Origin of the sequence: Ensifer sp. CCNWLY38 (assembly GCF_037120565.1) — a bacterium.
GTDB classification, from domain to species: domain Bacteria; phylum Pseudomonadota; class Alphaproteobacteria; order Rhizobiales; family Rhizobiaceae; genus Ensifer; species Ensifer adhaerens_H.
The window spans coordinates 206,767-264,437 of the sequence record NZ_JBBBBO010000011.1; the positions used below are offsets into that span (position 1 = coordinate 206,767).

Genomic DNA, 57,671 nt, shown 5'->3' on the forward strand with positions numbered 1-57,671 from the left:
TAGGCGTGCCCTAGCTCATGCAGGGTCTTGATGAGCGGATAGGCGATCAGCATCAGGAAGAGGTTCGACGTTGACAGAACGCGGTCGGTCACATTGGCGGTCAGCGCGTTCCAACTCATGCCGGCAAGAACGGCGGCATAGGCGACAAGACAGATGAAGACGAGCGCGCCGAACCATGAGAACAGCACCCGGCCGACAATGGCGGTGGCGTTCAGAAACTCGTTCGGATCGAGAAGGCCGAAGCGAATGGCGAGGGGATTGCCGAAACTCATCAAGAGCTTGCGATTGCGCGCCTTCTTGCCGCGCTCGGCGATTTCATTGATGTCGGGCGGGACATTGCCGAACAGGACGTCCGCCGCGTGCAACTGCCCGAGAAGCTCGATGACCTCATCTTGGGTCACGACCTTGTCGGTGAGCTTGTCGCAGGCGATGTCCCAGATCGCCTGCATCGTCCGGTGGCCATCCATCAGGCTGATGATGAGATAGGTCTCGGGCGTGAAGCGGTGGAAACGCCCGGATGTCCGGTCCTGCAGCACGTACCAGAGCTGATCACGAAAGACCGTGCGATGGATGCGCACATGGCCGCGCAGCTTCAGCTTCAGTTGCGCGACGCGGTACCAGGATGAGCTGAAGTAGGACCGTTCCATGTCCGCGCCCTCACGGCATCCAGCGCCACGCGGCGAGATAGGCCCATTGCACCATCTTGTCGGTGTAAACGCGGATCAGGAGCCGTTCGTCGACGGAGGTCTTGGCAATGCCCTCCATGCCAGGCCGAAGCCGATCGCTCAGATGATCCAGAGCTGCTTCGACCTTGAAGAAATTGTGTCCCTCCTTCTGGGTGGAAATCGCGGTGATCTGCTCGATCCGATAGGTGAGCGGCTCCTGCGGAAGCGCGGAAACTCGCAGGACTCCCTGGCGGCCGATCTCGACATCGTCAATGTCGCTTTCATCGACTTCGAGGATGACGCGATAGGACTTGAGCGGTGCGACCGTAAAGAGCTCCTGCCCGCGCTCGACCGCAGCGCCGATCGACTGGCTGAGGTCGCCGTTGACGACATAGCCGTCAAAGGGAGCGAGCAGCCGGGTGCGCTTGAGCTGTTCGTCGATCAAAGCAAGCTGGGCATCGGCCTGATCGATCTGCGACTTGACGATGAGCGCCTCGGCCCGTTCGTGCTGCATCAGCGCCCGGTCATATTCGGTCGTCTTCTGCTGTCGGGTGGTCGTCAGCCGAAGCCGTTCCAGTGTCAGATCCTGGTCGTCGAGTTGCGCCAGGATCTGCCCCTGTTTGACCACTTCGCCGGCCCTTGCCGACTGGCTGGATACATAGCCGTTGAATGGCGCCACGACCGTTCGCTGAATTGTACCGCGAACGACGGCCGAAGACGTGACGGAGTATTCCGTCGTGGCCACGCTGAAATAGGCGGCCAGGATGACGGCAATCAGCGTCGCGAGCTTGCGGCCGAAATAGCCTGGGCCCAGCAGGCGCCGCAACTGGTTGCCGGCGGCCTCCCAAAGCTTCACCAAGACGTTCCTGTCGTTGCGGCGTTTTTCCTCGAGTACCGGTCCGACGACCGCTGCCACTGCATCGCACAGGTCGACGGTCGTCTCGTCGAAGGCACTGCCGCGTGGGCGCTGCAGCGTCAGGGCGCCCACGATCTGATGCCCAGATTGCAGAGGGATCGTCAGCACGCCTCCGCACTTGTGCGTCTCGACCAGCTCTTCGTGCGCCCGAAGGACACGATACTCCCAGTGCTCCTGCGGCGGGTAGAGAACGATGGCGCGCTGATCGACAGCCTCGTCCATCGCCGCGCCGATGTCGCGAATGATGTTTACCTTGTTGCCGAAGCCTGCCGCATGCGAGACCGTCGCGACACGACATCGCCGTCCGCGGACGAAACCGACGCTGACGGGGTCACAGGCAAGCCGCATGGCGAGTTCCGTCACGAGCGCGGTGGCCGCTTCGGCGAAACCTTTTGCCTCGATCACCGCGGCAAGCATGTCGAAGGCCAGCCTGTTGCGTTCGCTGATTTCTTCGTTTTCGACTTGGAGCTTGCGCCTGAGCAGGACCTCGACCCAGCCGGAGGCCCATTGCACCTTGCGCATCACCGCGTTGATGGCAGCAGGCTCGACGGAAAGCGAAAGCGCGCAGGCGCCATACAAGCGCTCGTTGACGATCAACGGCGAAGCGATCAGTTGCACCATACGGGTACCGGTCGTTCCGGTGGAGATGCCCTGGCGTTGGCTCAGCGCCCTCTCGGCGGCGGCCGTCAATCCCTCGTCGGCGGCCCTTTCCGGCCAGAAGGCGATCGGCGTGTAGGGCCCGGTGTCCGGTTCCCCGAGCATGACCATGCCGCTAGCGACGCCAGAGATCTGCCGGCAGAGTATGGCCAGCCACGTCTCCATGAATTCGTCTGGCTCGGTCGCATTGCGGAACTTTTGCCAGAGCGCTTGATCCAAAATAGCGTACTTCACCGCCCCCGGGCCTTCGACCGGGGGCGGTGGTGCATATTCCCTGGCAATGTGATCAGTCATGCCGGCACGCGGTGGCCAGACAGTTTACTCGCACGCTAGCGCCCTCCAAAGAGACTGACCAGTCGAGAAAGCAGTCCCTTTCGGGCCTCCCACTCGATTATGCCGTTCAACACTTCTTGCTCACTCGCATCCGCATCATTCTCACCGGCGCCTGAAGTCTTGGCGGCATGATCTCCGACCTGTGTCCAGGCCGTTGGGTCGACAAACGTGCCGGTTGCCTCGTCGAAGACCCATGACTTCTCGTCGCTACTGCCGAAGCGCGCTATGCCATCGCCCCCACCCGTTGCCGGTTGCCACGCGGCCGCCAGAGCGCCTCTGCCGCTTCCGGCCCAGCCGGATGCCGCGGCTGTCTCGTTCGCCTCGCCAACCCCTGGGACATGGAGATCCGAGGCGCTGATGCCGGCAAGTTTCATCAGCCGTCGCTCAGTCGGGGTTACGAACAGACCCAGCTCCTCATCGAACACCTGGGCGTCGTTTCGCGTTTCGGACTGGGTTGCCGACAGCGGCAACCGGCGCTCGCCGACCTCAAGCGTTTCGGCCATGACGCCGCCGACAGCATCGTCGGCAGAGTGGACCAATCCGGCCTCGTGACCCATTTCATGGAGCAGGACCGAGAGCAGATCGAAGCGTCCCTCGGCTGGGCCGCCACCGATCGCCTGCCACTTACCGTCGACAAGGCTGTACTCCTCGTTATCCTGCGGCGTGAGATCGACGAACCAGCCCCGTCCGGCGGCGTTGCGGTCGATCCTGATTGCGCCGAACACGGCTTCGGCCAGTCGGTCGCCCTCAAGATCGACGATCTGCAGGTCGATCGTGCCGAGGCGCGCCAAGGTTGACGCATCGATCAGTCCCGATTTCGCCCAGAGGGCGACGGCATCGTCGAGCACCGACAGTGCCTGTCCTCTCGTGATCTCGCCACCGGCGACGGTCGTGCCGCCGGTCGCCGCCAGCAGATTGGTCGACGTGTTGAAGGCGGGATCGTTGGTACGGATCAGGAAGCGATCGAACGAGCTTGATCCGACACGTGACATCGTGCCGAAGCCGCCATCGACCAGTGCAGCATTGAAGCCATAGGTGCCGACGAGGCCGCCGTTCACCTGAATGCTGACCGCCGCCCCCTTGAAGATCAACTTCAAAGTATAGTCGACGCCGACATCAAGGACGCGACTGAAGGACTGATCGATCTTGTAGCCGCCCTTGGCACTGACGTGGCCGACAAGGACCTTGTCGTTCACCGCATCGAGGGCGACGAACTTGTAGTCGTTCGGACCATAGCTGTCGAAGACGATACCGCCCGTGCCTGCCGTCAGTAGCTTGGCCTCGAGTTCGAGGTAGGAGTCCGCCCGGAGCTTGGTGCCAAGGTTGAACGTGCTGATGGAAGCGCCGGCGGCGCCGACGAAGCGACCACCTGCGACGGTCCAGCCCGTGGCCGCCGTACCGCTCATCGGGAACCGGCTGGTTGCGTCGAAGTTGTCGGTATAGTCAAGCGACAGGTTTGGCGGCAGGATCTGAACCGAGAAGTTGTCCACCTTCGACTTGGAGCCATCGTTGCCGGCGCCCACCAGGCCGCGGTTGAGGCCCACGGGCACGCCATCCTCGATCCTCGGCGCGAAGGTGTAGCCGAACCAGTTCACACCCGCGACCGTCACCGTGACGTTCGTGCCGTTGACGGCAAGGAGCACGTCATAGGTTATGCCAGCCTTCAACTGGACGGGCTTGTTCGACTGGGCGACCTGGTGCCAGCCGCTGGCGTCGCGGTAGCCCATTTCGATCTTGTCATTCGAGATGTTGATACCAGCCCATTTGAAGTCGGTCGGCGAGTGGTAGTCGAAGATGACATAGGAGTTGGCCTTCCAGCCCGCCAAAGGCTTCTGAGCGGTGATCTTGGCCGAGATCTCGAAATAGATCGGCAGGTACTGGTCGGCATAGAAGACGGCAGCCGCCTGCCCCCACGATGTCTCGGATTCGACCGACATCATGCCGCTCGAGACTGAGAACTTGCCCTGGTCGGCGGCGAACACGTCGAGCGTGCCGTCGTTGAAGTCGGCCGTGCGCAGAACGTCGCGTCGTCCACCGGGGATATTGCCCGGTTGCGGATCAGTCGGTCCGCCTGTCTGGTCTTGCCAGATGCCGTGATCCTTCTGGGTCACCAGGCCAAGTTCGCCTTCGACCCCGCCCTGGAACTGCGACACATGGCTGTATTGGTCACTGCCATTGACGCTTCCGGTATCGGCCGTGCGGGTGATGTCGACACCATCGCTGAAGGCTTGCGCATAGAGGAAGTCGAAGAGCTGCGGCGGCACCTGACGGCTGACCGTCGCGATGCCGAACGGAGCGAACGGCACGAGATAGCTGTTGAACTCGCCGACCCAATCGATCAGGCGGTCGCCGCCGGTGTTGCCGATCAGGATGTCGAGCCCGGCGCCGCCGAAGACACGATCCTCGTAGACCGGATGCGTTTCCGGCTGGTCGTTCATCCAGCCATTGGTGCTAAGCACATCGTCGGCATTCATGAGGTCATTGCCCCAGCCGCCATAGATGTGATCGCGCCCTGTGCCGCCGACGATCCAGTCGTTGCCGAGGTCGCCGAAGATGGCGTCACTGCCGTCCGTATTGTGGTCGGCGAAGGCGATCGGCGTGCCGTTGGGCGAGAACGCGATCGCGCCGTTGACCAACGGTCCCTCATTGTCGACCAGGTTGAGGAAATACTGGAACTGGGTCGGCGCAGCACCCGACTTCCAGACGGTTCCGTCAGCATTGAACAGAATCGTCCGGCGCGGATCGTATTCGTCATAGAGGAAGAATTCGCCGAGCTTACTCTGAACCGGTTTCGGTGCGTTCCACGGATCGGTATCGGCACCAAAGCGCAGGATGTCTCCCGGGTTCCAGGGCCGTGTGAAATCGGTGCGCACCAGCCCGACCACGACGCCGTTTTCGAAGCGCTGGGTGTAGCTGAGCGGCAGGGCTTCGCCGCCACCGACGGCATCGTCACCGGCGCCGCCATGGATGAAGTCGTCGCCGAGACCGCCGAAGATGATGTCGTCGACGACATTGGCGTCGAACAGCGGATCATCCGCGCCCTGAGCGTTCGGCTTCAGGTTATAGGGCGTGAGGTCGACCGATTTCTTCAGCTGGCCGCCGATATTGATCGTCTCGGTCTGCACCTGCCCGGGCGTGTAGATGAATTCGTTGAGCACGTCGCCCTGGCTGGTGCGGGTATCCGGATCTGTGGCAAGGAGGGCCAGGACGCCGTAAAGCGGCTCGGCATAGGTGGCGCTGTTGCGGCTCGTGAAGATCCGTCCGTCATCGCCGAGGATGCCGTCCTGGCCAGTACCGCCAGAGATCCAGTCATTGCCCCAACCGCCGATCAGATCGTCATTCTCGGCATCGCCGAACATGCGGTCGTGGCCGCCGCCGCCGTAGGCGATGTCGTCGCCGGTTTCGCCGTGGAATTCGTCATGGCCGCCGATGTCATTCTTCGCCCACAGACCGAATTCGCTGCGATGGGCCGCGTCGTTCGGGTTCGTCTTCGAGAACAGGTCAGGACGGAAATCCGGGCCGCCCGGTGTGTAGTCGAGAAGGTGCACGCCGCGGACGACGATGCGTTCGGCGCCGGTGCGGGCCGGATCGTTCACATCGTAATTGTACCGGACGTAGAGCTGTTGGTTTGCCAGCCCGTTCGGGTTGATATCGACCCCATTGATCCCGACAATACGGACGATATTACCGTTATCGCCGACCATGGTGTCGGCATCGCGGGCATAACGCGCAGCCGCAAGGGTGCCGTCGCCCGGAAGGTCGAGGTCGTTCCGGTCGATTTCGCCGCCGGTACCGCCGAAGATGTAGTCGTCGCCGTCAGGCCGTGCATTTGCGTCGGTCAGGCTGAAGAACGAGGACGAGCCACCGACCAGGTCGTCCTGGCCGAGGCCGCCGAACAATTGGTCATCGCCACCACCGCCTTCGATGTAGTCCTGGCCATCGCTCGCAGCAGCAAAGGATGCGATCACCGTCAGCGGGCCGATCGGATCGGCAACACCGCCCGACGTCCGGGAGGCGCCGACATGCGACGTGCCGGCGAAGGCAAGTTCGATACCGCCGTCGCCCTGGATGACGTCATTGTCCAGTTGGCCGAAGATTTCGTCATGACCTTCGCTGCCGGCAATGTAGTCGTTGCCAAAACTGCCAACGCCGGCAGCTCCCTGGTCGAAGGCGAAGGTGTGAAGGGTCGCATAGTCGACCGCATACTCGCTCCACCACGGCGCGCCGTCCGGGTCGCGGTAACGGCGTGCGATACCGTCGACCAAGAGGAGGCCGCTGTTGTCGCCAGTGACGGTGCCGAAGCCAGCCGGAATAGGCCGATCCGTACGGCTGTAGAGCAGCGCGCCGGCCAAGGTCTGGAAGCGCTTGCTGAATGTGTCGTCCAGCAAGTTGCCGTCCGCGCCGCCCTGGCGGGTGAGGTAGACGTTGTCGCCGAAGATGCGATCGTCCTGCTGGTCGCCGTCCAGCATGTCATGGCCGGCACCGCCGACGATCACGTCGCGGTCAAGCCCGCCGAACACGATATCGTCGGCGCCGTTCTGCAGCTCGGCCGACTTGATCGCCGTCACGAGCACGAGCTCGGTCGTCTGGATTCGCTGTTTGAGACCGGACGGCAGGTTCGGATCGTCCACGAACATCTCGATGATGCCATGGTCGGCGAAGATGATGTCGTCGAAGTCGCCGAGTACGCCGGCCGCAGCGACGGCACTCGGGCCGTAGCCGAGATGGGATGCTCCATCACCGAAGATCAGGTCACGGCCGGCCTGCATGAGATCGCGAACCGCCGACTTCACCGGCTTGATCGTCGTGCCGTTGGTGTTGGTGTTCGGGTTGGCGGAAGGCAGCGGGCTGTTGTCGACCGTGTCGATGAAGAGCTGGCGGGTGAAGATGTTCACGTTCACGCCGCTGTCGCCATAGATATGATCGACGCCGCGGTTGCCGATGATCAGGTCGTCGCCGGAACCACCGGCCAGATGATCGCCGGCCTGGCTGCCATAGATCGTGTCGTTGCCCGCACCGCCGTAAATCGTCAGCCCGACGGTGGGCAGACTCCCCCCCGGAACATTCGCAAACAGTGCGCTGGCGTCGATGACGTCGTTGCCGGCGAGCTTGTAGGGATTGGCGAGCGGGAAGACCCATTCATCGTCTTCGTTCTCGCCATCCTGCAGTTGCGGGAAGGGATCGAACGGCTTTTCGCCGAATTCCATGCCGAGCACGTTGTGCGGCTGGCCGGAATACCAGATGCCATCCTGGCTGGTGTCGCCATAGATGACGAGCGGCGAGTTCGGACCTGCGCCGCCATTGACCTTGATGTAGTCGCCGCCGACGCGCTTGCCGCTATCGAGCGTGGTGTCATAGCCGAAGACGGTCAGTTCGACGCCCGTTGCCGGTGTCAACGCCACGTTCTGCAACGTCATCACCGCGGCGGTCAGCGCCTGGATCGTGAACGGTCCGGCATGGCCGCTGACATAGACCTTCTGGCCGACATAGAAGCCGTCTGCTTGCCAGCTCCCGGCGCTGCGCGTCAGGCTGTTGGTGGCAACGTTCATCGCGCCGGAAGCGGTGATCGTGCGTGCTTCGGCGACATGCAGAGAGCGTTCGGCATAGCTGTTGAACGCATCGGCCGCCAGCGAGACGCCGGCGCCCTGCCCGATGTGGGTGTTCGGCGCGCTCAATACCAGGGCGCTGAGATCGCCCCAGGTCAGGGCCGAGTTCGGCGGCGGCGGAAGGGTCGCGTCGACGATGGCAAGGATCGTCCGGGTGTAGGTCTCGCCCTCAAGCTGGATAACCTGGCCGACCTGGTACCGGTCTTCGGACCAGTCGCGCCCATCGAGGCGGGTCACGACGATCGAGCCACCGCCGGCACTGGCAATGTTCATCTTGCCGGCGCTTTCGAGGTACATGTTGCCGCCGCCGTGGACGAGCGTCAGGCCGCCATGCGCACCCTGCACATAGAAGCTCTTGACCGCATCGTTCTGCGTGGCGAGCAGCGCGCCTTCTAGCTTGAGCGAGAAGCCGTCATCGGAGATCTCGATGATGCGGAAGTCGCGCTTGCCGTTTTCATCGACCATGGTGATGAGGTGACCGGCAAGATAACCCTCGTCCGCCCACTTGATGCCGTCCTGACGGGTGACGATGCCACCGGTATAGGTCGGATCGATACTGACATCGGTGACCACCGTTTGCAGGATCGCGTTGGTGACCGGGTTGATGCGGTTGATGGTCCGGGGCGCGTCGCTGACGAGCGCGAGCTGACCGCCGGTGACGCGCATCGTCGAGCCGACAATCGAGACGATCTGGTATTCACCCTTCGCGAAGTCCTCGTCGATAGTGATGAAGTCGCCGACCGCAAAGCCGGTCCATGAGCCTCCATCGGTGCGCTCGATGATGCCGCCGGCAACCGTCTGGGCGACGTCGACGGACGTGTTGACGGTGATCACGTCCTTGTCGATCGCGGTGATGGTCAGTGCGCCGCTGGCAACGCCAGCGAGCGATGGGCCGCTGAGAACCAGGATCGAATTGTCGTTCGGGTCGGCGCCTTCTTCCGGATGCAGCGGATCGATGAGGGCGTCGTTGATCGCGACGACGGTCCAGGTGCCCACCTGCCCCGCAATCTTCACGGTCTGGCCGACGAGGAAGCCCATGGCCTTCCAATCGAAGCCCGCGCGCACGATCGTGCCGCCGTTGCTGCCATTCGGCGTCACCGTGAAATTATTGGTGACCTGAACGGAGGGCGCCGGATCGAGCGTGCCCTGGATGACGAGGCCATCATTGCCCTCGCCGAGCATCAGATTGACGACCTCGATGGTGCTTTGCGTCGCATTGGTGCCGAACTGGCCGTCAGAACCGACGCTGATCTTGCCGAAGCTGACGCCGCCCGGGAAGAAACCGGATTCGCCGAAGGTCGGGTCGCCGGTGACACCGAGGCCGAGGCTCAGATCATCGGCCATGTTGAAGCCGGTCAGCGTCGTCTGCGTCATGACGCCGTCGACATCTTCCTTGCTGGTGTCGTTAAAGATGTTGAGGACATCGATCTGTTGCGATTCCGGCGGCTGGGCGCCGATGGCGATCAGGAAGTCGTCCGCTTCACCCGGCAGTTTCAGGCCGTTTTCCAGAGAACGGTCAGCGCCCGTCGGGCCGCCTTCAACAGCCAGAGGTCCGCGCAGCTTCGAGAGATAATGTCCCGAAGCCGGGAAGACCTTCACGCCTTCGCGCGTGACGGGGATGTCGTAGTTGTCGTCCGCCTGCAGGACGACTGTCTGCTGGATATAGTAGTTCCCCGGATTGAACGTCGCGACCGCCGCGGTGCGCAGCACCTTGACGCCCGCAAGCGTGCTGCCGACCGGCAGCAGTCCAGCGTTCTCCGAGGTGATCTGGATCGTGGCATCCTTGGTGTCGTTCTCGCCGCGAATGATCGCGATCTTGAAGTTGCCGATAACGTTGTCGGCGGCGTCGAAGACACGGATCCACTGGCCTTCCAGGAAACCATAGGCGAGCCAGCCGTCCGCATCGTCGGCAAGGCCGGCGATCGTCATCCGATAGGTGGGTGTGCCGTCCTCGATGACCGTATGGAACTGGATATTGCCCGTGAAGGCGCCATCGCTGGCGAGGTCCGAGAGGATGACATCGGCAAGCTGGCCGCCGGTACCGAACGTCCGATCGACCTTGATGAACTTGCCGTCGACCGTGTCGATCGCGGTGATGTAATAGTCACCGCCGTTGCCGCCGGCGTTGCCGACGCGGATCTGCTGGCCGACGAAGAATCCTTCATCGACGAAGCTGCCGAGATCGGCGCCCGTGCCGCGGGTAATCTTGCCGTTGAGGCCGTCATTGCTGAAGACGAGGTTGCCGTCGAAAATCTGCGTCGGCCTGAGCCCGCCGATCACCGTATAGCCCGAGCCGGGTGTGACGGCGACGCCGTTGACGCTGACGACATCCGCCAGCCCGTCGGTGACGATCGCGACCTGTACGGTGGTGCTGGGCGCCTTGGTCAGCCGGATCGTATAGTCGTCCGTGTCGCTGCCATCGGCATTGAGCAGCGTCGTGCCGCCGCTTTCGAGCACGACGGCGCCTGCCGTGTCGTTGTCAATGACTTCGATGTCGACATAGCCGGGGCCGGAGCGCAGATTCGGAAAGACATAGTCGTGGTCGGCGTCAGTCGTCAGAACGTCGTCGCGCTGGAAGTAGATGACCGCCGTATGCGGATCTTCGCGCGGGATATCGTCACGCGCCTGAACGCCGATGCGAACCGGGTCATCCCAGTTGGTATGGTCGAAGGTCAGCCGCCAGTAGCCGTCGGCATGTTTGTACATGCGGTCGCCGACCGAGTTGAAGATGTTCGTCGGATCGTCGACATCGAAGATCTGGATATCCTCGTCGCTCGCCTCGTTGAGGAAGAGCTTGACGACGATGATGTCGCCTACCTCCGGCGCCGTCTGAAGCTGAACGAGGATCTCGTCCGTCAACTGGGTCGTCGGGCTGCCTTCGATGACCAGCGACCGGCCGTCTTCGATGTTCGTGCCAGGCGCGACCTCGGTGACATAGATCCCGGGTGTGTCGTTGTCCCTGACCAGCACTTCGACGTTGCGGACGTCGGCCGCGTCAAAGGGGTCTCCATCGGGATATTCGGCATCGATGTCGATGACATTGGTGTCGACGCCGCTCAGATCGGAAATCACGCTGTGCTGGATGACGACCACGCGGTCGCCTTCTGCCCGCGGGTCGTCCGGCGCATAGACGTAGACCATCTGCGGATTCATCCAGTTGCTGCTGTCGAACCGCAGCACGACCGCGCGATCCTTGATAATCTGCGGTACGCCGTTGACCATGACAACATGCTGGAAGTCGCTGTCGGTGACGGTTCCGCCGGGGTTGACGGTGGACAGCCAGATCGTGTCGCCGAGGCCGTTCGGCAAAGGCGCTGGGTTCAAAAGTGTGCCGTCTTCCTCTTCCTGCGGCGAGCGTGCCGCAGACACGGTGACATAGACCACCTGGCCGGCGAGCGGAGCGATTGCCAGCTTCACGGTGTAGCTGTCGACATTGACCGGGCCGCCTTCGCGCACGGCAGTAAAGCCGCCGGTTTCGTCGATGCGGATGATGCCCTCTTCTCCGGAAGCGACGTTGTAGTCGAAACCGTCGACCAGCACACCGTCGTAGAGCGCGTCACCGGACGTGACGAGATGATCGACAGCACCGGAGGCCCCTTCGAGCTCGCGGGTCACTATGTCTTCGGTCACGTCGCCGGTGACGTTGATCGTATCGGATCCCAGGCCGCCAATGACGCGATAGGCAACACCGAAGGCCGTCGACTGGACAAAGAACTCGTCGTCACCTTCGAGACCATCGACTTCGACCACTTCGATCGTGGTGTAGCGCACATTAAGGCCGGCGCCGAAAATGCCACGTTCGGTGATCGCAAAGTCGTCGGCGAACTCCGTGCCGAGGATGACGAGCTTGTCGAAGCCCGTGCCGCCGTCGACGGAAACCGGAGCATTAACGTTGTACTGGACCTCGTCCTCACCACCACCGGCGCGGATGTCGGGCGCCCGCGCAACAGAGAAGCCGAGCCCGATGATCGGCATCGCAACGCCCTGGTCGTCGCGCACGATCACGTCGTCGGTGTAGTCGTCGGGCGTGGAATCGGCATCGGCAAAGTTAATGACGCCGTCGCCATTGGTGTCGAGCGTGACAGCCGGCAGGTCGTCCTGGTCGATCGTGCCGTCGCCATTCCAATCCTGGTTGGCAACAGCGGCGATCGCAAAGGCGCGCACGATGAACAGGTCGTTGTTGTCGTCGCCTTCGAGCCTCAGTTCAGCCTGGTTCGAATAGACACGGAACTCGTCGTTGCCCGTTCCGCCCTGCGCGACCAGCGGCGCACTGATGCCGGGGCTCAGCCAGCCGCGTGTCGTAGCAACCATGTCCGGGAAGACGTCCTGGGCGAGCAGGCCGCCGCCAAAGAACGGCGTGACGCCGTTTTCCGGATCATCGGTGCGCTTGTTGCCGAAGATCTGCCCGATCTGGAAGGAGTCGTCCCCCGCTCCGCCCTGAAGCGACACGATCGCCGTCGTATCGTCGGAATAGAAGTTGTCGTTACCGCCGAGGCCTTCGACGGTGACGCGACCATTGAGGGCCGTGTCGTAGTTGATGCGTGCGCTCTCGTTCGACGGTTCGTTGTCTTCGATCGTGTCCGCATAGGTGGTCGGCTGGCCATAGACCATCGCGACATAGGCCGGGCGATCAGCCGTTTCATGCGGCAGATAGTTCGCGCCGCGCAGCAGGAAGATGTCGTCGATCGGCTTGTTGCCGTCGCCGTCCTTGCCGTTGAATGCCGAGTTGTAGCCATAGATGTTCAGAGCATCGACGCCGTCGTTGGAGCGCCCGCTGTCGAGCACGTTGATGACGTAGTTGCGGTTGAAGTCCGTACCGGCATTACCGAGGCCCGGATTGTTCGAGCCGAGCGTGTAGACCTCGTAGAGGTCGCTGCCGGAGACACCGTCGAGCGTCAGCGTATGTTCGGCTGCCGTCGTCATGTTTGGCGATGTCTGCGTCGCAGTATCCTGCAGGTAGTAGACCATGAAGCGATCTTCGCCGTCGGCGTTGGTCGGGTCGAGGTTCTGGCTGCCATAGGCCCGCGTCTTCGAGCCGAGGAAGATATAGCCGGGGCTGCCCTGAGTATTGGTGCCGCCGGCGCCCGAGGGATCGCCGAACTGGATGGTATCGACATCGGTGTTGCCGAAGATCCAGGTCAGATTCGTGGCGTGAGGCGCAGTCGTCTTTGGTGCAGCGGTACCAACAGGCGTGCCATTGCTCTTGTTGCCGGGCGTTACTGCGGCATTGGCGATGATGCGCCCGCGCAGCAGCATGACCGAACCGAAGCCGATATCGGCATTGGCAAGCAGGGTGATGGCCTCGTCGAAGGCGGTGACGTCGCCATAGATGTCGATCCGCTTGGCGGCCAGGATCTCGCTGTTCGAGTCGAGTGTGACGTTGTCGCCGACGCGCAACTGCACATTGCCCTTCTCGGCGAAGATCTGGCCATGCGGGATGAGACGCTCGGCATCAGCCTGGAAGGTCGGGAAGGTGAGGCCGTCCTCCGAGAAGCGTGCACTGCCGCTGTGCAGTAGATCGAGGTTTTCACCCTGGACCGCCGTCTCGCGCACGGTGATGCGAATGTCGCCGTCATAGGTATGGGCGAGCACGAGCCTGAGGTTGCCGGCGCTCTCGCCGGGATTAACGGGTGCTTCCGCCAGATAGATATTGTTGTCGGCTTCGAGGGCGACGTCGTCATTCGACGAACCACGCGATGAATCGATCTCGAGGTCATTGTTGAAGGCACCGATCGAGCCGCCGCCATTGGCGTCGAGATCGATGCTCTGGCCGAGCAAGTCAGCGAAATCGTCGCCAGCGCCGTTGTTGCGCGCATCGAGGATCGAGCCGGCGACGGTACGCAGCGAGATGTCACGCGTCGTATGGACCGTGTGGACGAGCAGATCGCCGGCAACTTCGTCGAGGAAGATGCCAAGCGTGCTGTCTGCGGTCGTATCGAAGGCCCTGAGGACACCGAGGCCGCCAAGGCCGTTGCGGATGTCGACGTTGATCTCGAGGAAATCGGTCGGCAGGCCGATACCGCCAAGCGGTGAATTGATGTCGAGCAGCGTCGGGTTGAGAACCTGCGCAGCGACCTGTGCATGGTTCGGATTGAAGAGACCGACGCCCGCGGCCATGGTGATGTTGCGGCCGGCGACATCGGCTTCGACATCGCCCTCCGTCAGGCCGCGCGCATCGATGATGCGCCGCGGCGAATAGAGCAGCACGTCCGACGCGGTCGACTTGATCCGCTCGACGCGCATGTCGCCGGTCTTTTCGCTCAAGGCGATATAGCCGTTGGTCACCACATCGATATCGCCGTTTCCGGTGATTTCGGTGATTCCGAGGACATTGATCGTCGTTGCGCCGGGATCGGGATTTGCTGCAGCGACGATGATGTCGCCACCGCTGGTGACCGCTCCGGCCTGGAGGCCGGGCAGAGTCCGATTGCCGGTAGCCGGATCGATGCCACGGAAGTCGTAGGTGGAAGCGATCGGCGTGTTGCCGGTTCCGAAAACGCCGCGGCTCAGCTCTTCAGGAAGGCCGCTGTCCGGCCGGAAGAAGTTGTAATGGGTGATCCCGGCTGCCTGGCTCGGCGCCTTGACGAGCACGCCGCCCGAGGCGCCTGCGCCGCTCTGCTCGAGGCTCGCCTGTAGCAGCACATTGGCGCTATCGCCGGCGCTTATCCGGTCGATTTCGACAATGTAGTAGCCGCCGCCGAGATCTTCGCGCAGCAGGGCCTTGAGGTCGAGGTTGATGTTCTGGACGGCATCGACGGTAAATGTCTCCGCCGCAATCAGGCTGTGCTGGTTGGTGAGCGGCCCGCTCGGCGAAAGATTGATCGCGACACCGGCGAGGGAATTCGCCAGCGTGCTCGCCAGCTTAACGCTCAGGCCATCGGACGAAGCGATGACATAGTAGTAGCCGCCATCGACGAGCCCACCGATCGCCGTGCTGACCGCGTCATAGCGCACGAGTTGGCCGGTATAGAAGCGGTTCTCGTGCCCGAGGAAGATCCGCTCCGTCAAGCCGCTGACACGGCCGGTATCGAAGCTGACAAGCTGCGGCAGGCCGGCGCTGTCGACGATGTCGATGTTGACGCGGTTTCCTGTCGTGCCGACGTTTTCGTCCGCCCGGATATTGAGGATGTGCGTGCGGATCAGGGATTCCCGGCCGTCGCTGCCGAGCACACCACGATCGTTGGTCGCGAAAACGGATCCGTCGGTATTGACGATCGAGGTGGTCCCGATCGGGTTTTCGATGGTGCCGTTGATGTAGATATCCGACCGGTCACCCGTGTCGGTGATCTCAATCAGCGTCGGCTGGACCTCGCGCTCGATGTTGAACGTCAGAGTCACCGTCTTCGACGGGTTCAACCAGGCTAGCGGCTGCTCGTCGGTGACGACATCGATGTTGTTGATGACGATGTCCTTGTCGGACTCGTTGCGGATCGTGACGCGCTGCAGCGTGTCGCGGAACGTCCAGGTGCCGCCGGAACCGACCATCGTGTCGGAATCGAAGACGACGTCGCCCGGACCGGGATTGTAGATGTCGTTGACGACGATGTCGTCGCTCTGGATCGTATCGCCCTCTCCTTCGCTGCTGCCACCACCGCTGGCGCTATCATTGACGGTCACTTCAACTGCGACGTCGATCTGGCCGTCAGCACCGATGACGAGCTGTTTGACAACCAGTTCTGGCGAACGCCCGGAGAGAATGAGGACATCCGAATTGAAATCGATCTGCTGCGGCCGGTCGTCCGGGCTGCTGCCATCGGAGCCGCCGGCGGCAAGCGAACGCTTGCTGTGGTCGGCGTCATCCGTCTGCGAGATCGAGCCGTTGACGGTGGAGGCATAGAGCGCCAGGTGTTCGCTCGATGCCGCGGGCTCCTGCGGGTAATCCGGATGGCCGAGAACACCATCCGCATTGTCGCGCGGGCCGGCCGTGACCAGAGCGCCGGCGGCGCCGAATATCTTCGACGCCACGTCGGTGTCGTTGTGCGCATCGGAATCGACGAAGCCGAAGAGGCCCGTCGCGCGGGCATAGGACTTGGCATGGGTCTTGACGTTGTCGTAGCGCGTGACGAGATCGACACCTTCCCAGCCCGTCAGTTCGGCGTCGGCATTGATGTGCACTTCCGCCTTCGGCCGGGCCGTTATGGTGCTTTCGGCCTGGCCTTCGCCATAGAAGCCGGCGCCGCGGCCGTCGCTGCCGGCGAAGACGTCGAAGCGCCCGACTTTCGCGCTGGCAACGGCGCGTTTGGCATTCAGGACCGCCCGGTCGCCGAGGGTTGCAATCGTGTCGGCCTGATCCGGATCGGGGTTCGGATCCGCAACACCGATATAGACATGGGTGACGGCGTCGCCATCTCCGCCGAAGCCGACGCCTGAACCGGTCGACTTGGCGGAAACGCCGGCTTCGGAATAGGCGGTTAGCCGTGCCAGTTCGCCGGCGACGACGATCGCGTCGGCGCCGATCGTCGCGGCACTGTTGTACTCGATCCAGACTACGGTCGTCGGCGAAGCCAAGCCAACGGCACCGCCGGCGCTCGCATGCGACGAGGCTCCGGTATTGGCATTGGTGCTGGATGCAACGGTGAAGTTCTTGCCGGCGACGATGCGCGTGCCGTCCCCAACCGAGGCAACACTGTTGATGTCCTGGTAGCTGTTGGCATCCGCGTCGCCGACGGCGACGAAGCCGCCGGTGCCGTTGACCGCGTGCGCCGTCGTATTGGTGGTGGCCGATGTGGTGATCGAGACATCGCCGCTCGTCGTTACAAGCGTCGCCGATATCGTGGCGGTCACGTTCGGATTGCTGGTGATATTGGCGTCATTACCGTTGACGCCAACAAAGCCGCCGCCGGAACCCTTTGAATAGGCCGAGGATACGCCGTCGCCTGACTGCGGCGCGATTTCGCTGAGCGAGACCTCGCCTGGGCCGAACAGGAACTGGCCGCCAGCTACCGACGTCACTGCATCGTTGATGTCGATCCGAAGCTGTTGCTCGCTCGTGGTGTCGCTCGATATGTCGACGGCCAGCGCGCCAATGCGATGGTTGGCGTAGGGGCCGGAAAGCCCGGTCGGCGTCAACGTCATCTGCGTGCCGCCGGAAGGCGCGTCCCACAGTTCGAAAGTGTCGTCACCGGGGCCGCTGACGCCACGGACATAATAGGTCTTGCCGTCTTCCAGCCCGCCGATTGGCAGATTCTTGGCGTTGATCAGCGAATGGATATCGTCGGCGGCATCCCCCGCGGCGCCGGGCTGATCGAACGATTTTGTGATTGTGGTTTCAGTGACGATGTTCACTTCTGCCAGGATGAGAGTGTCGCCGCTGACGTTGACAATCGTGTATTGCCCACTGTTGGCGCCGTCCCCGCTGATGAACAGCGAGCCGGGAACTACGCCGTGATCAGCCCAGCTTTCGCCGTCCGTCCTGATGATCCGGTCGCCGGTAGCGTTGCGTACGAATTGAACCTGTTCCGTGATGAACTGGTCGTTCGACTTCTCCTTGATCGGAGTAAGCGAGATGATGTCCTGGTCGAATGTCGCCGTAACTGGACTGCGCTGGACAGTAACCGTATCGGTGGGATCGTTATCGTTGACGAAACCACCGAATGTAACCGTCAGCGTATCGCCGGAAACGCTCACAATCGTGAAGGGTCCGTTATGCGCAGCAATGTCTGACCCGGAGACGTTGATGGTTCCTGAAGTGAACCCCTCGGCAGCCCAATCGTGGCCGGCCCATTTGATCTTGCCATTCGCCCCGGCGATGAATTCGAACTGGTCGATGACCCGCGTGGCGTCGACATCCTGGCTGACCGTGAGTGTGGCACCGCTGACGCCGGTGATCGTGTAGTTCCCGTTGTTGCTGCCCGCGCCACTGACGATGAGCGCGTCCCCGATCCCGAAGCCGCTGTCAGCCCAGCTTCCGCCACCCGTGCGAACGATCTGGTTCAGGCCGTCGTTCTCAACGAAATGGACCTGCTCAGTCAGGACGTCATTGCGCTTCAGCTGAATCGTCGACGCATTGATGACATGGACCCGGTAGGTCTGACCGTCCGTCAACCCGCCGATCGCCGTCCCCGTTGCGCCCGTGTCGGTCTCGACATTGTAGACGACCCGCTCGCCCTCACTGAAACCATGGTTCAGGGCGTTACCGTTGTCGTCGAAGAAGCGGATGTTGTTCTGACTGCCGTCGGCGATCGGCGAACCATCGGGATTGAGCGCCGTCGGATGGACATCGACCTGCCGGCTGACGAAAGTCTTGGGATCGGGCGCGTCATAGGTGACGGCCATGCCGTTGGTGAACCCATGTCCGGCGAGCGTGATCTGGTTGCCTGAAATGTCGTCGGGCTGGAAATTCTTGAAGTAGTTCTGCGGATTGACCGCCTTGTCATGGGTATCGACCAGCTTGATGTGGGACTCGTCGATAACCAGAACGTAGTAGAGATTGCCCTCGGTCAGGCCGAAGCTGTTCACCGTCTCGTCCGGCCCGGCATAGTAACGCACGGCATCGCCGCTGATAAAATTATGCGCGCCCTGGAAAGTAATAATCTCGGTTTCGGAATCGATGCTTGCGGCGTTGAAAGTCGAGCCGAAGTATAGCTTGTTCGGGTCGACATTGCCGCCGTCGATGACGTTGATGACGTTGTACTGGCGGTTGACCGCCGGATCCTGCGGATCGGGCCAGTTGAGGCCGGGGATCACCGCGCCACCGCTGCCGGCATCGTATTCGACGGTATCGCCGGTCACGAGACCATGGTTGTTGACGGTGATGGTGTTGGCGACACCATCGGCGTCGACGACTGCATAGTCGGGCTGCGTGCCTGGAATGGGCGCTGCAATCGCCTCGACCGAAACCGTGCCGGTCGCATTGATGACGCTGCCAGTGCCAATGGTGCTGGAGACGGTCGGGCTGACATTGGTCGTGGCATCGGAATCGCCGGCGCCGAAAATGCCGCCGATCGTCACGCCGACGACCTTCGAATCCCCTTCCGTGTTAGCGAGTGCCTTGAGCCGGATATGGCGTGCGGACTGAACGGACGTGTTGTTGCCGATGGTCGCCGCAACGGAGGACGGGCTTGCGGTTGCCGTGGCGCTGTTGAGCGTCAGCGCCCCAAGGACGCCGCCGCCTGTCGCTTCCGCAACGGCGAGCGCGCCGTTGATCGCAAGCGCGTCGACCCCGATGTCGCGAACCGAAACGATATTGGCATTCATCGCCGCGTTCGACTGGCCGTTAGCGGTCGCTTCGGCATCGGTTGCACCGACAGCGGCCGCACCGAAGGAATTCGCCTCGGTGTTGGCGACGGCGTAGTTGCGCAGGCGCGACTTGATATCGATGTCGTTGGTAATGGTCAGGCTGCCGCCCGCGCCGATCGTAGCGTTGACGATGGCGTTGGCCTTGGCGGTGGGCACGGCGCCCTGGCCGCTGAACAGGCCGCCACCCGAGGCTTCGGCAAAGGCCTTGGCGCCACGATCCGTCGCCGTTTCGCCGGCGAAATTGTGGGAGGCGAGCATTACGATGCCGCCGGCTGTAATAGTCGAATTGCCGCCAATCAGCGCACTTGTCGTCGGTACGACATTGACGGTCACGAAGCTCGTGCCGACCGCGCCGAGACCGATGGTGAGCGCGAAAACATCGCCCTTGGCATTGTGGCTCGAAAGCGCTTCCAGCGTCACGGTGCCGGTGGCATCGATGTTTGCGCCGCCAAGGATCGATGCTTCGATGTTGGTCTCGACGTCGATCAGCGCAAAATTGAACGAGAGGCCGAGCGCACCGCCGGCGAGCGCAAAGGTCTCCGCCTTGGCGTCGACGGTCGAGTCCGCATGCACAGTGATCGCACCGACCGTGTCGGTCTGGCCGATCTGGCTGCCGGCCCCGATGGTCGCCAGAGACTCGATCGTGTTGTCGTCGGTGTCGCCGATATTAAGGTCGACATAGGAGGCGCCGGCCGCCACTGCGCCGACCTGTATGCCTGTCGTCGTGACGTCGAAGTCCTGCGTGTTCGAAGCGTTGACCGACAACAGGGCGGCATTATCCACCACGGTTCCATCGAGCAGGCGGGCCTGCACGCGGCTGGTATCGTTGATGACGATGACCGATGCGCCGAGGCCGACGAACCCGCCCTGGAAGGCGACGGTCGTCACATCGACCTCTTCGTCAAGCTCAGCCTCGACCTTGATCTGGTTGCCGGCGCTGAGGTTACCGCCGGCCTTTGCCTTGACCTGTCCGGAGACGTTGAGCACGGTCACGGCTGCGCCGGCGCCGACGAGGCCCGCGGCAGCGTTGCCGATCAGAAGATCGACCTTCATGTTCTGGCGCGAGACGACCAGAATATCATGGCCGGCCTCGACATCCGCACCGGCTTCGATCGTGGCGGTCGTACCGTGCTCCTCATTCGTCGGGATCAACGCGGCATCGAGGTCCGCGCCCGAGAAGAACGACGGGTCGTTCAGCCGGTCCGATGCACCCTGCATGTTGTCCCTGACACGGGAGTCCGCGGTGCGGGAGTTTCCGTCGCCGCTGAAACCGGTCATCTGGCCGGTCAGTTCGCCGACGCCGCCATCGGTCTTTTCCCCCGCATCGGCGGCCGCGTTGTCGCCACCACCTGTGGTGGCATCGCCCGACGTGCCTTCCTTCTCGTTGGCGTAATCGTCCTTGAAATCCTGTCCGATAGACCAGACCGAGACCGACGCACCGAGGCCAACAACGCCGCCGACGCCGCTGAAGGCGAAGCCCTTGAGGACCTGAATCGAGTCTGCACTGACAGCGACATCGTTGCGGGCCAGGATGTCAGCATTCGCGCCGATCGAGGCTGTGGTGTCGTTCTTGATGCTGCCGAAATCGATGCCACCACCGATGCCGACGAAGCCGACGGCAGCCGAGCCGGCAAAGGACGTGATGCGGACATCATTGGCGGCGTTGACATAAACGCCCTGCCCGAGGCCGACATTGCCCGGATGCAACTGATAGTCTGCAAAGCCCTGGTTGATCGCGGCACCCGCGCCGATGGCGGCCAAAGTGTCGGAATCGATGATTGTCACACTGACCGCACCGGCAATGCCGACATAGAGCCCGCCGGCGCCGGCAACGGCGATATGCGTAACGATTTCCGACGATTGCGCCTGGACGATCACGCCGTGCGCCTCACCGGAAAGCGTGGAGAAACCGGTCGGATCGCCGCCGCTGGTCGTGATCTGGCCGTCGAGCACGTTCGAGATACCCGCGCCGTTGGCGCGCGCATCGATCGTCGCGTTTTCGCCGATCGTTGCCTCGGTATCCTTGGTGACGTTGACGACGCCAACGGAGCCAGCGGCACCACCGCCGGCGAGACCGATGGCGACCGCACCGGAAACGATGGTGAACTGCGAGTCGTCCTTGGCCATGACGGCGACATCGCCGCCGGCCTCAACCGTCGAATCCCCGATGCGCGCGAACGTATCGGCATCGAGCGAGACAACCGAGACGCCGCCGGCGAGGCTGACGGCGCCGCTTACCGCAAGCCCGGCGGAGACGACGAGAACCTTTTCCTTCGCAGTAGCGATGACCGCTACATCATTGTTCGCGTCTACGAGAGTGTCGTCGCCAATAGTCGCCTTCGTTTTCGTCGTGATGACCGACACGTCGACTGCCGGAGCGGCTGCACCCGACCCGCCGAAGGCCGCACCGGCGCCAACGCCGAGGTGGCTGAAATCGCTGGCTGCAGCGACTAGGACCGACTGCGCCCCATTGCCGCCGCCGCTCATGTCCTGATTGATGCGGGCGCCTTCCCCGATCAGCGCTGTCGTCGTCGTGTTGAGGACGTTGACCGCCGCACCGACGGCGACACCGACGGATCCGCCGCCGCCGACGCTGATGGCCGCCGTCTCGATATCATCCTTCGTGCTTGCCGAAACCGCCACGCCACGGAAGCCGCCATCAACGGCGGCCGTCGCCGTCCGCTGCTGGGTCAAGCCCGGATCGGTCGGCGTCCCGTCATCGCTCTCATCCTGGTCGAGGTCATTGAACTGGCCGAGGCCCCCGCCCCCTTGCTTGACCGGCACGCCCGCTTCGAGACTGTCCTTGCTGACCTGGCCGTCGGTCTGCGGGTCATAGCCATCGCCCATGCTTTGCGATCCGGCAAAGCTGATGTCGAACCGGCCGGTGCGTGCAGCCACGCTGTGCTGGCCCTCCCCGGTTACGCGCGCGTCTTCACCGATGAACGATTCCGTCGTCTTGGTAACGACGGCCACACCGGCCGCGACACCGACGCCGGCGCTGCCGCCGACGGCAACGCCGCCGACGATCAGATCGAGCTCCGTTTCATCGACCGCCTGCACCAGCACGCTGCCAAGGGCGCGAACGTCGGTCAGGCCCGCATTGCCAATGCCGTCGATCGGATCGTCACCGAGGAAGGCGCGAGTCTTCACGTCGAAGATGAACACATCCGCCGAGACCGTGATCGCGGCTGAGGAGGCCCCGCCGGCTGCGACCGAGAAGGAGCCGACGTCCTCGTTGCTGGTCGCTTCGACCTTGATGTTGCCATCGGCATCCATATCCATGCCGGAATCGATCGATGCCTGCGTGGTCTTGATCAATGTCGCGATATTCACGCCGGCGCCAACTGCGGCGCTGCCGCCGGACGCAGCAAGCGATCCCGCAACCGTCAGGAGATCCGTCTCGCCATAGGCGTAGACGGCAACACCCGGATCGTTTGCACCGGACTGGGCCGTGACCGCCGTATTCGAGCCGATGCGCGCGATCGTCGTTTCCGTCAGCACCGTGACAGCGACAGAACCAGCCACGGCTGCGCTGCTGGTCGATACTCCACCGGCGGCGGCGATCGTGGTCACGTCCTCAGTCGAAATCGCCGAAACATCGAGACCAACGGGTCCGCCGGTTTCAACGTCGGCGTGGCCGCGGATCTCGGCCTTCACATCGTCGATGTGAACGAAGACCGTGCCGCCGATGCCGATGCCGGCACCCTGGCCGAAGGCGATGCCGCCGGCGAGCGCGAAGATCTTGGCGTCACCGGTTGCCTTGAGGGAGACATTTCCGCCGGCATGAAGCTCGGATTTGTCGAGTGCTGTTCCCATCTCAACATAGGCTTCGGTCGAGGTGTCGAGCACGACGACACCGACGGACGCGGCGATGCCCGAGCCGCTGAGGCTCAAGCCGAAGGTGGCGGCAATCGAGGTGATGGTGTCGAATGAATCGGCATTGACGAGGATATTGCCGGCAATGGCACCGAGGTCCGCCGTTCCACCGACCCAGGCGCTGGTATTACGAATGATGACATTCACGTCGAGGCCGATGCCGACACCGGCATTGCTGCCGCCGGACAGTCCGATGCCGCCAGCACCACTGACCATGGTCAAGATATCGGTCGCTTCAACGGTCACCCCGCCATTGCCGTCGAAATCGGAGCCGTCATTGATGAAGGCATGCGTCTCCATGAAGACGACGTTGACGCTTGAGGAACCGCCCACTGCCGTTCCGTTGCTTGCCGCAACGCCGGCCGCAAAGCTGGTCACCGCCAGATTGCCGATGACAGGAATGCTCTCCGTAATCGGCAGCAGTTCGGCATGGGCCGTGACACCAATCGCGCCGCTCGCCTCGGCATCGACGCCGGTCCCGACGTCGGCCTTGGTGTTGAGATCGTTGACGATATTGATGGAAACCGCGACGCCGACACCGGTGCCGCCATTGAGGCTCAGCGCCGCGCCGCCGGCGATGCTCTGCATCTCGTTGACGCTGACCGCATTGATAGCGATCCCGCCGGCGTTGGCGTCGAGATCGGCATTGTTGCCGATGATGGCGCTCGAATTGACGTCGAGATAGTTGATCGCGACGGAGCCGCCGACGGCGGTGTTCTTCGAGACGGCGCCTGCCAGTGCCCGCGCCTGGAAGGTATTCCTTTCGCCATCGGCCGTGATTGCCCGCACCTTGATCGAGCCGGCGGTAAGATCGGCGCCGGAATTGACCTGCGCGGTATTGTCGAGCAAGGCGATATTGAGGCCGACAGCGGCGGCAACGCCGGTATTGGCACTCGTGTTGGTCGCTGTCGCCGTGCCAAGGGCACGCGCGTCGGTGGTCATGGTCGCTGCGATTTCCATCGCGCCCGAAGACCCGATCACGACATTGCTTGCGATCGTCGCGGTGTTGTCGGCGTCGAGGAAGTTGACGGCGATCGTTGCGGCGACGCTGGTCCCGCCCTGTGTCGACTTACCTGTCTCATTCGTGCTCTTGCTATCGGCGGTGCCGAGACTGCTGCTGCCAGATTGGGTCGGCGCCTTCGAGCCGCCACTCTGGTTCTGCGCCATGTTCGTCTGGTTGCTGCTCTCCTGGTCGGAGTTCGCCTTCGAGGTATCATTTCCCTTGGCGCTCGCCTTGGACTCTGCCTTCGTGTCGAAAGTCGACGTGGCGGTGACACTGACATTGTTGGCGCCGGAGAAGTTCCGGCCGACAAAGGCATCGTTGGTCACTTCGGCGATGTTCAAAGCGAGCGACACGCCGACGCCGACATTGCTGCCGGCCGCTTCGCCGTCGCCGAGCGTGTGGATCGTGCTGGCATGGCTCGCCTGCGCGGCGAGATTGCCGGTCAGCGTGATCGCACCACCCGCACCCGAGCCGATATGTGCATCCGTGTCATTATCCACGTAGGCGACTGCGATTGCGCCACCGACAGCAGTGTTGCCGGCTGCGCCCGCCTTTGCCGTGGTGGTGACCGTGTCGTTCGAGGTGGCAAGAGCCTGGAAGTTGCCGGTGTTGCCGCTGATCGTTTCGCCGTTTTCGATCCCGGCGAAGGTTGTGTTGAGCGAAATACCAAGCGCTATCGATGCGCCGACGCCAGTGCTTCCTGAGCCGCTGCCGGCACCATGGGCAGTTGCCTCCGTGGTCGTCTCGGTGGTGTTGGTTGCCTGCAGGCTGACATTGCCGCCAGTGAGCGTCACGGACGTCGTGCCGCCACCGCCGTGGTCGAGCCCAATCGTGCTGAGCGTATTGGTGGTTGCAACGCTCAACGCAAACGAGCCCGCTACGCCGGTGTCGCCGCCGCTCGCACCTGAAGTGGATTTCGCACCGAAATTGTGCTCGGCGTTGCCGCCGACCGTCTTCATCGTCGCCGAAGCGGTGAGGCCGTCGGCCGTGATGTGTGCGCCGGCGCCGACCGAAGCTTCGTTGCGCATGGTCGCGACGTTGATGGCAACGGCGACACCGACGCCGGTGCCACTGCTCGTGGTCGTCGCCTTGCCGTCGCCCGTGGCACTGGCATTCATGTTGTTGGAGGACTGGAGCTGAAGCGCTCCGGTGCCCGCACCTTGCCCGGCAATGATCGTGACGCCATCACCGATCGAGGCGACGGCAAGCGACGAGGAGACGTTGAGGGCGAGCGCTGCGGCGACGCTTACCTGGCCCCCGCCGGTACCGCCCTGGCTCGTTGCGGACTTGTCACCCGTGTTCGTCTTGCCCGATTTCTCATTGGCGAGTTGCTTTTGTTTGTTCTTCTGGTCGTCAGTGGTGGTGTTGCCGCTGTCGCTTTCCTTATCCTTGTCCGCACCCGCGGCACTGGCTGTAGCCTCGGCCTTGCTCGCGCCATCGCCATGGGCTGAGAAGCTGACATTGCCATCCGCAGTGATGTTGCGGGCGGTGCTCGCAGTCGCGCTGTCATCGACGAACGCAAGCGCAATAGCGGCGCCGACCGCCGTATTCCCGGCGATTGCGTCGCCGAGTGCCGAAGTCGCGCTGTCGCCATGGTGGGTCGCGGTCGCGGCGAAGGCGCCGTCAAGGTCGATAAGGCCTCCGGTGCCGAGCTTTGCCTCCGTCACATTGTCGGCAACAGTGATCGCGATTGCGCCGCCAACACCGGTACCATCTTCGGCTGTCGCGCCGGATTCCGCCGTCGTGGTGGTCTTGTGGCTACCGGTGGCATTGAGCGTCAGGTCGTCGAGACCGGTGAGGACCACGGAATTTTCGACCTTGGCCAATGCCGTGTTGTCGGCTGCGTTGATGGCGAAGGAGGCTCCGACGCCGGTGCTGGCACTCTCGGCATCCGCCTCGGCGACCGCGCTGCTTTCCGAAGTATTGGAGACCGTCAGCGAAGCGTCGTCGCTGCTGAGCGTGACGCTGGCGGAAGGCCGGATCGCCGATTCTGCGGTCGCATCCGACACGTTGAGCGCAAACGATCCGGCAACGCCGGTGTCGCCGCCGCTGGCGCCGGAGGTCGAATGCGCTTCGAAGACGTTCTTCTGGTCGCCGCCGACATTCTTCATGGTGGCAGACAGGATGACGCCGCCATCGGCGTTGACGACCGCACCGTTGCCGATGATCGCCCTGTTGCTCATGTCTGCGACGTTGATCGCCACGGCGGCGCCGACCGCCGTGCCCGAGGTTTCGCTTTCGAGCGTCGCGCTGCCATCGGCGATGGCCGAGGCATCCATGTTGTTTTTCGCCTGCAGGCTCACGCCGCCGGTTCCGGCGCCGTCGCCAGCCGTCACGGTGCGGCCAATGGCGATGCTGGCCAGCGCTTCGCTGTCGGAGATGTTGATCGCAAGGGCGGCCGCGACGCCGACATCGCCACCGCTGCCACCGCCGGTGTTGGCGGTCTGGCTCGTGTTGTCGGCATCGCCGGATTTGCTGTTGGCGAAGTCTACCTGCTTCTGCTTCTGCTGATCGGCCTTGGTGTTGCCATCGGCGGATTCGTCGTTCTTGTCGGCGCCTTTGGCGCTGGCTTTCGCGTCCGCCTTGCTGGAGCCATCGCCGAGCGCCGACAGGCTGACCGAACCGTCGGCGCGCAGGTTCCGGTTCGTGGTCGAAATCGCGCGGTTGTCGACGAAGGCCAGCGCAATCGCGGCGCCGACCGCGGTCGAACCGATCGCCGTGCCGTCAGCCGTGGTTGTGCTCAGCCCATGATGGGTTGCCGTTGCCAAGAAATCACCGGTTATGTCGAGCTCGACATCGTCCGTCCCGAGCGAGGCGCGGGTGGTGTTGTCGATCACGTCGATCGCCACTGCGCCACCGATGCCGGTGCTGCCGCCGGTGCCGCCGGCTTCCGCCGTCGTCTCGGATTCATGGCTGCCGGTTGCCGAAAGCGTCACGTCGTCTGCGGCCGTGACCGTCGCACCGTTTTCGAGCTCCGCGATGGTATTGTTGTCGATGACGACAAGAGCTACCGAGCCGCCGATACCAGTCTCGCCGGCTTCACCGAGATCATCGCCATTGGGGGTGGCGGCCGTCTCGGCGTGAGTGGTCGACGAGGCCGTGAGGCTGAGGTCGGCGCCATTGAGATCGACCGTCGCACCGGCCTCGATCACGGCTTCGACGTCGGTCATGATGATGCTGATCGCGAGAGACCCGGCGACGTTGGTTTCGGCGCCGCCCGCACCGGCTTCCGCCGTCACGACAAAACTGTCGCCGGCATTCAGCGTGGCATTGAGGTTGACGGCGCTCGCCGTCAGATCCGACGTTCCAGCGACATAGGCACGGGTGGTCACATCGGCGATGCCAAGCGCGACAGCCACGCCGACGCCGGTCCCGGCGCTGCCCGTAGCCGAGCCGTCGGCGGCTGCCGTGACGCTCTCGGTGGAGGTCGCCGTCAAGGCGAGTGTGCTTGCGGAAACGAGGGTGGAACTATCGAGATAGGCTTCCGTCGTTGTCCGGTAATCGGAAACCGTGACGGCACCTGCGAAGGTGATGTCGCCGCCGCTGGTCGCCGCCTTGTCAGAGGAATTGCTGTCCTGGTTCGGGTCGGCGAGCCGCTTTTCGGATTCGCTGGTGCCATCGCCCTGGTTCGAACCACCGGCGCTGGAGATCGCCGTGGTGCTGACATTGCTAGTCAAAGTCGCGCTGAAGGCGACAGAATCGGGCAAGTCACCGCCATTGGCGTTGAGCGACGAGTTGCCCGCCATAAAGGCGCGCGTCGTCGCGTTCACTTCCGAAACGGCAACGCTCGCGCCCTTGGAGCCCGAGCCGCCGTCCGCGATTGTCGTCAGTGCCAGCTGGGTGTCGGCGGTCAGAGAAACGGCGCCGGATACGTTGAGGGCGCTGCCGCCCAGCACTTCTGTGATGGAATCGCTGAGAACAACCGTCACGGAAACCGCGGCATCCTTGGTCGTGTCGTTCTCGCTTGCATCGCCTTCGTCGGCCGCGGTCAGCGAAACGCTGACCGAACTGCCGGCCGTCAGGCTCGCGGCCGTCAACGTGCTGTTGTCAAATCTGATCCTCGCCTCCGGCAAAACGGTGACGATGACGCCTTCGAGCGGCCCGACCTCCGCGGTCGAAGCCGAAACGGTCGCATCCGCCGTCGCCGAGATCTGCACGGCGCCAGAGGCGGTGATGGTCGCGCCGCTGAGGTCGATGATCGCCTCGGGTGTCGCGAAATGGGCGCCGCCGGTGATTTTGCCGTCGTCTTCGGCGAGCGCCACAAGGGTGACCGTCGTCGCCGAAACACCACCTGAAACCGTGATCTTTTCGGCATGAACCGCCAAGGCGCCGAATGTGTTCGTCCCCTCGATGAAGACTTCGTCCTTGCCGTCATCGCCAGCTGTATCGGCAGCGTTCTCGCCAAAAACAGTAAAGCTTGCAGCCCCTAGATTGACACCGGTAACCGTTAGGACATCCTTCGACAGCAGCGGGATCCCGAGGTCGGCGCCAAGTTTGACTGTCAGGCTGTTGCTGGGCTTGGCGAAGGTGACCTTCTCGAAGGTCGGGATAAGCGACAGCGACTCGAGCGTCAGAGTGCCGTCACCGTTATCCTTCAGCCTTGCTTCGTCGTCAAAATCGCTGGTCGCGATAATACGATCGGCGACGACCGTATTGTCTGTGATCGGTTCCAGACCATCGTAGCGCAGAACCTGACCATCGCGGGTGATCGTGCCCGACGCGGGACCGGTCGCAACGTAAGTGACGGAATGGAAGACGCCGCCATCGAGAACGAGACTGTCGAAGCCGTCGGCCCCACCGTCCATGACGCCGGTCAGTCCGCCGCCAGCTGAAACGAAGAAGGTGTCCTCGTTGTCGGCCGAACCTCTAAGATTCTCAACCTCGACGAAGGACACCCCTGAAACGTTGCCGGAATTCAGTCCGGTTATGTTCCAGTCGGTATCTTCTGGCGGTCCGATCACTGCGTCGCTGCCGGCCCCACCGCTCAGCAGGACCTTGCCCGAAACGGCGTTGTCGAAACCATTATGGACGAAGGTGTCGTCGCCGGCGCCGGTGTCGATCGTCAGCTTCAGATTTGGCGAAGCGAAGGTGTAGGACACCAGCGCGTCGCCGTTGATGCTGTCAAGTGTCGAGAACCCGTCTCCCGACATGCCGGCATCGCTGAGACGCAGAGTCTGTCCCTCGCCCGTTATGTCGGCAAATATCCGCTCCTGCGCGGTTGTCGCATCGGTCACGGTCGAGACGCCACCGATCCCGATCCGATGGCTGATCTCGCCGTCTACGGCGGTAAACACGCCGGACCCTGCGCCATCGACCGCGAACTCGACGAGATCGAACACGCCGCCGGTCAGCGAGAGCCTGTCGTCGCCGTCGCCGCCTTGAAAATCGATATCGAGCGCCTGAAGGAAATCCGTGCCAAAATCGATTGTCAGCGTATCGTTCGCAGCAGTACCGGTCACCCGGATATAGTCGATTTCCGCGGCATTCCGCTGCGCAACGAGGAGGCTCGACCTGTTGTCGTAAACCTGGACCGCCTGGATCAGGTTGTCATAGCGCAGGCTGTAGTCAGCGCCGCCATCACCGACCATGTCCACCGCAAAGGGCATGATATCGGCAGACAACAGATAACGGGGCTCAAGCGTCTCGAGCGCGAGCCCGGGTAGATGGCCGGTTTCCGAGCGCGGTGTGAAGCTTCGTGCCTTCCTGCCACCGAACCACCGGAAAAGGCGTTCGATCATCGCCGTTTCCTGGGGAGGTGGCCCATCCTGTGCGGCTGACTTTCGGCGGAGGTGTCGGGAATTCTTGGAATCAAGCATCGACGACAGCGGCATGCCACCCTCCCGCGTTCAAAGCTGTAATGAAACCCCTATATTCGAATGTTAACAAACTCTAATGCGGAAAGACAAGCCGTAATCTTTCCTAGTCAATAAATCTTCATAATCCGCTAGATTTTTACTTAAACCGGAAAGCATATGACAACTGCGTTACAGAAATTTCATAATAGATCTGTCGCCATTAACGGATTGGTTTGAATGGTTTTTATAGCTCCTACGAGCTAATTCGGCCGCCTCTTTTTGATGACCCAAAGTGATCAGAGGCCCGATCTGCTCAGCGCCGGTTCGTACGCCACATGACCGCCATTCGGGTGTCGATTAAACGCTTCGCGTTTAACGAGCAACAAGATTGCAATCCCCAATTGCATCCAGATAGTCTACGATCTTTGCGATGCCTTGCCTGCCTCCGGGAACTCCGACCTGAAAACCAGGCGGAACCAGACAGGGCGGACGGCGGCCGCTGCTGAGATCACGCGATTTTGCACGCAGGCCGCCTCCCAAGAAGCCATGTTTGGCCGATAATCGAGCGATCGGAAACCGGAGGACGAGCTATGCGCCCTGGCTTCGCAGGTACGTTGCTGACCTTTTCGTTGCTCCTGTCGGAGCCGACTGCTCTTCATGCAGTCGACGTCACGCGTTCGGGCCAGCCTGTGTTTGACCGCGTCGTCGAACTGGTGGATGAGGAATTCTACGACACAACGGCGCTGGCCCGCTTCAACGCCGCTGCCCGGGCACAAATCGACGGGAGGTTGCACTCGATCGCGGCCGCGAGTTCGCCCAGCGACGTCGACGACGCGATTACATCGGTCCTTTCCAGCCTTCGGGTCTCGCATACCGGACGCTACAAGCCCGATACGATCGACTATTTCGAACTCTCCGACATTTTCCGTTTCGCAATCCGGAATGACGTGCGCCGCCTCTTTCCGCCGGATGGCGAGGTCCGCTATCCCGGCATCGGCATGGTGACGACCGTTGACGGTGATCGTCGCTTCGTTGCCGATGTCTACGATGGATCGCCGGCCGAGAGGGCCGGCCTGCTCGTTGGTGACGAGATCCTGTCGGTGGACGGGCTTCCCTACCGGGAAATCGGCTCTTTCGCCGATAAGGTAGGTCGAAGCGTCGAGATCCGGCTTCGACGCCATCGCGATGCCGCACCGATTTCGGCGAAAGTCCAGGTGGAGCGCTTGCGGCCGCTGCCGATGTTCGAGCGGGCGATCGACGAAAGTCTCGCACTCAGCGAACCCGATGGCCACAAGATCGGTTACGTGCGGATGTGGACACTTTCCACACGCAATGGCCTCGATATCGTCGCAGAAGCCTTGGCGAACGGAGCACTCAAGGATGCGGAAGGTCTCGTCGTCGACCTGCGCGGCCGCTGGGGTGGTGGCCCTGCCGATGCGGCGGAGCTTTTCGTGGGCGACACGCCCTCGTTCCGGCTTATACCGCGCCGGGGCGAAGCAACGCTTGCGAATTTCCGTTGGCGAAAGCCGGTGATCGCGCTGATCGATAACGGCACGCGCAGCGGCCTGGAGCTCTTCGCCTACACCCTTAGGCAAAACGCCATTCCACTGGTCGGTGAACGGACCGCGGGCGCCCTGCTGGCGGGCCGCGCCTATGTCTTGCCGGATGACAGTCTGCTCGAACTCGCGGTTTCCGATGCGGTGATCGACAACGATCTTCGGCTCGAAGCTGTCGGCATCGAGCCGGATATTTCGGTGGCATTCCCGCTTGCCTATGCTGCAGGAAGGGATCCACAGCGGGAGGCGGCGGTCAACGAGATGGCCCGGATGCTCGCCGCCGGCAAAAACGGAAGGACCTCGGCGCCACTCGATCCGGCGTTGACACGCTAATCCGGCCAATGATCATACCCAAGGCGCGTGACGCCTCGACCTCGACCGGAAGCACGCCCTAGCGGCTAGCACGTACCGGCGACGACTGTCGCGGTGGAGCGCAATTCGACTTTTCCCGCCCGGATCGACTGCCGGGCAAGATCCAGAACCTCAGCCTTGATACGCTCCCGCGTTGCAATATCCGCCTGGCCCAACCCCGCGACCACGGGTGCGGCGATTTCGGTCATGAAGGTCCAATAGTCTTCGGGCGTGTCGTGAACCATCGTGGTCGTGACCTCTTCCTCGCGGACGTCTCGCAGGCCCGCGTCGGTAAAGACGGCAGTCATCAGGCCCTCGGGCGCACAGCGGAACAGGCCGGGGGCTCCCGCCGGCGGTTTCGGCATTTCCACGTGGCGCGCAATGGTCGACATGATCGTCGTTGCCCAGATGTTCTTGTCAGGCGAGGCCCAGACGGCGGCACAAACACGTGCACCCGGTTTCGCGACCCGCTTCAATTGTTCGGCTGCTGCCGCAACATCAGGGAAAAACATGAAGCCAAACCGGCAAAGAACAGCGTCGAACGTCGCGTCGGAGAAAGGCAATGCGCCGGCGTCGCAGATCCTGGTTTCAAAATTCGTCAGACCGCGGTTCCTGGCGTTTTCGCTCGCCACCTGAAGCATGCGCTCGGATAGATCCGTGACGGTGACGCGCCCGTTCGGAACCGAGGCGGCGACGGTCAGTCCCGGCTCGCCTGTCCCGGCAGCGACGTCAAGCACCTGATCGCCGTCCTTGATCGCTGCTTGGCGGATCATCGCCTGGCCGAAGGGGGCAAGCCAGCCGAGAACGAGAGCGTCCCATTTCTTCCAGCCGGCTGAAAAGCGGTCCCAGGTTTCTCTTTGCTGATCGCGGATTTGATCGAGATGCGCGGACATACTGGTTCCTCCCTTGGCGCCGTTTTTCGACCTCGTCTGGCGAAACTATGAACCCGCTTTCGGATGGTACAAATCAATTTTGCGCCGGGATACGAGGGCCTTTGTGACCGCGGTTACATGTGAGCTTAGACAATCCGCTCTAGGGTGAGAGCGTAAGGCACGCTATATTCCAATTAAAGATACCGGGAAGGAGAGATTCGCACCGATGTCGAACCGGACGAACGTCAAGAATAGCGGCCGGATAGAGCCCAGCGACGAACAATCCCTCGGTGATCAATTGCGGATGATGCATCGGGCTTTCATGGCCTCGCCGCTACGCAACAAGATCATTTGGCTCAGCATAACCATCGTCGTTGTCATCGTTGTGACAGCCTTTGGCCAGATCATCCTCAATCGATGGTACAAACCGTTCTACGACACGCTCGAGCGACGCGACCTTCCGGCCTTTCTTCATCAGCTGGTCGTCTTCGCCCAGATCGCCGGCGTACTTCTCGTCCTCAACGTCCTGCAAACCTGGCTCGGACAGGTCATCAAGCTGCGCCTGCGCGAGGGCCTGACGGAAGATCTCATAACCGAATGGATGCGCCCCTCGCGCGCGTTTCGTCTGGCGAACGCCGGCGCAATCGGTATCAACCCGGATCAACGCATCCATGAGGATGCACGCCACCTGACCGATCTGTCAGCCGGGCTTTCAATCGGCCTTTTCCAATCGGGTATTTTGCTGGTGAGCTTCATCGGCGTGTTGTGGTCGCTGTCCGACGGCTTCGTCTTTCATGTCTCTGGCTACGCCTTCGCCATTCCCGGCTATATGGTCTGGGCCGCCATTCTCTATGCAGGCACGGCCTCGTGGCTAAGCTGGCTGGTCGGCCGTCCGCTGGTGGCGCTGAACGGTGAACACTATGCCCGCGAGGCGGCGCTGCGTTTCTCGCTGATGCGCGTTAACGAGCATATCGAGGCGGTGTCTCTATCTTCAGGCGAGGCCAATGAAAAGAAGCGCTTGCAGCGCGATCTCGCCTCGGTGCTCGAGATCAGCTACGGCCTGTTGCGCGCGGTGACACGCCTGACCTGGGTGACGGGCGGTTATGGCTGGATCACGGTCGTTGCCCCGATCGTCATTGCGGCGCCGGTTTACTTTGCCGGCGACCTGAGCTTCGGCGGGCTGATGATGGCGGTCGGTGCCTTCAACCAGGTGCATGCGTCGTTGCGCTGGTTCGTCGACAACATCGGCGCGATCGCCGACTGGCGTGCCACGCTGCTACGCGTTGCCGCCTTCCGTTCCGCATTGCTGATGACCGACGAAAGGCACGAGGGCGACAAACGTATCGAATTCAAGACGTCGGAAACGTCGCAGATGAGCTTCGACAATATCGAAATCGTCTCGCCGACGGGCTGCATCACGCTGCGGGAGCAGAGCGTGACAATCGATCCGGGCGAACGGGTGCTTGTCACCGGTGCGCCCGAGGTGGAGAAGGCGCCGTTCTTCCGGGCGATCGCCGGCCTTTGGCCCTGGGGTCACGGCCGCATTGCACTGCCGGTCGATGATGGCCTCGCTTTCGTTCCGAAGTCACCTTACTTCCCGCCCGGGACCCTGGGCGAAGTTCTCGCCTACCCCGGTCCAGCCGATAGCTACAGCAAGGGTGAACTTGCAGCCGTACTCTCCAAGGTCGGGCTTGGTCGCCTCAGCGGCCGGCTTGACCAGGATGCGCGAAAGCAGATGAACCTCAGCGAAGCGGAACAGCGCCTTTTGGCGATTGCCCGGCTCAGCCTGCACAAGCCGCGGTGGCTGATCATCGACGAGGCGCTCGACACGCTTGAGGACGACGCCTACCAGCGCGTTCTGAAGTTCATGGATGAAGAGCTCAAAGGTGTCGCGATCGTCAATATCGGACGCACCGAACGCGGCAACGACTTCTTCACCCGCGTGCTGCACCTCGACAAGAACCCGGCAGGCAATACGCTGCGGCGACTGCAGCCAAGGAGCCTTCAGCCCGCCGATCCGCAATTGGTGGATTGAAGCAAGCGCGCCATTCGCAAGCGCCAGTAACGCATTGAGGAAAATAGAAAACCGCGCACTCATCGAATGCGCGGTTTTGCCTTATCTTACCTTGCGTAAGCTGCCTTAGCGCGCCCGCAGCTTCATATGGCGGTTCACGTCCTTGTAGAGCAGGTAGCGGAACTTGCCCGGACCACCGGCATAGCAGGCCTGCGGGCAGAAGGCGCGCAGCCACATGTAGTCGCCGGCCTCGACCTCGACCCAATCCTGATTGAGCCGGTAGACCGCCTTGCCTTCGAGCACGTAAAGGCCATGCTCCATGACGTGTGTCTCGGCGAAGGGTATGATCGCGCCGGGCTCGAACGTGACGATTGTCATGTGCATGTCGTGGCGCAGGTCCGCCGGATCGACGAAGCGCGTCGTCGCCCACTTGCCGTCGGTGCCAGGCATCGGCGACGGGGTGATTTCGGCTTCATTGGTGAAGATGGCTTCCGGCACAGGCAAGCCATCGACATATTCATAGGCCTTGCGCACCCAATGGAAGCGAACCGGCGCTTCGCTTCCATTGCGAACGCTCCAGTTGCTAGCCGGCGGAATGAAGGCGAAGCCGCCCGGCTGCATCTTGTGCGCCTTGCCGTCGAGCGTAACGGTCAACTCGCCTTCGACGACGAAGATCGCGCCCTCGGCTCCCTCGTCCAGCTCGGGCTTGTCGCTGCCACCGCCCGGAGCGATTTCCATGATATATTGTGAAAATGTTTCAGCAAAACCGGAGAGCGGACGGGACAATATCCACAGCCGGGTTTTATCCCAGAACGGCAGATAGCTGGTGACGATATCCATCATCGTCCCCTTGGGAATCACGGCGTAGGCTTCGGTGAAGACCGCGCGATCCGAAAGGAGTTGGGTTTGCGGCGGGTTGCCGCCATGCGGCGCATAGTAACTACGGTTGGTCATATCTTCCTTCAGTCTGCTGGCAGGGCACCGCCTCCTCTTATCAGCGGTGCAATTGGTTCGCGTTGAGCGTCAAAGCAAGGCGGTGCGAAGATCGCGGGGCTGATCCTTCTCCTCGTCCAGATCCAGTTCCGCTTCCACATGGTTCAGGTGTTCGGCCATTTCCTTGATCGCGCTCGCGACATCGCGCGCCGCGATGTGCTCGACGACGGCCAGATGTTCGTCCGGCCCGCAATTGTGCAGGTGGTTCGAGCGGTACATCGCGGTGATCAAGGATGTGCGCGAGACGAGGTCGCGCAGGATACCGAAGAGAAAGGCCGAGCCCGAAAGCTCCGCGAGCAACAGATGGAACCCACCGGAAAGCCGAACGATATCAGAGAGATTGCCGGACCGGCCGGCAATGCGCTCTTCTTCGATATGGCCTCGCAGCCGGACGATATCCTTGGGGTTGGCGCGTTCGCACAGGCGCTCGACGACGCGCTGCTCGATAGCCCGGCGGGCAACGAAGACATCGCGCGCCTCATCGACGGAGGGCTCGGAGACGAAGGCGCCGCGGTTCGGCATGATCGTCACCAGGCCGTCGCGCTCCAGCGCGGTCAGTGCCTGTCGGATGCGGGCCCTGCTGACGGAGAATATTTCGGCAAGTTGCTCTTCTTTCAACCGCGTTCCCGGCCGTAGCCGCCGCTCTGCAATCGCAAGCCAGATCTTCTCGCAAATGATCGCCGTCGGAGCACCGGCGGCTTCGTCCGCGTTGTACATGAAATCTCCCTTAGCCGTTCGCTTACTCTCGCCGTGCGGCGCTCAAAGTCAATTCCATCAGCTGCAGTTAGATATTGACTACAAAATTGTAGACAATATTGTGTACCGCAACTTGATGTGCAATGGCAACTGCTTAAACACGACCGCGCGACCGGCCCGAAGCCGGGGCGTGGTGCCACTTGAGAGCCCCGATGGACCTTGATTTCACTGAACTGCCGGACCAGGAGAAGGGCGTGATACGCACTCCCGACATCACCGCCGACGCCTGCCTCGCAACCGTCCCTCGGAAAACGAGCTGATCCATGCGTCTCCTGCTCATCAACCCGAATTCTACTCGCTCCATGACCGAGCAGGCGCATCGCAGTGCAGAGCGCGTCGCAGCCCCTCATACCCTACTGGAGTCCGTTAACCCAACGTCAAGCCCTGCCAGCATTGAAGGGCATACCGACGAAGCCATGGCCGTACCGGCGATGCTCGCCGAGATTCGCAAGGGCGAGATGCGCGGCGTCGACGCCTATGTCATCGCCTGCTTCGATGACCCAGGCCTTGGTGCTGCGCGTGAGATCGCCCGTGGTCCGGTGATCGGCATCTGTCAGGCGGCCGTGCAAGTGGCGATGAACATCGCGACCCGCTTTACGATCATCACCACCCTGCCCCGTTCCGTGCCGATCATAGAGGATCTGGCCGAGGCCTATGGTGCCGGTCATCGCTGCCGCAGGGTCCGTTCGGTGGACATGCCGGTGCTGGCGCTGGAAGAGGACCTCGCCCATACCGAGGAGATGCTGGTACAGGAGATCCTCAAGGCGCGGCAGGAAGATGGTGCTGAAGCAATCATTCTCGGCTGCGCTGGCATGTCAGAGCTCTGCGACCGCCTGAAGGCGCGCACCGGCATGCCTGTCATCGACGGCGTGACCGCTGCGGTGAAGCTAGCCGAAGCCCTGGTCGGCGGCGGCTATGCCACCTCAAAGGTCGGCGCCTATGACTATCCCCGTGCCAAGGAAAACCCGGCCTGCAGGCTGGCTGACGTCGCCGGCTAAATCTCGAGCCTTTACGGGCCACCGGGCGGCACCCCGTCCGGTAGCTCTCGCGCTGGTGCCGATTGGCTAGATCAGCGCATCAAGGCGTCAAGCTGCTCCTGCAGCGTCGCCACCTTCTGCTCAAGCGCTTCCAGTCGTTCCTCGAGGGCGGATAGCGCCGAGCCGCTCGGAGCCGAAGACATCGCCACCCTCTCGGCAGCCGGCTGCTCGACTTCACCGCACAGCAGATGCGCGAAGCGGTCCTCGCGCTGGCCGGCGCCCCGGTTCAATTGAACGATCAGTGGCGGCCGACGGCCCATCATCAGATCGAGATTGTCCTTCAGCTCCTCGATCGATGAGAACCGCGCCATGCGCTCGCTGCGTGCCCAGAGCTCGTAAGCCGTCTGCGGACCGCGAAGAAGCAGCAGGCCCAGCATGACGATCTGCGGCGACGTCAGCGAGAAACGGTTGGCCACAAGGTGCTCGTAGCGCTCGACCCTGGACGCAAAAGCCTGCCGGACCAATCCCTTCTGCGCCAATGACGAGAGCGCGCGGTGAACATCCACCTGCTCGACCGCCATGACGGGATCGCGGGCCGTCTTCTGGTTGGCGGCCGCCTGTGCCGAATTGAGCGTCAGCGGGTAGACGTCGGGCGTCGTTTCTTTCTTCTCGATCAGGCAGCCGAGAATGCGGGCTTCAACGGCATTGAGGACGGGGAAATCGGTGTCGGAGGTCGTGTTCATAAGCCAACTCTTCAAATCAACGCATTCGATCCCAACCGAGCCCCCAAACGGAGTGCAGCCCGGCTTTCGGCCCCTACCCTAACGTGAGTGTCGAAGCCCGGAAATGGTCATCAGTCTATTTCGTTGAATTCCGGTTAGCACCGTAGCATTCGCCTGACGACAGGGATGCGAAACACGGTCGCTCGCAATACGGCTCGCTCGAACAGTGGCCAAAAAAAGAGGCTCCGCGTCTGGCACGACACGGAGCCCAAGTCTTCAGGGAACTAAATGGGTCAGGCCGCGTGGATCGCCTTCACCGTTTCTTCGGTGCGGTGGCAGGCGGCGCGGGAACCGTCGGCGAAGTTGCGCATTTCCGGCCGCTCGCTCTTGCAGCGCTGGTCCGCAAATGGGCAACGCGGATGGAACGTGCAGCCGGACGGCGGATTGAGCGGGCTCGGCACCTCGCTGGCAGCGATGCTGCGCCCACGCTTCGGATGGGTGATGTCCGGGATCGTCTCCAGCAGCAGTTGCGTATAGGGATGCCGCGGATTGGCGAAGAGCGTTTCGGTGTCTGCCTCTTCGACGATGCGCCCAAGGTACATCACCGCGATACGGTCCGACATGTGGCGCACCACGCTCATGTCGTGGCTGATGAAGAGATAGGTCAGTCCCATCTCGTCCTGCAGCTTGCGCATGAGGTTCAGGATCTGGGCCTGGACCGACACATCGAGGGCCGAGGTCGGCTCGTCGCAGACGAGAAACTCCGGCTCGCCGGCAAGCGCCCGCGCTATCGATATGCGCTGGCGTTGACCACCAGAGAATTCGTGCGGAAACTTGGCTCCGTCCGAAGGCGAAAGGCCGACGATCGTCAGCAGTTCGCCGACACGCTCCATGATCTCCGCTTCCGAATTGCGCAGCTTCAACTCGCGCAGCGGCTCGGCGATGATATTGCGCACGCGCCAGCGCGGATTGAGGCTGGCATAGGGATCCTGGAAGATCATCTGCGCCGAGAGCGGCTCACCATTCTTGCCTGGCGCAAACCGTACCTCGCCTTCGCTCGCCCGGTAGAGACCGGTGACGAGCCGCGCGACCGTCGACTTGCCGCAGCCGGATTCACCGACGAGGCTTAGACAGCCGCCCATTGGCACGCTGAAGCTGATGTCGTCGACCGCCCGCAGGAACTGCTGCGGCTTGCGCTCGATCACCCGGTTGAGCCAGGGCGCGGAAACATCGAAATTGCAGGTCAGGTCGTTGACCGTCAGGGCATCACTCATAGAACTCCTCCTGCATTGAGCCAGCAAGCAGCAACACCGGTGCCGACCGGAGCCGGCTCGGGACGATCCTTGCGGCAGCGCGGCCCCGCCTCCGGGCAACGCGGATTGAAGGCGCAGCCGGCTGGGATCGCATTCAGCCGCGGCATCGAACCGTCGATCTGGTTCAGCCGCTCAACACGGCGCCCGAGTGCCGGGATCGAGCCCATCAGGCCGCGGGTATAGGGATGACGCGCATTCTTCAGCACGTCGCCGACCGGACCGATCTCAACCAGCCGCCCGGCATACATGACCGCGACACGGTCGGCGGTCTCTGCGATGACGCCCATATCGTGGGTGACCAGCATGACCGCGGTTCCATGATCGTCGCAAAGACGGCGGAGCAGCGAGGTGATCTGCGCCTGGATCGAGACGTCGAGCGCCGTCGTCGGCTCGTCGGCAATGATCAGCTTCGGCTCGGCAGCAAGGGCGAGCGCAATGACGACGCGCTGGCGCATGCCGCCCGAGAACTGATGCGGGTAGTGATCATAGCGCGCCTCGGGCGCCGGAATACCGACCTCCTTCAGCAACTGGATGGCACGCGCCTTGGCATCGGTCTTGGAGAGCTTCAGGTGGAGGCGGATTGTTTCGACGAGCTGCGCGCCGATGGTGAAGAGCGGATTGAGCGAGGTCAGCGGATCCTGGAAGATCGCGCCGATCTGCCGGCCACGCACGTTCTGCATCTCCTTGTCGCCGAGCTGGTCGATGCGGCGGCCGGCGAGCCAGACCTCTCCGCCGGAGATACGGCCGGGCGGCTCCAGCAGTCCCTGGACCGCAAGGCCGGTCATTGACTTGCCGGCGCCGGATTCGCCGACGACGCCGAGGATCTCGCCCGGGCGAATGCTGAGCGAAACGTCTGACAGTGCCGAAACCGTGCCATGGCGCCCGGGGAATTCAACGCAGAGGCCGCGAACGTCAAGCACGGTCGATGAAGCATGTTCCGTCATCGCGGCACCTCCAGAGGGTAGCTCGGCGGGAAGATCTCGCTGACCGGCGGGTGACCGAAGCTTCTTTCGGGATATTTGGCGATCAGACCATCGAACTGCACCTGCGCCTTTGCGCGCGCCTCGTTCATATCGAAGCCTGCCACTTCACCGTCACGCATCGACAGACGGCCATCGACGAAGACCGCCTTGGTGACGCGTCCCGAACCGCCGACCACCAGCGTGGTGATCGGATCGACCGCCGGTGCCATGTGGTGGTCCATGAGATCGAAGACGGCGATGTCGGCGCGAGCACCCGCTTCCAGGCGACCGAGATCCGACCGGCCGAGAGCCTTGGCACCGCCGAGTGTCGCGGCGTCGAACAGATCGGCACAGCTGACGGCGCTTGGATCGTTTTCGACCACGCGGCAGGTGATCAAGCCGACCAGAAGGTTCATCAGCATGTCCGGCGGCGTCGTGTCGGTGCCCATAGCAATGTTGACGCCGCGGGCCTTGACGGAGCGGAACGAGTTCAGCGTGCTGCCGCCGCGAGCCGAAACCAGCGGGCAATGGACGATGCTGACGCCGTTTTCGGCATAGAGACTGAGGTCGTTGTCGGTCGCCTGCGTCGCGTGCGGCGCAATCAGCCGGTCGCTGAGGAAGCCGAAGCTTGCCAACCACTCCGGCGCCGTCTTGTCGTGCAAGCGGCGAACGGTATCGACTTCCATGGTGCCCTGCGCCGCATGCAGGCGGATCGGACAATCAAGGTCGCGCGCCGCGTCGGCAGTGCGGATCAGAAGCTTCTCGGTGCAGGTTTCCACCCGGTCCGGAGCCAGCAGCCCCTTGACCAGGCCACCGTGACGCCCTTCGTGCTCGCGGATGAAGCCGATGGCATCATCGAGGCCCTTCAGGCCCCTTGCTTCGTCGAAGATCGCTTCGAGCTGGCCCGGCGCCGTGACCATCATGCCGCCAGCGCGATAGGCCGGGCTCAGATAGACGCGCAGACCCAGATCGCCGGCCGCATCCGACGCTGCAGCGAATTCCGCGACGGTCTCGCCCCACTCGCGGTAGAAGAGCGAGGCGATCGGCGCTGCCGTGGTGATGCCGTTCAGGAGAAGCTGGGCGAAGGCGAAGCGCTTCTGGAAAGCGAGCTCCTCCTGCGTGTACATCTCATAGGGCCCACGCTCGATATAGGAGCGCGGCCAGACGCGACCCTTGGCCCAACCGGGCTGATGGTCGATCGAAAGGATCGTCGTGTCGAGATCCGAGAGCGCATCGAGGTCGATCAGGCCGGGGCTGATCATCGCGGCCCCGAGATCGATCCGCCGGGCTACCTCGCCTTCGAAGCGTGGCCCGACATAGAGCAGCGTGCCGCCTTCAATGACGACCTCACCGTTCGGGATCAGCCGGTGCGAACCGTCCCGGTGACCGAGCACCCATTGCGCCGTCAGAAGCGTGCGTCCCTCGGCCCGTTGGCCGAGCGTCAAGTCCTTGATGCTGTTCATGGGATGGCTACCTCCGCAATGCCGTTTCGGGCGACCACACGTCCGCGCTTGACGACCAGCGGCCGCGGCGCGACGTCGACGACGGCATGCGCCAGCGTCTCGCCGGTGAGCAAGGTGAAATCGGCGTCGCAGCCGACGTCCAGGCCGTAGCCATCGATGTCCATGACCTCGGCGCCCCCCTTGGAGCAGACATGCAGCGCATGTTCGAGATCGACGTCACGGCGCAGCCCATTCTTCATGCCAAGGATGCGGGCGCGATCCATCATGTCGGGTTGTCCCCACGGACCCCAGGTATCGCGGATACCGTCGCAGCCGGCCGCGACCTTGACGCCGGCTTCCTTCAACCGAAGGATCGAAGGCACGGAGGAAGACGGTGAACCGGTCGTGACGATGCGGATATCGAGCTCGGCAATCTGTTCGATCAGGCCGGCGACACGCAGATAGTCCGGTGCTCCGAGAGCGAAGGCGTGGCTGATCGCCACCTTGCCCTGCATGCCGAGCGCGCGGATGCGCTCGAACATCATCTCCATGCTGAAGGCACCGAGTTCGCCCTGCTCGTGCAGGTGAATATCGATCGGCTTTGCATGTTTGTCGGCAAGGCCGAAGATCACATCGAGGTGTCCCTTCGGGTCCCGGTCGATGCCGCAGGGATCAATGCCGCCAAGGACTTCAGCGCCCTTGCTCAGAGCCTGGTCGAGGAGCTCGACGGTGCCCGGGCGGGTGACGAGACCGGACTGCGGGAAGGCGACGATCTCGATGTCGATGATGCCCTCAAGCGCCTTGCGGGTCTCGACTATGCCTTCCATCAGCCTGAGGCCGTGGGTCGTGTCGATGTCGACGTGGCTGCGGATGTGGCTTGCGCCGTTGGCGGCGAGCATGATTGCCTGGCGCATGGACTGGCGGTGCGGCTCAATGCCGATTTCGAGCCGCTGTTCGCGTTCGAAGTCGATACGTTCGCGCAAGCTCGCAGACTTGGCATTGACATGCCAGGGCATGCCCCAGACGGACTTGTCGAGATGGGTGTGGGCTTCGACGAGACCAGAGATCACGATATGGCCGTTGCCGTCCTCGGTTGCTACGCCTTCAGCGGAAAGACCTTTGCCGAAGGCCGCGATCTTGCCGTCGCGCACGAGGATGTCGGTCGCTTCGCCGGCGTTCGGCCTGACGTTACGGATCAGGAGATTGGACATCATTCACCTCAATTTCGGATTGAGCGCATCGCGCAGCCAGTCACCGAGCAGGTTGACGGAGACCACGAGAAGGCAAAGCTGGACGACGGGGAAAAGCACGACCCACCAGATGCCAGAGAACAGGAACTGGTTGCCGAGGCGGATCAGTGTTCCCAAACTCGGCTGACTCGGCGGCATGCCGATACCGAGGAAGGAGAGCGTCGCCTCCGTCAGGATCGCCATGCCGAAGTTCAGCGTGGCGGCGACCATGATCGGCGTCAGCGTGTTCGGCAGGATGTGCTTCAGCATGATGCGCCGCGCCGGCGTTTTCAAAAGACGCGCAGCCTGGACATACTCTTTGCCCCGCTCGACGATCGTCTGGGCACGCACGGTACGGGCATATTGCACCCAGGCGCTGAGCGTGATCGCCAGCACCAGGACTGCGGCGGAGCCGACGTCTCTGAGTTCCGGCGGCAGCATCTGGCGCGCGACGGCGCTGACGAGGATCGCGATCAGGATCGTCGGGATCGAGAGGAGCACGTCGCCGATGCGCATCAGCAGATTGTCGATGAAGCGCCCGAAATAGCCGGCGACGAGCCCGAGGCTCAAACCCACGGCCAATGAAAGGACGACCGAGGCGACGCCGATCAGGATCGAGATGCGCGAGCCATAGAGAATGGCCGAAAGCATGTCGCGCCCTTGCGTGTCCGTGCCGAGCACGTAGGGCCATTGGCCGTCGGCTTCCCAGATCGGCGGCAGCTCGGAATTCCAGAGCTCGAGCTGGGCCGGATCGAAGGGGTTCTGCGGCGCGATCAGAGGAGCGGCGAAAGCGGCGACGATCAGGAAGGTGAGGATGACCGCACCGATGATCGCCGACGGCTTGTGGGTGAAGGACCACCAGAGATCGCTCTGGCGCCAGCGGGCAAGCCGCGAGGGCCGGCGCGGCGGTGTGGTTTGCTGGACGTGATCTGTCATGGCAGCGACCTCAGCGGGTGGCATCGCGCAGCCGCGGATCGATGACCGCATAGGCGATATCGACGAGCGTATTCAGCGTGACGAAGATGAAGGAGACGATGCAGAGATACCCCGCCATGACAGGCATATCGAGGAAGGTCACCGCCTGAATGAACAGCATGCCCATGCCCGGCCACTGGAACACGGTCTCGGTGATCAGCGCGAAGGCGATCAGCGAGCCGAAGTTCATTGCCGTCATGGTGACGACGGGCATCAGGCAGTTGCGGAGTGCATGGCGGAAATAGATCCGCCAGCGCGGCACGCCGCGGGCACGTGCGAACTTGACGAAGTCGGAACGCAGCACTTCCATCATCTCGGCGCGGACGAGACGCATGACCAGCGTGATCTGATAGAGCGCGAGCGCCAGCGACGGCAAAAGCAGCGACGCGCGACCCGAAGCCGTCAGCAAACCGGTGCTCCACCAGCCAAGCTGCACAACATCGCCGCGCCCGAAGGCGGGCACGAGGCCAAGCGTTACGGCAAAGACAAGGATCAACAGGATGCCGACGACGAAGCTCGGGAGCGAAACGCCGATGATACTGACGAATTGAAGCCCCTCGGAATACCATCGCCCTCGGTGGATCGCAGTGATGACGCCGAGCGGAATACCGATCAAGAGCGACAGGACGGTTGCGACCAGCGCCAGCTCCATCGTCGCCGGGAAACGCTCGGCAATCAGCTTCATCACGTCCTGGCCGTTGCGGTAGCTGATGCCGAAATCGCCCTGGGCGGCGTTGACGACGAACCGTCCGAACTGGGTCAGAAAGGAATCGTTGAGCCCGAGCTTTTCGCGCAGTTCGATACGATCGGCCTGCGACATCTGCTCGTTGGCCATCAACTCCACCGGATCGCCGGCGAAGCGGAAGATCAGGAAGGCGAGCAGCGCAACGGCGAGCATGACCAGCACGGCATTGGCCAGCCGCTTGATGAGAAAGACAATCATTGGGTTTCTCGCAGAATGAGGAGCCCCGGCGCAGCGCACTCCGCCGGGGCAAGGAAACTCAATCGCCGATACGCGTCAGCCAGTGGCGCGGCTTGTTGTCGGCTCGAATGGTCACATCAGTCACGTTTTTGGACATCGCCCAGGCCATCGGCTGCTGGTGCAGCGGGATCATGATGACCTCGTCCTTGGCGAACTTCAGCGCCTCGGTTTCGATCGCCAGACGCTTGTCGTGATCCATCTCGACCGCTGCCTTCTTCACCATCGCGTCGAGTTCCGGATAGGACCAGCCGCCATAATTGGCGACACCGGCCGCACCTTGACGCGTCGAGAGCACCTGAACCAGGATCGAATAGGCATCGAGCGTCGGCTCGTTGGCCCAGCCGATCATGTAGGCGTCGGACTTACCGCCGGCGCGCTTCGGCGCCTGAACCGCACGAGGGCCGATGTCGAGGGTCGGCTTGAGACCGACGCGCGACAGCATCGAAACGAGCGCGCTGCAGACGTCTTCCTCGTTGACGCTCTCGTCGTTCATGCAGACGAACGTGAACTCCTTGCCGACGGCGCCCGCTTCTTCGAGCAGCTTCTTGGAGAGCTCCGGATCGTAGGCGGTCGGCACGTCGAGTTCGGCGCTGTAGCCGGGGATCTCAGGCGCGACCATGGTGCCGGCAACATGCGACTTGCCGCGCATCACGCGCTTGAAGATGAGTTGGCGGTCGATTGCATGGTCGATCGCCTGGCGCACCTTGATGTTGTTGAAGAAGTTTTCGCGACCGTCGGCGAAGGTCTCGTGGCGGTTGAAGACCATGTGCACGGTGCGCAGATCGGTGCGCTCGACGACCTTGATGTCCGGCGAGCTCTTCAAGCGCTCGAGATCCTGCACGGGCGCGCCGTCTGTCAGGTCGATTTCGCCCGAAAGCAACGCTGCGACGCGGGTTGCGGCCGAGGTGATCGGCATGAATTCGATACGGTCGAGATTGTGCTTCGGCGTATCCCACCAGCCATCGTTCTTGATCAGCACGGTCTTGCTGTCGGGAACGCGGGACTCGACCTTGAACGGGCCGGTACCGTTGGTGTTGTAGGTGGCGTAGCCTTCGACCTTGGCACCGACATCGGTCGGCAGTTCGGACTTGTTGTCGACCAGCCAGTCCTTGTCGAACATGAAGATGTTGGTCATGTCGTTGAGGAACAGCGGGTTCGGCGAATTGACTTCAATATCGACCGTGTAGTCGTCGACTTTGGTGGTCGAGACATAGGCCGGAATGTTGCCGCGCAGCGGCGAGGTCGGGTGGCTGACGCGGGCCATCGAGGCAACGACGTCGTCGGCGGTGAAATCGGCACCATTCTGGAACTTCACGCCCTTGCGCAGATGGAAGCGCCAGACCTTGTCCTTCACCATCTCCCAGCTGGTAGCGAGCGCCGGCTCGACCTTGAACTCCGGCGTGTAGCGCGTCAGGCCCTCATAGACGTGGTTGAGGAAGGCCAGGTTCGAGGTGCTGCCGTAGGAATAGGGGTCGAGCGAGAAGATATCCCGCGGGCTTCCCCAGCGCAGCGTTTCGGCGGATGCCGAGGATGCGAGGACGGTAAATGCCAACCCCGCGAGGAGATGCTTTCTCAGTTTCATGTCGTTCCCTCTGTTTTCTCGTCAGTCGCCCTATGCCGGCGCTCTCGCCCACTCGTGAGCAAGCCACCCTAGATTTGAAGCTGTTGGCGACAATGTCAACTATTTTGTCGACAATTTTGTATGCATAAATGTTTAAAGTGGCATACGGTGCAAAAAGTGGGGGATCGGTTCTCCGAACAAACAGTCTGAAAAACAGTGATCGAGCAGCAACTATGAGGCGAATCAAAGCCGTCGGAGCGCGTGAAACGGCACGCCCGCCGGTGTCTTTCGATACCGGCGGGCGAATGCGATTTGTCAGATTACTCGGTGCTTGGGCGCGTCAGCTCTCGCGGAACGCGCGGTTGAGCTGATCCATCAGGGGCTTCACGAAATAGGAGGCAACGCTGCGCGCACCGGTGGTAATGAATGTCTCGACCGGCATGCCTGGCATCAGCGACACATTGCCGAGCCGTTGGATCTCCTCAGGCGAGATCGCGACGCGAGCGACGTAGTAGCTGGCGCCGGTCCGCTGGTCGACGGTGACGTCGGCGGAGACACGCTCCACAGCACCATTGATCTCCGGAGTCGTCTTCTGGCTGAAGGCGGAAAAGCGCAGGATAGCGCGCTGGCCTGAATAGATCTGGTCGATATCCTGCGGCGCGACCTTGGCCTCCACCACCAACTTGCCGATGTCGGGCACGATCATCATGATCTGTTCGCCAGGCGCGACGACGCCACCTACCGTGTGGACCGAGAGCTGATGCACGATCCCGCTCTGCGGCGCCACGATGTCGACCCGTTTCAACTGGTCTTCGGCCGCCACCTTGCGCTCGACGTACTCGCCGATGCGGGCATCCATTTCGCGGAGATCGCTGCCGACCTCTTCCGCCCATTGCTCGTCGACCTGGATGATCTGTAGGGCCGTCTCGGCGATTTTTTCATGCACGCCGGCGATCCCGGCGGTGAGGCGGCCAATCTCGCCGTCGATGTCGGTTGCCTGGCGTTCCAGCGTGCTGATGCGGCTTTTCTCCAGTAGGCCCATGTCGTGCAGGAAGACGTAGCGGTCGAGTTCGTCCTTGATCAGCACCCGCTCCCGCTCGCTTGCCGCCCGCTCCGCCTCCATGCCGCGGATTTCGTCGTTCAGCTGCTGGACGCGCCGTTCGAGCTGGCGCTTCTTGCTGTCACGAACGTCGCGCCGGTTTTGATAAAGCTGTTCCTCCGCGTGCATCATAGCTGCGATCTCCGGCTCATTGCCGCGTGCAAGCAGGGTCTCGGGAAAAGCCACGCGCTCACGACGGTCGCGCTCGCCTTCGAGTCTTGCCTTTCGCGCCGCGAACTGGTCGAGGCTCTTCAGGATGATCGCAAGATTGGCTTTCGTCATCGTCGCATCGAGACGCATGACCACGTCGCCGGCCCGGACCCGATCGCCGTCACGAACCATGAGTTCGCTGACGACACCGCCCATCGGGTGCTGTACCTTCTTCAGGCTGCTTTCGACAACAACCGAACCCTGCGCAATCACGGCGCCGACGATTTCCGTGCCGATCGCCCAGCCGCCGAAAAGGCCGACGAGCGTCGCAAAGCCGAGCGCGCCAACGATCAGATGCGTGCGGATCGAGCGCCGCAGTGTCTGCCAATCGTCCATGTCCATCATGCCTTTGCTGCTTCCGCTGTTTGCACGACCTTGAGCGCGCCGGGATTGCCCGGCGCCTGCCTCAAGACCTTCGAGAGAACCTCATCCTTCGGACCGAAGGCCTGCTGTTTGCCGGTGGCCAGCATCAGCACCTTGTCGACCGCAATCAGCGCGCTCGGGCGATGGGCGATGACGATGGCGATGCCACCGCGGTCCCGGATACCGAGGATTGCCGCGGTCAGCGCCTCCTCCCCTTCGGAATCGAGATTGGAGTTCGGCTCGTCGAGAATGACAAGGAACGGATCGCGATAGAGCGCCCGCGCCAGCGCGATGCGCTGCTTCTGGCCGGCGGAAAGCGCGCGGCCATTTTCGCCGACTTCCGTCGAATAACCGTCCGGCAAGCTGACGATCAGGTCGTGAACCCGCGCCGCACGCGCCGCGGCGATCACATCGTCAGCTTGAGCGTCGGGCTCGAAGGAAGCAATGTTCTCGGCGATCGTGCCGTCAAGCAGTTCGATCGCCTGCGGCATGTAGCCGATGTGTCGCGCGAGCGCTGCCGCCGGCCATTGATCCGGTGTTGCGCCATCAAGCCGGATGGCGCCGCGTGCCGGTTTCCAGATGCCGACGAGAATGCGTGCCAGCGAACTCTTGCCCGAGCCACTGGCGCCGATGACACCGAGGCCGGTTCCGGCTTCCAGCGAGAACAGGATGTCCTGAAGTACGGTTTCACTGGTTTCCGGGGGAACCGCCGTGATGCGCTCGACGGAAAGCACTCGCTTCGGCGCTGGCAGGTCCATGCGACCCTGCGTCTCCGGCAGCAATGACAGCGTCTTCTGCAGACGCACCCGGCTCTGGCGGGCGGCGATGAAGCCTTTCCAGTTGGCGATAGCGAGATCGACCGGGGCAAGGGCGCGCGCCGAGAGGATCGAGCCGGCAATGATGATGCCGGGCGTCGCCTGCTGGTTGATCACCAGCCACGCGCCGACGGCGAGAATGCCGGACTGCAGCAGCATGCGCAGCACCTTGCTGAAAACGCTGAAACCGGAGGCGATATCGCTTGCTCGGCGTTGCTCGCGGGTAAAGGCGCGGTTTTCGTCCTGCCAGCGGCGACGCAGATGCGGCCCCATCCCGAGAACCGAGATGACGTCCGCGTTCCGCCGCGCGCTTTCGGCCATGCGGCTACGCTTGGAAGAATGCCTGGCGGCTTCCTCGACGGGTCGTTTGGAGACAAGCTCGGTCAGCAGCGTGATGGCCGCAAGAACGATGGCGCCGCCGAGTGCGGTGACGCCGAGCCAGAAATGAAAGGCAAAGCAGATGGCGATATAGAAGGGCAGCCAGGGCAGATCGAAGAGCGCGGTCGGGCCGCTTCCGGAGAGGAAAGAGCGGATGGTGTCGAGATCGCGAAGGGGCTGGGCATATCGGGCGCTCATCGGCGCTTGCAGCTGCAGGCCGACGATCGCATCGTAGACGCGTGGCGAAATTGCCAGATCGAGACGATCGGCAATGCGCACCAGGAGACGCCCGCGCAGGGCGTCGAACAGCCCTTGGAAGGCATAGAGGACCGCGACGATGGCAAGCAGCGCCGCGAGCGTCGGCAGGCTCCGGCTCGGCAGCACTCGGTCATAGACCTCCATCATGAACAGGGAGCCTGTGAGATAGAGGATGTTGACGACGGCGCTGAGCAGGCCGATGCCGACGAAGGCGCTCATGCATCCGGCAAAGACGCCTTTGAATTGATTAGCACTTCTGGTCGAGGAAAGATCGCGCATGGTCCGTGGTCCGTTGAGATCGCGGCGGTAGCAGTCAGCCATCACAGGGAAATGACAGGGATGTGGGTGAGAGGGGCCAGCACAGTGCCCGCCCCTCGTCTTTCATCAGGCGAAGCGGAAATCGTCGATGACGAAGTTCTCCGTCTTGACGCCGTTGAAGGTGATCGACGAGCCGTCGTTGAGCGCGATGTGTGCGCCGTTGTCACCGTCGGTGACGGCGCCCGAGGACATCAGTGCCTGGTAGTCGGCAAAGAGATCCTTGGAGAGAACGACCACGTCGCCGCCTTGAGCGCCGGCTTCGAAGTTGAGCACGACATCGCGGCCATCGCCAGCGGCGAAGACGAAGGTGTCATTGCCCTCACCACCCGTCAGCACGTCGTTGCCCGTGCCGCCGTTGAGGGTATCGTTACCGGTACCACCGTTGAGCTGGTCATTGCCAGCGCCGCCGTTCAGCGCATCGTTGCCGGCGCCGCCCATCAGCACGTCGTTGCCGGCGCCGCCCTCGACGACGTCATTGCCGTCACCGGCCACAACCCGGTCGTTGCCAGCACCGGCGTCGACCATGTCGTTGCCGTCACCGGCAAGCACCGTGTCGTTGCCGTTGCCGGACTCGATCATGTCCTTGCGGTCGGTGGCGACCAGCGTGTCGTTGCCGTCGGTGCCTTCGACGACATTGTACTCGGTGTAGCCGTCGACCCGGATCGTCGCCGTGCCGGTCGATTCTCCGCCCTGGGCGTCGCGCACGGTGTAGGTGACGGTGACGAGCGCGTTCTGCTCGTCTTCGAGAGCCACGAAGGCCGAGGACGGATCGGCGACCAGCTTGCCGTCGACAATCGAGAACGCGGCAGCGGCCTGAGCGTTCGTCAGAGCGATGCCGGCGACCGCGGTTACAGCGAAGCCCACGAGCGTCAGGCCATCATCCTCGACATCGGTGTCGTTGCCGACGAGATCGAAGCTCGCGGTCTCGTTTTCGGCGACCACTCCGGTATCGACAACAGCAACCGGTGCGTCATTGACCGGTTTCACCGTGACGCTGACCGTGCTCTCGGTGCTACCGCCCTTACCGTCGGACACGACGACCGTGAAGCTGTCGGAGCCGTTGACATTGGCGTTCGGACGGTAGGTCCAGGCGCCGGTTGTGGCATCGAGCTGCACCTGGCCATTGGCGGGGCCGGCACCAGCCTTGACCGCATAGCTGAGCGCATCGCCGTCCACATCCGCGGCTACGATCTGGCCGCTGACCGGTGTGTCCTCGCTGGTTTCAACCGCTGCAGGCGATGTCGTCGGGGCATCGTTGACCGGCTTGACCGTGAAGGACGCACCCGCCTCGCTCGAACCACCGCGACCGTCGGAGACCTGGTAGCGGAACGAAGCCTCTCCGTTGAAGTTGCCGGCTGGCGTGAAGCGGATGCCGCCCTGTTCGAGAACGGCCGTACCGCCTGCGACCGAGGTGACGCCGGTCACCGTCAGGCTGTCGAGATCCGCATCGGTGTCGTTGCCGATGAGGCTCGAGAACGGGATGAGGAAAGATGCCGCATCCTCGTCGACGGGAGACAGCGTGTCGGCCACAGCGACCGGGCCGCGGTTGACAAGACCGTTAGCGATCGCCGCACGGTTCAGGACCGTGCCGTCGGCAAAGGTCACGAGCTCGACGCCACCGCCTGCGAGCTGGCCCTTCAGGGTCAGCTTTTCGCCATTGGCGAACTCGACCTCGACGGCTTCACCGTATTTGTGCAGCACGGCTTCGCCGCGGGCGATGTCGTGCAGGACGAGAACGTCCCGATCACCAAACGTCGTCGCCGTTTCCACGATTTCGTCGGAGCCTTCACCGCGTCCGTAGACATAGGTATCGGAACCGTCGCCGCCGATCAGCACGTCGTTCCCGGCTCCACCTTCGATGACGTCGTCGCCGAGACCGCCGGCGATCATGTCGGCGCCATCTCCACCCATCAGGACGTCGACACCCTTGCCGCCGACGAGCGCATCATGCCCGGCGCCGCCAAGCAGCGTATCGTCGCCGTCGCCACCGTCGAGACTGTCGTTGCCACCATTGCCGAGCAGCGTGTCATTGCCGCCAAGGCCGTAGATCGTTTCGTCGGCATCGGTGCCGGCGAGCACGTCACGGGCATTGGTGCCGTTGATGATCTGGCCGCCCTCAAGCCCGGACTTCAGATCGACGACCGTGAGGTTGTCGAAGGTAAGACCGGCATTGCCCCAGGAATAAAGGCCGAAGGTGCCGGCATCAAGGCCGCGGTCGCCGACCGGATAGGCAAACAGTGCCTCGTCATTGATGAAGGCGGTGATCTTGTCACCGACCACTTCGACCCGGAGCTTCATTGCCTGGCCCGGCTCGTACTTGCCCGGAACCTGGGCGAGGATTTCCTCGACGCCATTCTTCATGCGGATGAGGTTGAAGATGCTGCCGGCGCCGTTGCCCGGGTTGCGGTCAAGAATGCCGTCAGCATCGAGCTCGAGTTTGTAGTAGTTCTTGTTGTCCTTGTAGCGGAACAGGAAGCCGAGGCCGTCCTTGTCCGGCGTCTGGATCGTCGCCTCGACCGCATAGTCGGTCCAGGTAAGCGCCGCCGGATCCTTGAACAGCGCATAGGTGCCGAGACGCAGCACGTTGACGCCGTCGCCGAGCGGGCTCCAGCCGCGCTTCCAGTAGTCGGCAGCGGTGGCGCCCGACCAGGTGAGCTCACGGCTCTGCAGGTCGGTCGTCTGAACGAGCTTGCCATTGTTCACCAGCCATTCCGACGCCTTGCCGTTCGGGCCGATGCCGCCGAATTCGCCTTCATCGATGATGTTGAAGCGAGAGAGAGCGTTGGCGTTCGAGAAGTCCTCGGAAACGAGGATCTTCGTGCGGTCGACGACGGTGACGTCGATGCGGTCGGCCGAGACCGAACCATCCGCAGCAGTCACCTTGAGCAGGAGCTTGTTGACACCCGCGTCGAGGTTGACGCTGGCCGTCTTGCCGGTGGCGACAACATTGCCGGCAAGGTCGGTCCAGACATAGTCGACGAGCTGCTTCGGACCGAAGGAGCCGGAAGCGTCGAGCACGACCGAAGCCTTGCCGTCGCCGTCGATGTCATAGGTCCGCTGGTCGATGCCGGCCTTGGCGGTGGTGTCGGCCCTGGTGACGACGATGTCGTCGAAGACCGAAGTGCGCTGGCCGCTGGAATAGAGGCCGACGGTGCCGCCCTGCAGCGGCTGGGTCGCATCGACGATCGGACCGCCGAAGACGTTCTTGTCGCCGAGGAAGACGTTGATCGCATTGCCGGTCACGGCAACGGTCAGCGGGATTTCCATATTGTAGGGCGAGCCCTCGTTGACCGAGGCGATTACCGTTTCGACGCCATTGGCCACCTTCACCAGCTGGCGGCGGTTGGTTTCGCCGTCGAGGGTGAAGCGGTAGTGGTTGTTGGCGTCCTTATAGTAGAAGAGAACGCCGATCGTGTCGTTGTCGAGCTGCGTCAGCGACGCCTCGAAAACGTAGTCCTTCCAGTTTGCCGCGCCTTCGCCGATGAAGACGAGCTTGTTGCGGGCCGCATCGCTCTGGTCGAAGAGCGCTGCCTCCGGTGCGGCGAGGCCTGCCGTGCCTGTCGGCCGCGAGAAGACGGTACCCTTCAGGAGGAAGTTGCCAGTGTTGCCGTTGGCAGCACCGATTTCGGTCGCCCAGCCATTGGCATTGCCGTCGTTGAAGGTTTCCACGAGCAGGGTACGGTCGCCGCGCACGATCACGTCAACCGTGTCGCTGGTCTTGACGCCGTTGACGTCGGTGGTGGTCAGCGTCAGCTTGTGCTTGCCAAGGTCAAGTTCGGCCTTGGCTTCCTTGCCTTCGGCGACGACGTCGCCGTTTTCATCCGTCCAGACCCAGCTCTTGACGTTTGCCGGCAGCAGCGACTTCGCGCCGGACAGCGAAACGTTCGCCGAGGATGCGCCGGTTGCGGCGTCGGCGAGGATGTCGTCACCCGCCTCCGCCATTGCGCGCGCCTTGCCGCCGCTGACGTCGATGTTTTCGAAGACTTCCTGATGGCCCCGGTAATAGCCGGTCAGGCCGTCGCGATCGAGTTCCGGCTTGGAGCGGAAACCGTCAAGATAGTCGTCGAAGCCGGTGAAGTAGGTCTCGGTCGAGACGCGGTTGTTGTCCGGGTCGATGGTGATCAGGCGGATGGCGCCGTTGCCGCCATTGTTGCCCTTCGCCTCATTGCCGTTGCCGGTGATCTCGCGCGACACGCCGTTCTGGTAGTTGACCAGGAACTGGAAGACCGGCTCACCATACTGGTTATAGGTGATGTCGGTTTCCGCGCCATCGCCGAAGATGTGACCGGAGAAGGTCATGACGATGTTGGGGTAGCGGGAAAGCAGTTCGCGCGAAACATATTCGCCGTCGTTGGCGCCGCGCTGGTCGGTGCGCATGCCATAGTCGTAGCCAGCGCCTTCGTCGTAGAGCGGCAGGGCCAGATTGTCCTGGCGGCCGGCATAGCTCGTCAGCGAATGGGTGGCGAGCATGACGCGGTAGTCGGGATGGGCCTCGATCACGTCGCCGGCCCAGCGGATCACGTCGTCGCGCGGGCCGAATTCGAGCGAGATCGACAGCCACTTGGTGCCGTCGGGGGCAGTGAAGGTGCTGTAGGTGTTGCGGGCGCTCATCAGCTCCTGGTCATAGGCGCCGCCGAACGTTCCCGGATTGGTCACCTTCTGCTTGTCCGGCGAGAAGCGCTGGTCGAGATAGATCGACGTATGGTCGGCTGCACTGCCGCCGTTCGCCTGGTCGTGATTGCCCGGCAGAAGCGCATAGGGGATCTTGCCATCGAGCTTGCGCAGCGCTGCCTCGGCGATATCCCACTGACCCGAGAGGTTGTTCTGGGTGATGTCGCCGACATGCGTCATGAAGACGATGTTGTGGCCCTGGCGGTTGTCCACTAGCCATTGGGTCATGTCGCCGAAGAAATGCTTGAGCCCGTCGTTCGAGGTGTAGTCCTGGGTGTCCGGGAAGACCGCGATCGTATAGGCGTTCGCACCGGCGACGCGGACGCGGAAGTCGTCGATCACCGCGTTGCCGGCAGCATCGGTCGCGGTGACGCGGATATCGGAATGGCCGAGGGCGGCGAAGTCGAGCACCAGCTTGTTGCCGTCGACGAGAACCGCCTTCAGCACTTCGCCCTTGGTGTTCTGCACCGTGTAGGTCAGGTTTTCACCGGAGAAATGCTGCGACAGATCGATCGTCACGTCGCCAGCGTCCGGTGTCACCATCATGTCCTTGATGGCGAGCGTCTTGGTGACGGCACCAGGGTTCGGCGTCGTCGTATCCTGGCCGACAGCCGGGATGCCAGCGGTTGCCGGGGTGGTGGTGGTCACCGTGGTACCCTTGCCGCTGAGGCTGCCCTGGCCGAAGGTTGGCGTCGTCGAGCCTTCGCCGAAACGGAATTCCGTGCCGTTCGACAGGAGTGCATCCGGCTTCAGCGCATCCGGAACGATGCCTTCGGGCTTCGCCTTGCCGAGGGCGGAGAGCTCGTCGCCGCTCAGAACCTTTTCGATAAACAGGAAGTTGCTGAGATAACCCGAGGAGGTTTCGCCGTCGTCGTCGGCAAAGATCAGGAAACCCTTGGCCTTGTCGATGGTGAAGCGGGCGGCGAGCGAGCCGGTCATCTTCTGTTCGGCCGCGAACTCGCCATTGATGTACTTCTTCATCGAGACGCCGCCGCTGGCGTCTTTTTCGATCGTCAAGCCGATGCGGTTCCAGGCATCGAGCTTGGCAGCGCCGCGATAGTCGCTGTTGATGCCGAGGCCGAAACTGTCGCCACCGACCTTGCCGAAGATGTCGCCGTCCGACGCGTTGGTCGCATCGGTCTGCAGGAAGGGGATCCAGCCGCTGGAGCCGGCGGATGGGAAGTAGACGTCGTAGACGAGGCTGTAGGACGAAACCGTGCCGGTGCCGCCCGGCGATACCAGGATGCCCTGCTGCTGCGACAGGCGCGGGATGTTCAGAAGCCAATCGGAAGACGACTGGATTGGCGTTGCAAGCGCGTTGGGGGAGGAAGTCATGTCGGCTTTCTCTCTAAGGTGAACGGGATCGGCTCTGGGCCGTGCGTCACCGTTAGCGAAGCCGCTTACCGGCCAGATGACAGATCCTTAACAAAGCGTAAAACGGCCATAGCGTTTTCCCATGCCTGCCATCGGTTTTGTCCGTGGGCCATCCTGATTACCGTGCAAAACATGAGCTGATGTCACGTGACTGTCAGCTTTGCCGACAATGATGTGCGGCGCCGCCAGGTGGCGGCAATCACAGGCAGCAGAACGGACCATATGTCGATCACCCAGTTGAAAGCCTTTCATATCGTCGCGCAATCCGGCGGGTTTTCTCAGGCTGCGCGCGACATGGCGATCAGCCAGTCCACCCTCTCCTCCCATGTCCGCGAACTCGAGGCCCATTGCGGTCTCAACCTCTTTGAGCGAAAGCCACGCGGTGTCTGCCTCAGCGCCGATGGCGAGCGCCTGTTCGAAATCACCTCGCGCCTGTTCACGGCCGAGAAGGAGGCGAATGCATTCCTTCGCGGCGAGGCGGGCTCGAATGGCGGGCATTTGCGCGTCGCGGCCGACGGCCCGGTCCTGGCGCTGCCGATCCTGTCGCGGCTCAAGGTCGATCGGCCGAAGCTGACCTTCTCGCTCGCCGTCGACAATTCCGCCCGCGTCATCGACCAAATCCTCGACTATCGGGCCGATGTCGCGATCACCGCGCAGACGCCTGACGATCCGCGCCTCTATGGTGTTCATTTCCTCAGCATGCGGATCGGGCTTTGCGTGCCGATCGGCCACCCGCTTGCCGAGCGCGACGGCGTGAAGATGAGGGAGCTGGAAGGCATGTCCTTCGTCATGCGCGAAAGAGGATCACGCACACGTGAGATCTTCGAAAGGAATCTCGCCGAACACGGCACCACCGTGCAGCAGATCGTCGAGATCTCGTCGCGCGAAGGCGTGCGCGAAGCGATCGCCAACGGTGTCGGTTGCGGCGTCGTCGCCGACCTCGAATTCGGGCACGATGGACGGCTTGCCTTCGTGCCGATCGACGATGCGCGGGAACTCATCGACGAATATGCCATCTGCCTTGCCGAGCGCCGGCACCTGCCGCTGATCCGCGGATTTATCGACGAAGCGGGCCGATTGCGGCCGGACGACAGCGAAGCGGTCTTCGCGACGCCGCTGCCGGGCGCATTTCCCGACACGCGCGATCGCAAAACGACCCGGCCGACCACGCAATAGTGACGGTCAGCGCACTTGGATCACGCGATTCCGGGCAGAAAACCGCTTCACACTTCCCGGAATTGCTCCAGCTATGCCGCCCCGCCAAAGCCGCTGAGGAAGGACGTCAGGTTGTCCGATAACGCATCGCAGAGATACCCCCCCTCCTGCACGATCGCGGCCGGAAGGCCGAGGCCCGCGATCGCTTCGCCGATCCGGGCGAAACCGGGCGTGGA

22 protein-coding genes (2 of these 22 only partly in view) are annotated in these 57,671 nt (G+C 62.7%); 4 read left to right on the forward strand and 18 right to left on the reverse strand.

All coding sequences use genetic code 11. The features are described from left to right. The 3 genes from V7S54_RS23465 to V7S54_RS23475 form a co-directional block, all read right to left on the reverse strand. A protein-coding gene (locus V7S54_RS23465) for a site-2 protease family protein (protein WP_336408920.1) crosses the window boundary here: on the reverse strand, positions 1-647 show its start. The gene continues 1,501 nt to the left of window position 1, outside the view; only the first 647 of its 2,148 coding nucleotides appear in the window; it begins with the start codon at positions 645-647; the stop codon falls past the left edge of the window. Positions 648-657: 10 nt separating this feature from the next. Continuing rightward, complete coding sequence (locus V7S54_RS23470; protein ID WP_336408921.1) at positions 658-2,403, reverse strand: HlyD family efflux transporter periplasmic adaptor subunit; 1,746 nt, start codon at positions 2,401-2,403, stop codon at positions 658-660. Positions 2,404-2,567: 164 nt separating this feature from the next. Next, the gene (locus V7S54_RS23475; RefSeq protein ID WP_336408922.1) at positions 2,568-30,032 is read right to left on the reverse strand and encodes an LEPR-XLL domain-containing protein; all 27,465 of its coding nucleotides are present in this window, start codon (positions 30,030-30,032) and stop codon (positions 2,568-2,570) included. A 647-nt stretch (positions 30,033-30,679) separates the two neighbouring features. Here V7S54_RS23475 and V7S54_RS23480 point away from each other — a divergent pair. Next, positions 30,680-31,978, forward strand: a complete 1,299-nt coding sequence (locus V7S54_RS23480; RefSeq protein ID WP_065375919.1) for a S41 family peptidase — start codon at positions 30,680-30,682, stop codon at positions 31,976-31,978. A gap of 65 nt (positions 31,979-32,043) precedes the next feature. Here the strand turns inward: V7S54_RS23480 and V7S54_RS23485 are convergent, their stop codons facing one another. Beyond that, positions 32,044-32,889, reverse strand: coding sequence for a class I SAM-dependent methyltransferase (locus tag V7S54_RS23485; RefSeq protein ID WP_336408923.1), 846 nt, complete (start codon positions 32,887-32,889; stop codon positions 32,044-32,046). Between the two features lie 205 nt (positions 32,890-33,094). Between V7S54_RS23485 and V7S54_RS23490 the strand changes: the two genes are divergently transcribed. Continuing rightward, positions 33,095-34,903 (forward strand): ABC transporter ATP-binding protein/permease, encoded by a 1,809-nt coding sequence (locus tag V7S54_RS23490; protein ID WP_065375921.1) that lies wholly within the window; start codon positions 33,095-33,097, stop codon positions 34,901-34,903. 105 nt (positions 34,904-35,008) lie between these two features. Here V7S54_RS23490 and V7S54_RS23495 read toward each other — a convergent pair whose 3' ends face one another. Both V7S54_RS23495 and V7S54_RS23500 read right to left on the reverse strand, forming a co-directional pair. Further along, positions 35,009-35,836 carry a bifunctional allantoicase/(S)-ureidoglycine aminohydrolase gene (locus tag V7S54_RS23495; protein ID WP_057249556.1) on the reverse strand — a complete coding sequence of 276 codons (828 nt, stop codon included), beginning with the start codon at positions 35,834-35,836 and terminating at the stop codon, positions 35,009-35,011. A gap of 69 nt (positions 35,837-35,905) precedes the next feature. Continuing rightward, positions 35,906-36,592 (reverse strand): GntR family transcriptional regulator, encoded by a 687-nt coding sequence (locus tag V7S54_RS23500; protein ID WP_058320906.1) that lies wholly within the window; start codon positions 36,590-36,592, stop codon positions 35,906-35,908. Positions 36,593-36,894: 302 nt separating this feature from the next. Here V7S54_RS23500 and V7S54_RS23505 point away from each other — a divergent pair, with 302 nt between their 5' ends. Next, entirely contained in the window at positions 36,895-37,629 is a 735-nt protein-coding gene (locus V7S54_RS23505; protein ID WP_336408924.1) for an aspartate/glutamate racemase family protein, read from the forward strand. Between the two features lie 71 nt (positions 37,630-37,700). Here the strand turns inward: V7S54_RS23505 and V7S54_RS23510 are convergent, their stop codons facing one another. The 11 genes from V7S54_RS23510 to V7S54_RS23560 all read right to left on the reverse strand — a co-directional run bounded on the left by V7S54_RS23510 (position 37,701) and on the right by V7S54_RS23560 (position 56,241). Continuing rightward, positions 37,701-38,351, reverse strand: a complete 651-nt coding sequence (locus V7S54_RS23510; RefSeq protein WP_336408925.1) for a YceH family protein — start codon at positions 38,349-38,351, stop codon at positions 37,701-37,703. 272 nt (positions 38,352-38,623) lie between these two features. Beyond that, complete coding sequence (locus V7S54_RS23515) at positions 38,624-39,604, reverse strand: ABC transporter ATP-binding protein (RefSeq protein ID WP_336408926.1); 981 nt, start codon at positions 39,602-39,604, stop codon at positions 38,624-38,626. Further along, on the reverse strand, positions 39,601-40,587 hold the full coding sequence (locus V7S54_RS23520) for an ABC transporter ATP-binding protein (RefSeq protein WP_336408927.1): 987 nt from the start codon (positions 40,585-40,587) through the stop codon (positions 39,601-39,603). Before V7S54_RS23520 ends, V7S54_RS23515 begins: the two co-directional genes overlap by 4 nt. Continuing rightward, a complete protein-coding gene (locus tag V7S54_RS23525) occupies positions 40,584-42,068 on the reverse strand; it encodes an amidohydrolase family protein (protein ID WP_336408928.1) in 1,485 nt (494 codons plus the stop codon). The genes V7S54_RS23520 and V7S54_RS23525 overlap by 4 nt, the downstream gene beginning before the upstream one ends. Beyond that, on the reverse strand, positions 42,065-43,258 hold the full coding sequence (locus tag V7S54_RS23530; RefSeq protein ID WP_336408929.1) for an amidohydrolase family protein: 1,194 nt from the start codon (positions 43,256-43,258) through the stop codon (positions 42,065-42,067). Before V7S54_RS23530 ends, V7S54_RS23525 begins: the two co-directional genes overlap by 4 nt. 3 nt (positions 43,259-43,261) lie before the next feature. Further along, positions 43,262-44,212: an ABC transporter permease gene (locus V7S54_RS23535; RefSeq protein WP_336408930.1), complete on the reverse strand. Its 951-nt coding sequence runs from the start codon at positions 44,210-44,212 to the stop codon at positions 43,262-43,264. Positions 44,213-44,222: 10 nt separating this feature from the next. Continuing rightward, positions 44,223-45,194 carry an ABC transporter permease gene (locus V7S54_RS23540; RefSeq protein ID WP_065375928.1) on the reverse strand — a complete coding sequence of 324 codons (972 nt, stop codon included), beginning with the start codon at positions 45,192-45,194 and terminating at the stop codon, positions 44,223-44,225. A gap of 58 nt (positions 45,195-45,252) precedes the next feature. Beyond that, the gene (locus V7S54_RS23545) at positions 45,253-46,815 is read right to left on the reverse strand and encodes an ABC transporter substrate-binding protein (protein ID WP_336408931.1); all 1,563 of its coding nucleotides are present in this window, start codon (positions 46,813-46,815) and stop codon (positions 45,253-45,255) included. Positions 46,816-47,134: 319 nt separating this feature from the next. Continuing rightward, positions 47,135-48,439: an HlyD family type I secretion periplasmic adaptor subunit gene (locus V7S54_RS23550; RefSeq protein ID WP_336408960.1), complete on the reverse strand. Its 1,305-nt coding sequence runs from the start codon at positions 48,437-48,439 to the stop codon at positions 47,135-47,137. Between the two features lie 5 nt (positions 48,440-48,444). After that, positions 48,445-50,196, reverse strand: coding sequence for a type I secretion system permease/ATPase (locus V7S54_RS23555; RefSeq protein ID WP_336557250.1), 1,752 nt, complete (start codon positions 50,194-50,196; stop codon positions 48,445-48,447). 105 nt (positions 50,197-50,301) lie between these two features. Next, positions 50,302-56,241 (reverse strand): Ig-like domain-containing protein, encoded by a 5,940-nt coding sequence (locus V7S54_RS23560; protein WP_336408933.1) that lies wholly within the window; start codon positions 56,239-56,241, stop codon positions 50,302-50,304. A gap of 186 nt (positions 56,242-56,427) precedes the next feature. Between V7S54_RS23560 and V7S54_RS23565 the strand changes: the two genes are divergently transcribed. Further along, positions 56,428-57,456, forward strand: a complete 1,029-nt coding sequence (locus V7S54_RS23565) for a LysR substrate-binding domain-containing protein (protein WP_336408934.1) — start codon at positions 56,428-56,430, stop codon at positions 57,454-57,456. A 71-nt stretch (positions 57,457-57,527) separates the two neighbouring features. Here V7S54_RS23565 and V7S54_RS23570 read toward each other — a convergent pair whose 3' ends face one another. Beyond that, positions 57,528-57,671, reverse strand: the 3' end of a protein-coding gene (locus tag V7S54_RS23570) for a histone deacetylase family protein (protein WP_336408935.1). 882 nt of this gene lie beyond the right edge of the window; only the last 144 of its 1,026 coding nucleotides appear in the window; its start codon lies beyond the right edge, outside the window; its stop codon occupies positions 57,528-57,530.

What these genes read in the sequence shown, in the direction of transcription:
- V7S54_RS23475 (WP_336408922.1), bottom strand. Translation starts at nt 30,032, where the DNA reads ATGATCGAACGCCTTTTCCGGTGGTTCGGTGGCAGGAAGGCACGAAGC.
- V7S54_RS23480 (WP_065375919.1), top strand. Translation starts at nt 30,680, where the DNA reads ATGCGCCCTGGCTTCGCAGGTACGTTGCTGACCTTTTCGTTGCTCCTG.
- V7S54_RS23555 (WP_336557250.1), bottom strand. Translation starts at nt 50,196, where the DNA reads ATGCGCGATCTTTCCTCGACCAGAAGTGCTAATCAATTCAAAGGCGTC.
- V7S54_RS23495 (WP_057249556.1), bottom strand. Translation starts at nt 35,836, where the DNA reads ATGACCAACCGTAGTTACTATGCGCCGCATGGCGGCAACCCGCCGCAA.
- V7S54_RS23500 (WP_058320906.1), bottom strand. Translation starts at nt 36,592, where the DNA reads ATGTACAACGCGGACGAAGCCGCCGGTGCTCCGACGGCGATCATTTGC.
- V7S54_RS23515 (WP_336408926.1), bottom strand. Translation starts at nt 39,604, where the DNA reads ATGAGTGATGCCCTGACGGTCAACGACCTGACCTGCAATTTCGATGTT.
- V7S54_RS23470 (WP_336408921.1), bottom strand. Translation starts at nt 2,403, where the DNA reads ATGGAGACGTGGCTGGCCATACTCTGCCGGCAGATCTCTGGCGTCGCT.
- V7S54_RS23540 (WP_065375928.1), bottom strand. Translation starts at nt 45,194, where the DNA reads ATGATTGTCTTTCTCATCAAGCGGCTGGCCAATGCCGTGCTGGTCATG.
- V7S54_RS23510 (WP_336408925.1), bottom strand. Translation starts at nt 38,351, where the DNA reads ATGAACACGACCTCCGACACCGATTTCCCCGTCCTCAATGCCGTTGAA.
- V7S54_RS23530 (WP_336408929.1), bottom strand. Translation starts at nt 43,258, where the DNA reads ATGTCCAATCTCCTGATCCGTAACGTCAGGCCGAACGCCGGCGAAGCG.
- V7S54_RS23550 (WP_336408960.1), bottom strand. Translation starts at nt 48,439, where the DNA reads ATGGACGATTGGCAGACACTGCGGCGCTCGATCCGCACGCATCTGATC.
- V7S54_RS23505 (WP_336408924.1), top strand. Translation starts at nt 36,895, where the DNA reads ATGCGTCTCCTGCTCATCAACCCGAATTCTACTCGCTCCATGACCGAG.
- V7S54_RS23560 (WP_336408933.1), bottom strand. Translation starts at nt 56,241, where the DNA reads ATGACTTCCTCCCCCAACGCGCTTGCAACGCCAATCCAGTCGTCTTCC.
- V7S54_RS23535 (WP_336408930.1), bottom strand. Translation starts at nt 44,212, where the DNA reads ATGACAGATCACGTCCAGCAAACCACACCGCCGCGCCGGCCCTCGCGG.
- V7S54_RS23485 (WP_336408923.1), bottom strand. Translation starts at nt 32,889, where the DNA reads ATGTCCGCGCATCTCGATCAAATCCGCGATCAGCAAAGAGAAACCTGG.
- V7S54_RS23525 (WP_336408928.1), bottom strand. Translation starts at nt 42,068, where the DNA reads ATGAACAGCATCAAGGACTTGACGCTCGGCCAACGGGCCGAGGGACGC.
- V7S54_RS23545 (WP_336408931.1), bottom strand. Translation starts at nt 46,815, where the DNA reads ATGAAACTGAGAAAGCATCTCCTCGCGGGGTTGGCATTTACCGTCCTC.
- V7S54_RS23490 (WP_065375921.1), top strand. Translation starts at nt 33,095, where the DNA reads ATGTCGAACCGGACGAACGTCAAGAATAGCGGCCGGATAGAGCCCAGC.
- V7S54_RS23520 (WP_336408927.1), bottom strand. Translation starts at nt 40,587, where the DNA reads ATGACGGAACATGCTTCATCGACCGTGCTTGACGTTCGCGGCCTCTGC.